At 43.4% G+C, this 57,671-nt stretch carries 50 protein-coding genes (1 of these 50 running past the window's edge); 21 read left to right on the forward strand and 29 right to left on the reverse strand.

Translation table 11 applies throughout. The features are described from left to right. Positions 1-410: 410 nt before the first annotated feature. The 6 genes from AC1DV1_RS10475 to AC1DV1_RS10500 all read right to left on the reverse strand — a co-directional run bounded on the left by AC1DV1_RS10475 (position 411) and on the right by AC1DV1_RS10500 (position 9,963). Positions 411-1,163 carry an SDR family oxidoreductase gene (locus AC1DV1_RS10475; RefSeq protein ID WP_477358496.1) on the reverse strand — a complete coding sequence of 251 codons (753 nt, stop codon included), beginning with the start codon at positions 1,161-1,163 and terminating at the stop codon, positions 411-413. Positions 1,164-1,242: 79 nt separating this feature from the next. Beyond that, positions 1,243-1,836: a Crp/Fnr family transcriptional regulator gene (locus AC1DV1_RS10480; RefSeq protein WP_477358498.1), complete on the reverse strand. Its 594-nt coding sequence runs from the start codon at positions 1,834-1,836 to the stop codon at positions 1,243-1,245. 72 nt (positions 1,837-1,908) lie between these two features. Next, entirely contained in the window at positions 1,909-3,348 is a 1,440-nt protein-coding gene (locus AC1DV1_RS10485; protein ID WP_477358500.1) for a rubredoxin, read from the reverse strand. A 4-nt stretch (positions 3,349-3,352) separates the two neighbouring features. Then, entirely contained in the window at positions 3,353-6,871 is a 3,519-nt protein-coding gene (locus tag AC1DV1_RS10490) for a molybdopterin-dependent oxidoreductase (RefSeq protein WP_477358502.1), read from the reverse strand. 144 nt (positions 6,872-7,015) lie between these two features. Then, positions 7,016-8,305, reverse strand: coding sequence for an MFS transporter (locus tag AC1DV1_RS10495; protein ID WP_477358505.1), 1,290 nt, complete (start codon positions 8,303-8,305; stop codon positions 7,016-7,018). A gap of 116 nt (positions 8,306-8,421) precedes the next feature. Continuing rightward, positions 8,422-9,963: an alginate export family protein gene (locus tag AC1DV1_RS10500; protein ID WP_477358507.1), complete on the reverse strand. Its 1,542-nt coding sequence runs from the start codon at positions 9,961-9,963 to the stop codon at positions 8,422-8,424. Between the two features lie 439 nt (positions 9,964-10,402). On the opposite strand from AC1DV1_RS10500, the gene AC1DV1_RS10505 reads away from it, so the two are divergent. Then, complete coding sequence (locus AC1DV1_RS10505; RefSeq protein WP_477358509.1) at positions 10,403-11,098, forward strand: Crp/Fnr family transcriptional regulator; 696 nt, start codon at positions 10,403-10,405, stop codon at positions 11,096-11,098. Here the strand turns inward: AC1DV1_RS10505 and nirD are convergent, their stop codons facing one another. Beyond that, positions 11,099-11,449 carry a nitrite reductase small subunit NirD gene (gene nirD / locus AC1DV1_RS10510; RefSeq protein ID WP_477358511.1) on the reverse strand — a complete coding sequence of 117 codons (351 nt, stop codon included), beginning with the start codon at positions 11,447-11,449 and terminating at the stop codon, positions 11,099-11,101. An 85-nt stretch (positions 11,450-11,534) separates the two neighbouring features. Then, positions 11,535-14,030, reverse strand: a complete 2,496-nt coding sequence (gene nirB / locus AC1DV1_RS10515) for a nitrite reductase large subunit NirB (RefSeq protein WP_477358513.1) — start codon at positions 14,028-14,030, stop codon at positions 11,535-11,537. A gap of 288 nt (positions 14,031-14,318) precedes the next feature. Here nirB and cobA point away from each other — a divergent pair, with 288 nt between their 5' ends. From cobA to AC1DV1_RS10540, 5 genes are all read left to right on the forward strand, one after another. After that, on the forward strand, positions 14,319-15,047 hold the full coding sequence (cobA, locus tag AC1DV1_RS10520; protein WP_477358515.1) for a uroporphyrinogen-III C-methyltransferase: 729 nt from the start codon (positions 14,319-14,321) through the stop codon (positions 15,045-15,047). A 6-nt stretch (positions 15,048-15,053) separates the two neighbouring features. Beyond that, positions 15,054-15,422, forward strand: coding sequence for a DUF7009 family protein (locus AC1DV1_RS10525; RefSeq protein ID WP_477358517.1), 369 nt, complete (start codon positions 15,054-15,056; stop codon positions 15,420-15,422). Positions 15,423-15,718: 296 nt separating this feature from the next. Beyond that, positions 15,719-16,030: an ArsR/SmtB family transcription factor gene (locus AC1DV1_RS10530; RefSeq protein WP_477358519.1), complete on the forward strand. Its 312-nt coding sequence runs from the start codon at positions 15,719-15,721 to the stop codon at positions 16,028-16,030. A gap of 1 nt (position 16,031) precedes the next feature. After that, positions 16,032-16,490 carry an SRPBCC family protein gene (locus AC1DV1_RS10535; protein ID WP_477358522.1) on the forward strand — a complete coding sequence of 153 codons (459 nt, stop codon included), beginning with the start codon at positions 16,032-16,034 and terminating at the stop codon, positions 16,488-16,490. Beyond that, a complete protein-coding gene (locus tag AC1DV1_RS10540) occupies positions 16,487-16,915 on the forward strand; it encodes an LIC_13387 family protein (protein WP_477358524.1) in 429 nt (142 codons plus the stop codon). Before AC1DV1_RS10535 ends, AC1DV1_RS10540 begins: the two co-directional genes overlap by 4 nt. A gap of 101 nt (positions 16,916-17,016) precedes the next feature. Here the strand turns inward: AC1DV1_RS10540 and AC1DV1_RS10545 are convergent, their stop codons facing one another. Next, the gene (locus AC1DV1_RS10545; protein WP_477358526.1) at positions 17,017-17,619 is read right to left on the reverse strand and encodes an FMN-dependent NADH-azoreductase; all 603 of its coding nucleotides are present in this window, start codon (positions 17,617-17,619) and stop codon (positions 17,017-17,019) included. A gap of 112 nt (positions 17,620-17,731) precedes the next feature. Here AC1DV1_RS10545 and AC1DV1_RS10550 point away from each other — a divergent pair, with 112 nt between their 5' ends. The 10 genes from AC1DV1_RS10550 (at position 17,732) to AC1DV1_RS10595 (ending at position 30,089) form a co-directional block, all read left to right on the forward strand. Then, complete coding sequence (locus AC1DV1_RS10550) at positions 17,732-18,085, forward strand: winged helix-turn-helix transcriptional regulator (RefSeq protein WP_477358528.1); 354 nt, start codon at positions 17,732-17,734, stop codon at positions 18,083-18,085. A gap of 114 nt (positions 18,086-18,199) precedes the next feature. Next, positions 18,200-19,588 (forward strand): hypothetical protein, encoded by a 1,389-nt coding sequence (locus tag AC1DV1_RS10555; RefSeq protein WP_477358530.1) that lies wholly within the window; start codon positions 18,200-18,202, stop codon positions 19,586-19,588. 277 nt (positions 19,589-19,865) lie between these two features. Continuing rightward, positions 19,866-20,414, forward strand: coding sequence for a hypothetical protein (locus AC1DV1_RS10560; RefSeq protein ID WP_477358532.1), 549 nt, complete (start codon positions 19,866-19,868; stop codon positions 20,412-20,414). Positions 20,415-20,811: 397 nt separating this feature from the next. Continuing rightward, complete coding sequence (locus AC1DV1_RS10565; protein ID WP_477358534.1) at positions 20,812-23,049, forward strand: FG-GAP-like repeat-containing protein; 2,238 nt, start codon at positions 20,812-20,814, stop codon at positions 23,047-23,049. Between the two features lie 101 nt (positions 23,050-23,150). After that, positions 23,151-23,525: a hypothetical protein gene (locus AC1DV1_RS10570; RefSeq protein WP_477358536.1), complete on the forward strand. Its 375-nt coding sequence runs from the start codon at positions 23,151-23,153 to the stop codon at positions 23,523-23,525. A gap of 199 nt (positions 23,526-23,724) precedes the next feature. Beyond that, complete coding sequence (locus AC1DV1_RS10575; RefSeq protein ID WP_477358538.1) at positions 23,725-24,291, forward strand: dihydrofolate reductase family protein; 567 nt, start codon at positions 23,725-23,727, stop codon at positions 24,289-24,291. A gap of 576 nt (positions 24,292-24,867) precedes the next feature. Beyond that, positions 24,868-26,442 carry an alpha-amylase family glycosyl hydrolase gene (locus AC1DV1_RS10580; protein WP_477358540.1) on the forward strand — a complete coding sequence of 525 codons (1,575 nt, stop codon included), beginning with the start codon at positions 24,868-24,870 and terminating at the stop codon, positions 26,440-26,442. A gap of 78 nt (positions 26,443-26,520) precedes the next feature. After that, positions 26,521-27,645, forward strand: coding sequence for a ligase-associated DNA damage response exonuclease (locus AC1DV1_RS10585; RefSeq protein ID WP_477358542.1), 1,125 nt, complete (start codon positions 26,521-26,523; stop codon positions 27,643-27,645). Next, positions 27,642-29,258, forward strand: a complete 1,617-nt coding sequence (locus tag AC1DV1_RS10590) for an ATP-dependent DNA ligase (protein WP_477358544.1) — start codon at positions 27,642-27,644, stop codon at positions 29,256-29,258. Before AC1DV1_RS10585 ends, AC1DV1_RS10590 begins: the two co-directional genes overlap by 4 nt. Positions 29,259-29,627: 369 nt before the next feature. Continuing rightward, complete coding sequence (locus AC1DV1_RS10595) at positions 29,628-30,089, forward strand: MaoC family dehydratase (RefSeq protein WP_147055302.1); 462 nt, start codon at positions 29,628-29,630, stop codon at positions 30,087-30,089. A 272-nt stretch (positions 30,090-30,361) separates the two neighbouring features. Here AC1DV1_RS10595 and AC1DV1_RS10600 read toward each other — a convergent pair whose 3' ends face one another. From AC1DV1_RS10600 to AC1DV1_RS10610, 3 genes are all read right to left on the reverse strand, one after another. Continuing rightward, positions 30,362-30,847, reverse strand: a complete 486-nt coding sequence (locus AC1DV1_RS10600; RefSeq protein ID WP_477358546.1) for a cupin domain-containing protein — start codon at positions 30,845-30,847, stop codon at positions 30,362-30,364. A gap of 67 nt (positions 30,848-30,914) precedes the next feature. Then, positions 30,915-31,625 carry a LytR/AlgR family response regulator transcription factor gene (locus tag AC1DV1_RS10605; RefSeq protein WP_477358548.1) on the reverse strand — a complete coding sequence of 237 codons (711 nt, stop codon included), beginning with the start codon at positions 31,623-31,625 and terminating at the stop codon, positions 30,915-30,917. Then, positions 31,622-32,638 carry a sensor histidine kinase gene (locus AC1DV1_RS10610; protein ID WP_477358550.1) on the reverse strand — a complete coding sequence of 339 codons (1,017 nt, stop codon included), beginning with the start codon at positions 32,636-32,638 and terminating at the stop codon, positions 31,622-31,624. The genes AC1DV1_RS10605 and AC1DV1_RS10610 overlap by 4 nt, the downstream gene beginning before the upstream one ends. 217 nt (positions 32,639-32,855) lie before the next feature. On the opposite strand from AC1DV1_RS10610, the gene AC1DV1_RS10615 reads away from it, so the two are divergent. Further along, positions 32,856-33,968: a DUF2911 domain-containing protein gene (locus AC1DV1_RS10615; protein ID WP_477358552.1), complete on the forward strand. Its 1,113-nt coding sequence runs from the start codon at positions 32,856-32,858 to the stop codon at positions 33,966-33,968. A gap of 157 nt (positions 33,969-34,125) precedes the next feature. Here the strand turns inward: AC1DV1_RS10615 and AC1DV1_RS10620 are convergent, their stop codons facing one another. The 3 genes from AC1DV1_RS10620 to AC1DV1_RS10630 form a co-directional block, all read right to left on the reverse strand. Next, positions 34,126-34,455, reverse strand: coding sequence for a DUF7716 domain-containing protein (locus AC1DV1_RS10620; RefSeq protein WP_477358554.1), 330 nt, complete (start codon positions 34,453-34,455; stop codon positions 34,126-34,128). A 96-nt stretch (positions 34,456-34,551) separates the two neighbouring features. Then, positions 34,552-35,484, reverse strand: coding sequence for a YwqG family protein (locus tag AC1DV1_RS10625; protein ID WP_477358556.1), 933 nt, complete (start codon positions 35,482-35,484; stop codon positions 34,552-34,554). A 207-nt stretch (positions 35,485-35,691) separates the two neighbouring features. Continuing rightward, complete coding sequence (locus tag AC1DV1_RS10630; RefSeq protein WP_477358558.1) at positions 35,692-36,954, reverse strand: IPT/TIG domain-containing protein; 1,263 nt, start codon at positions 36,952-36,954, stop codon at positions 35,692-35,694. Positions 36,955-37,418: 464 nt separating this feature from the next. On the opposite strand from AC1DV1_RS10630, the gene AC1DV1_RS10635 reads away from it, so the two are divergent. Then, positions 37,419-39,656 carry a PAS domain S-box protein gene (locus tag AC1DV1_RS10635; protein ID WP_477358560.1) on the forward strand — a complete coding sequence of 746 codons (2,238 nt, stop codon included), beginning with the start codon at positions 37,419-37,421 and terminating at the stop codon, positions 39,654-39,656. On the opposite strand, the gene AC1DV1_RS10640 is transcribed toward AC1DV1_RS10635, so the two are convergent. Beyond that, entirely contained in the window at positions 39,645-40,670 is a 1,026-nt protein-coding gene (locus tag AC1DV1_RS10640) for a ligand-binding sensor domain-containing protein (RefSeq protein WP_477358562.1), read from the reverse strand. The genes AC1DV1_RS10635 and AC1DV1_RS10640 overlap by 12 nt on opposite strands. 196 nt (positions 40,671-40,866) lie before the next feature. Continuing rightward, positions 40,867-41,970, reverse strand: coding sequence for a WD40/YVTN/BNR-like repeat-containing protein (locus AC1DV1_RS10645; RefSeq protein WP_477358564.1), 1,104 nt, complete (start codon positions 41,968-41,970; stop codon positions 40,867-40,869). Positions 41,971-42,120: 150 nt separating this feature from the next. Between AC1DV1_RS10645 and AC1DV1_RS10650 the strand changes: the two genes are divergently transcribed. Further along, entirely contained in the window at positions 42,121-43,011 is an 891-nt protein-coding gene (locus AC1DV1_RS10650; protein WP_477358566.1) for a winged helix-turn-helix domain-containing protein, read from the forward strand. 360 nt (positions 43,012-43,371) lie between these two features. Here AC1DV1_RS10650 and AC1DV1_RS10655 read toward each other — a convergent pair whose 3' ends face one another. From AC1DV1_RS10655 to AC1DV1_RS10710, 12 genes are all read right to left on the reverse strand, one after another. Continuing rightward, on the reverse strand, positions 43,372-46,149 hold the full coding sequence (locus AC1DV1_RS10655) for a family 78 glycoside hydrolase catalytic domain (RefSeq protein WP_477358568.1): 2,778 nt from the start codon (positions 46,147-46,149) through the stop codon (positions 43,372-43,374). Positions 46,150-46,177: 28 nt separating this feature from the next. Beyond that, positions 46,178-46,456, reverse strand: a complete 279-nt coding sequence (locus AC1DV1_RS10660) for a hypothetical protein (protein ID WP_477358570.1) — start codon at positions 46,454-46,456, stop codon at positions 46,178-46,180. Positions 46,457-46,494: 38 nt separating this feature from the next. Further along, positions 46,495-47,826, reverse strand: a complete 1,332-nt coding sequence (locus tag AC1DV1_RS10665; protein ID WP_477358572.1) for a serine hydrolase domain-containing protein — start codon at positions 47,824-47,826, stop codon at positions 46,495-46,497. 333 nt (positions 47,827-48,159) lie between these two features. Next, positions 48,160-48,663, reverse strand: a complete 504-nt coding sequence (locus tag AC1DV1_RS10670; protein ID WP_477358574.1) for a DinB family protein — start codon at positions 48,661-48,663, stop codon at positions 48,160-48,162. A 5-nt stretch (positions 48,664-48,668) separates the two neighbouring features. After that, positions 48,669-49,490, reverse strand: coding sequence for a helix-turn-helix domain-containing protein (locus AC1DV1_RS10675; protein ID WP_477358576.1), 822 nt, complete (start codon positions 49,488-49,490; stop codon positions 48,669-48,671). Between the two features lie 11 nt (positions 49,491-49,501). Next, positions 49,502-49,987: a YbhB/YbcL family Raf kinase inhibitor-like protein gene (locus AC1DV1_RS10680; protein WP_477358578.1), complete on the reverse strand. Its 486-nt coding sequence runs from the start codon at positions 49,985-49,987 to the stop codon at positions 49,502-49,504. A gap of 592 nt (positions 49,988-50,579) precedes the next feature. After that, complete coding sequence (locus AC1DV1_RS10685) at positions 50,580-51,293, reverse strand: DUF4397 domain-containing protein (RefSeq protein ID WP_477358581.1); 714 nt, start codon at positions 51,291-51,293, stop codon at positions 50,580-50,582. A gap of 149 nt (positions 51,294-51,442) precedes the next feature. Continuing rightward, entirely contained in the window at positions 51,443-52,468 is a 1,026-nt protein-coding gene (locus AC1DV1_RS10690) for a 2Fe-2S iron-sulfur cluster-binding protein (protein WP_477358583.1), read from the reverse strand. A gap of 63 nt (positions 52,469-52,531) precedes the next feature. Beyond that, positions 52,532-53,143, reverse strand: a complete 612-nt coding sequence (locus tag AC1DV1_RS10695) for a superoxide dismutase (RefSeq protein ID WP_477358585.1) — start codon at positions 53,141-53,143, stop codon at positions 52,532-52,534. Between the two features lie 180 nt (positions 53,144-53,323). Beyond that, complete coding sequence (locus AC1DV1_RS10700; protein ID WP_477358587.1) at positions 53,324-53,800, reverse strand: nucleoside deaminase; 477 nt, start codon at positions 53,798-53,800, stop codon at positions 53,324-53,326. Then, a complete protein-coding gene (locus AC1DV1_RS10705; RefSeq protein ID WP_477358589.1) occupies positions 53,801-54,136 on the reverse strand; it encodes a tRNA-binding protein in 336 nt (111 codons plus the stop codon). It abuts the gene before it with no gap. A gap of 247 nt (positions 54,137-54,383) precedes the next feature. After that, positions 54,384-55,709 carry a D-alanyl-D-alanine carboxypeptidase/D-alanyl-D-alanine-endopeptidase gene (locus AC1DV1_RS10710; protein ID WP_477358592.1) on the reverse strand — a complete coding sequence of 442 codons (1,326 nt, stop codon included), beginning with the start codon at positions 55,707-55,709 and terminating at the stop codon, positions 54,384-54,386. Positions 55,710-55,768: 59 nt separating this feature from the next. Here AC1DV1_RS10710 and AC1DV1_RS10715 point away from each other — a divergent pair, with 59 nt between their 5' ends. Together AC1DV1_RS10715 and AC1DV1_RS10720 are read left to right on the forward strand one after the other, a co-directional pair. Next, on the forward strand, positions 55,769-57,016 hold the full coding sequence (locus AC1DV1_RS10715) for an aspartyl protease family protein (RefSeq protein ID WP_477358594.1): 1,248 nt from the start codon (positions 55,769-55,771) through the stop codon (positions 57,014-57,016). An 84-nt stretch (positions 57,017-57,100) separates the two neighbouring features. Further along, positions 57,101-57,671, forward strand: partial view of a zinc-dependent metalloprotease gene (locus tag AC1DV1_RS10720; protein ID WP_477358596.1) — the start only. The gene runs 2,072 nt beyond the window's last position; the window shows 571 of its 2,643 coding nt (coding positions 1-571); it begins with the start codon at positions 57,101-57,103; its stop codon lies beyond the right edge, outside the window.

Raw genomic sequence — 57,671 nt, forward strand, 5'->3', positions numbered from 1 at the left:
CCACATAACACTGCCAAGACCGATAAAATGATTACTTCCAGTAAATTATGCTTCTTATTATTGCCCGTGCGTGGATCGGGTATCCATCTGAAATGATCGTGAAGGGATGTGGGCATATTCTTTTTTACAAAGAAAAAAACTTGAAAGCCTTTTTGACAACCGCAACCCTTAAACTTATCACCTCTTTATCAACATTTTGTTGGCAACACCTCCCGTTTTTAACGTTTCTTATGCGTCAGCCCTGGTTAAATAGGGGCGAAGTGAGGGGGGTTTTGTTCCCCTGGTGAATTATTGGAAAAAAAAGGCAACACTAATTTGAACAAAATATTAGAAAGGGCCGGTTTTTGCAACCGGCCCTCTAACTCATTTAAACGGTGTAATTAACGTTTAATGGGTTATAAATCCCATAATTATAAATCGCGGAAGCCGCCATCCAGCAGTAGATCGCCGCCTGTCATGTACGATGAATCATCGGATGCGAGGAATAGAAAACCTTTGGCCATTTCATCAACCGTACCAGCTCTTTTCATTGGGGTTACCGTTACAAAAAACTGGTTCATGGCATCTTCCTGTTCCTGGGCAAAGCCAGCCTTTTTAAATATAGGCGTATCAATAGAACCGGGCGAAAGTGCATTGACGCGGATGTTACGGTCAACAAGTTCGGCTGCAAAAGCCCTTACTAAGGCACGCTCGGCAGCTTTTGTTGATAAGTAAACCGAGCCCCCTGCAAGGCCTTTGTTGGCCACAGTTGATGAAGTGATAACGATTGACGCGCCATCGTTAAGATAAGGCAACGCTTTTTGAACGGTGAAGAAAACACCTTTGTAATTGATATCGCTTACCTGGTCAAACATTTCTTCGGTAACATCGGCAATTGGTGCCAGGTACACAATACCGGCATTTACTATTAGTATATCTATTTTTCCAAAGGTGTTGTTAACCTTTTCATAAACAGGGGCGATGCTTTTAATGTTGGCCACGTCGGCTACAAAGCCAATGGCATTACTGCCAATTTGGGCTACTGATGTTGCTATGGTAGCTTCGTTGCGGCCTGTAATGGCCACCTTTGCACCTTCGCTTGCAAATAATTTTGCCGTTGCAAAACCTATGCCGCTGTTACCACCTGTAACTACGGCCACTTTATTTTTTAATTTACCTGACATTTTTGTGTTGTTTTAATAACACAAAGGTGCTACCCCGGTAAAAAATTAACGATGAACCAGGTTAGGAAATAAGGTTGAACTACTTCAACTTTTTGCGTACTTTATGGTTGCGGATTTTAGAAAGGAACTCGGTAGTCATACCAAGATAGGAGGCAATAGCATATTGTGGCAGGCGTTGGGCTACCGAAGGGTATGTTTCTAAAAAATCACTGTACCGTTCTTCGGCTGTACGCGTTAAGGTGGAGATAATCCTCCGCTGATGAAAAGCAGCGGTACGTTCGGCAGCCATTCGGAAAAAGGTTTCGAATTGATGTTTGGCTTGTTTTAAATGCCGTTCAGTTTCGAAGTCTATTTGTAGTACGATACTATCTTCCAGCGCCACCACAAACATAGTTGCAGGCTTCTGGTATAAAAAGCTGTTAATATCCGATATCCACCAATCCTCGATTGCAAATTGAACGGTATGTTCAATCCCTTCGTTATCAACAACGTACGAGCGGAATGCGCCTTGCAGAATATATGTCCGGTGTTTGGCTATAAAGTCGGGCTGAATAATGAATTGCTTCTTTTTTACCTTTTTTAATTTAAAGCCAGCTAAAAATTCGGCCAGGTCGTCGGGCGACAGTGTTACTAACCTTTGTATATATTTTATAAAGCGGGTTAAGTCATCCATCAGTGTAAAAATTATAACAAGTATAATTAAATATTATGAGAGGGACACTTGATGGTTTTTTAAACAAACTTGCTACGCCACGCAAACCAGTTCCTTGTAATCCTCCTTACCGGCCCCGCAGGTAGGGCACTCAAAACTGCTTAGCCCGGTAAAGGGTATGCCGGGTAAAAGCCCGTTTAATTCATCACCATATGCTTCATCATAAATGGTGAAACAATTTTTACACTGGTGTACTATTTTTTGATGAGTTGCTTTGTGCATGTCTTCCCTGCCTGCAATAGTGGCCGATTGCACAATATTGCTTTGCTGCTCATAAAATAAATCGCAAAGGGCAATCAAATGCCGGCCAAGGTCGGTTTTGGTTACGCCTTGCTTATACACTACAAATTCGCGGGTATTATGGTTAAAATCGCGGGTGTGCACAATTTCAAACTCATCTGGCTTGCGCTCGCGGATCATGACAGAGCCGTAGATCCCCGATTTTGGCGACCGCTTAATAGCGAAGCTGAGCCGGTAAGTGCGCAGGTCGGCTTCCTCAAATTCGCGTACCAGCTGTTGTTTTAAATCAAGGCATTGGCTGCACAGGTCTTCTACCTGCCAGTTTAATTCGTTTGAGGCATGCCGTATATTAACCCGGTATTTGTTCAACAAATTGCCCCATAATGGCCTGTGTTTAGCCTCGATGTTTTTAACCAATAATGATTTCCACGGACTGATATACAGCTGCCCCACCCGGGTTTGCATACACAGGTTGCAGATATCTTTCAAAAACCCGATATCAAACAATTCATTGCGCCTGTAAATGCCCAGCCAATATTTATTACCCTGTTTGTTAAAACCCTCATAATAAGGTAACTGAAACTCGGGGATATTTAACGGCTGGTCTATTTGCTGAATCACAAACTGATTATTGGTAGCAACCAATTCATACAGCAAACCGGCGTTAACCTCGGCCTGGTCATAAAATAATGGCTTATTGGCAAATATTACCTGTTGTACAGCTTTGCACAAAGCGGGGATATCGTCTGAATAAACCAGCACAGGCCAGCAATACAGGATATTGGTTTTAGGAAACCTGATATACAGATACCAGTAATTACTTACCGGCGACGAGATAAAATTAAAGTTGCCGGTAAAAAAAGGAGCGAAGGTTTGGTTGCTGTCAACCAGGTTTATTTTTAACTCGGGCTGATAATCAAATAGGTCGAAAATGTCTTTGTAAACGCCTTCCTTCAGCCAGTTTTCGTGGTTGAAAATTCCATCGGCAATATAGGAACTGGTAATATTGGGGAACTGATCGCCATTAATTTCATGATCGATGCCGGCACCCAGCATATCAAACTCCAGGTCTTCCAACTGGTCTGCATCCACTTCAAAATAAAGCTGCTGCCTGTTACCGAAGCGAATTTGGATCGCCCCGGCATTTTGGGCGATGATAAGCATTTCGTAAAAATCGCCGGCAGAAGCTACCCCGCCCGGCAGGTTTATTTTAATCAGTTGCTTTTTTTTCATCTGCTTATACTTTTATTAATTGCTGCTGTAAAACCTCTTCCAGCAGGCGTTTCACCTCCGGCCTGCATGATCCGCAGCCCGTTCCGGCCCCGGTTTGGCTGCAAACATCTGCCAGTTGGGTACAGCCGGCAGCCACTTTATTGCGAATGTTATCGGCCCCAACGTTATTGCAGCTGCACACCAATTTACCTAAAACAGGCTCGGCGGTTTTACCACTGCGCAACAATTGGAGGCGTTTGTCGCTTAGTTCAGTCTTATTGGCTATCAATTCCTTAAATTCCTGGAACTCGCCTTTATCGCCAATTAAAATAGTGCCCACCAGTTTATCCTGGTGAATAATGCATTTTTTATAGTAGCGTTTGGCTTTATCAATAAATACTATTTCCTCATAATCTTTATCGTTCGGGCATTCAGATAAGCCAATGCTGCATAAATCAAAGCCATGAATTTTGATAATGTTCATGAACAGGCTGCCTTTATAATAGCTGCCAATATCGCCATTCATGTAACCGGCTACTACAGCGGCCTGCTGTTCTGCAGCAGCGGTGATGCCATACAGCGTGCCGTTAAATTCGGCAATTTCGCCAATGGCATATATGTTAGGGTCGCTGGTGAGCAGCCGCTCGTTTACAATTACGCCCCGTTTAATATCAAGGCCGCAGTCTTTGGCAATCTCCAGGTTGGGGGTTGTGCCAATAGCCAATATCATGGCATCGCAGTCAATTTTGCGCCCGCTTTTAAGGCCTATGCCGGTTAGTTTGCTACGACCATAAAACAGCTGCACCTCGTCATCATAAAAAATATCGCAGCCCTGGTCGGCCATTTCCTCATGTAAAAGCCTGCTGCCCAGTTCATCCAGTTGTCGGTTTAAAAACCGGGATGTTCGCTGGATGATGGTGATGGTTACGCCTATTTCGCGGAGGGAAGCTGCCATCTCCAAACCCAGTAAACCACCGCCCACTATAACCACATGGCCGTTTTTGGGTACATGTTTTTTAAAGTTATCGGCATCGTTACGGCTGCGCATACTAAAAATTCCTTGTAACGAGGGTACATTTTTGGGGATAGCCGCCCGGCTGCCGGTAGCCAGTAGCAGTACATCGTAATAGGTTTTTACCCCACGGCTATCCAGCACATATTTATTGCCACGGTCTATTTTTTCGATACTTACGCCGCGTAACAACCTTATTTTAAATTCAGGCTCCTCCTCGTCGGTCATTTTTATCAGCTGCTCCCAGCTTTGTTCGCCGCTGATGTAATCGGGCAGCATTACACGGTTATAAAAAGGATATTCTTCTTTGCTAAAAATGGTTATCTCATCGTCCTTATTCAATTCCCGGTATGATCGTACAAAACCGTGCGCGCCCGCACCCGCGCCTACCACTACAATGCGCTGAAAAGGTTTTTTATATTTTTGAACGCTTACCGCGCAATACTTAAAATCCGGCTCTTTTGATATTGGATCAACCGCATCATTGGTAACGTTGTTGATGCGGTGCAAATCGTTATTAAGGATTTTGCCCCAATGCATAGGCACAAAAACAACCCCCTGTTTTATTGCGGCCGAAATTTTTGCCTTTACACTTACTTCGCCCCTGCGGGATTTGATAATGGTAACATCACCGTCTTGTATGTTTAGCTCAATGGCATCAAGCGGGTTTATCTCCATAAACGATTGCTTAATGTGCTGGTTAAGCTTGTTCACCTTGCCGGTTTTGCTCATAGTATGCCACTGATCGCGGATGCGGCCGGTAGTAAGTACAAATGGAAAATCCTCATCAGGTATTTCGCTGGTGAGGGTATCCGGAACAGCACTGATGCAGGCGTTCCCGGTTTCGGTATAAAACTTTTTATCAGTAAATAAACGCGGTGTACCTATAGTTACATTCCGTTTTTTATAGGGCCATTGTACCGATCCCTGTTGTTTAATGATATCGTAAGTTAACCCGCTGATATCGATATTGGTTTTGGCGGTTAGTTTGGCATGCTCGGTATAAATTTCGGCGGCGTTTTTAAAATCAAAACCTTTGTAACCCATTTTTTTGGCAAAGCGACAAATAATCTCGCTATCCGGAATGGCTTCACCGGGAGGGTCCAATACTTTGTTCAGGTAGCTGATGCGCCGCTCGGAATTGGTCATGGTGCCTTCCTTTTCGGCCCAGGCGGCGGCGGGGAGTATCACATCCGCATAGGCCAAAGTTTCGGGCTTGTTGCTTATTTCCTGTACTACCACAAACTTTGCTTTTTTGAGTGCCTCTTCGGCCAGGCGTACATTGGGCAAACTGGTTAGCGGGTTGGTGCACATGATCCATATGGCTTTTAAGCGGCCATCGTTCAAAGCCTCAAACATTTCGGTGGCGGTAAGGCCTGGTTTGGCGGCTATTTGGGTACCTCCCCAAAACTTTTGTACTTCTTCGCGGTGTAAAGGATTGGCCAGGTTACGGTGCGCGGGCAGTAAGTTGGCCAGGCCACCTACCTCACGGCCCCCCATGGCATTGGGCTGCCCGGTTAATGACAGCGGGCCCGAGCCTGGTTTACCAATATGCCCGGTTATTAAATTGAGGTTGATGAGGCTTAAATTTTTGTTTACGCCGATAGCACTTTGGTTTAGCCCCATGGTCCACATCGAAATAAAGCCTTTAGCTTCGCCAATGTATTGGGCAGCAAGGCGAATGTCGCTTTCGCTCACGCCACATATCCGGGCCGATTCGGCCAGTGTGCGTTCAAATACTATTTTGCTGTATTGTTCAAACCCATCGGCATGTTTGGTTATAAAGTCAACATCAATATCGCCGTTCTCTATCAGCACCCGGCCAATAGCATGGTTAAGCGTAACGTCTGTACCGGGATTTAGCTGCAGGTGCAAATCGGCAATGCTACAGGTATCGGTAGCCCGTGGGTCAACTACTATAATTTTAACATTTGGGTTGGCTGCTTTGTGGGCCTCCACCCGTCGCCATAAAATAGGATGGCACCAGGCGGGGTTGGCGCCGGTAACATAAAAGCAATCGGCCAGTTCAATGTCGTCATAGCAAAGTGGTACACTGTCTTCGCCAAGTGCTACTTTATAAGCCACCACCGCGCTGCTCATGCACAGGCGCGAATTGGTATCAATATTATTACTGCCTATAAAGCCTTTCATCAGCTTGTTCACCACGTAATACTCCTCGGTAAGGCATTGTCCCGAAGCATAAAACGCTACCGAATCGGGCCCGTATTTGTTGATGAAAGTTTTAAAAACAGCCGCTGTACGCTCCAATGCGTTATCCCAGCTTACCCTTTGCATGGGCATGCTTTTGTTATAACGCATTTGCGGGTACAACAGCCTGTCTGTTTTATCATTGGCAGTGTAGTGCAGGTTAAGCCCTTTACTACATAGCATCCCCTTATTTACAGGATAATCTTTATCCCCCTCTAAAGTGATGCTGCCATTTTTCTCTTTATTAATAACAACGCCGCAACCCACCCCGCAATAACAGCAGGTACTTTTTAACGTATTAACAGAGCGTTTATTTATAGACATTTTTTTAGTGCTGAAAGCAGAAGGCTTTATTTGAGCTGAAAGCAAAAAGCACAAGGCTCAAAGCTTTCTTAAATTTTATTGAACTTAAACTAACTGCTTTTAATTTTTAGAGCTTTGGGCTTTCAGCCTTCTGCTTTTGGCTTATTAAGCTACCGCAACCATCGGCTCTTCTACTTCTTTTGTAACTGTTTGTTTTTGAAAACGGGTTATCAACACAATTACAGATACTACCATAACAGCGATGCCGATATAGGTAAAAGCCTGCACGTAAGTGATGGTTGTTGATTTAAACAAGAAGCCGAACATCATACCACCCAGGTTACCGCCCGCACCAACTATACCGCTTACCATACCAACGTTTTTACTGTTGATGAAGGGTACAATACCATAAGTGGCGCCATTTGACATTTTAAGGAACAGCGCGAATGAAAGCATAGAAATAATAGCAGCAGTAAGGTTGCCAGAGCTGGCAAACAAAATAAGCCCTGCACCTTCTAATAACAATACCCCCGCAAGCAATAAGCCCTTACCGCGCATGCCGAATTTGCCGCCAACTTTATCTGATACGATGCCGCCCAACGCACGGGCAAAAATGTTCATGAAGCCAAAAATACCCGCCCAAAAACCGGCCGAACTTTGCGACAAATGGAAGGTATCTACAAAATGCAACGAGGCTACGTTGTCAAAAGTAATCTCCATACCAAAACACATGGCATAAGCCATCGTGAGGGCCCAAACACGCCAGTCGGCAAGTATCGACCAATCGGTTTTTGTGGAGTTGGTTTTGGCATAGCCTACTTCGTCATAGTTGCCGTTTGGTGTATCTTTGGTGTATTTATTATATAAAAAAGCGATGATAAGCATCATTACGCCCGGTACTATCATCGCGTAGCGCCATGCTTCGGCTTTGGTGAAACCGGCACCTACAATTGCCGCAAAAATCAAAGGCATTACCATATTGGTTACGCCGCCACCCAGGTTGCCCCAGCCACCGGTTACCGCGTTGGCGGTACCTTTTATATTGGGTGCAAACATCATGGAGGTGTGAAACTGTGTAATTACAAACGACGAACCAATTACGCCAATAGCCAGGCGGAACAACAGGAACGAAGTGTAATCATGCGCCAGCCCTACAAAAAATACCGGCAATGAGCCTACCAGTAGTAATCTAACAGCCGTTTTGCGTGGCCCCCAGGTATCGCAAAGCTTACCAATAATAAGGCGGGCAATTATGGTTGCCGCTACAGATGCTATAATTGTGTTACCTACCTGTGCTTTGGTTAAATGCAGTTCGGCGCGTATGGTTGGCATTAATGGTGCCAGGCCAAACCAGCCAAAAAAGCACACAAAAAACATAAGCCAGGTAGTATGGAAGGTGCGCATTTGAACGCCTTTTAATGAAAATATATTGAGTTTGGTCAGTTGTTTTTCCATGATCGGTTTTTTTAGCTAAAAGCTGAAAGCGCAAGGCCGAAAGCTTTTAGTGTTTTTATTTTAATTTTTACCATTCTTTGCTTTGGGCCTAAAGCCTTCTGCTTTAAGCTCCCGTATTATTTATTCAAAAATTCCGGTTTGATGTTTAGCTGCAGGTAGGCCCAAAACGGGTGTAGCTTGTTGGCGCCCGGCGTTAAGCTTTTGGCATATTCCATACTACGGGTTGCTGCCATGTATGATAAACCCAAATCAACCGTAGTAAACTTATTAAGCTTATAGCTGTTGGTTAAATCAAACTCGGTACCCAGGTATTTGCCAACGGCCTGCCCATCTGTCCCTTTTTGATCCTGGGCCAACAGGAAATAATGGTTAGCCAGTTCGGTGCTAAAACGTTTATTATCTGAAAGGTATTTGATTTTCAAATAAGGGTTGCTTAAACCGCCTGTTGGCGAACCGCTGCCAGCGTAAAAGAAATCCATATAGCCCCAGAATTTATGCGGTGTACCATACAGCGGATCAAACCGGTGGTTGGTTTTTGAGGTTGATAAAGCATCGTTGCCTGAAAGGTAATCCCAGCCTGCGGTATAGCCCCAGTTTTTTCCTTTGTATAATAAGGCCACTGTGTAGGTATAGGCGCTCAGGTCAAGGCCGTCTTTATCATGGCCGCCCTGGTAATAAAAACCTCCGTTTATGCCCCATTGGTCTTTATCGCCAAATACGGGGTTTACCAGTAAACCGGTTGTATATCTTGTATTTACACCGGCCTGGTTAAAGCGGCGGCCGTAAATGTAACCTTCATCTGTGCCAGATACATTTTTTACCGAATCGAGCTTATACTTGCCAAATTGGTCTGCCAAAAACAGACCGGATATTTTTGTTTTATTGATTTTTTTGGCAACATATAAATATTCAAGCGACTTGTAGTTTTGATTTAAGCCGTTGGTACCCGGTGGGTTTAAAAATGATGGGCTTCCTGTTTTTGAGCTAATGCCTGCAGCATTAACCAGCGGTATAAGGCCGGCCGGCGTATTGGCCAAATTGCCTTTGCTATCCTTTACCGTCGCGGGCACGTTTGCAGGCGTATAATAGGTGCCGTTGTAATTAGTAGCATCGGAGCTTTGGTTAAAGGCTAAGCCCAGGTCAAGCTGCCAGCCCGATTGCTGTAATTTAAAAACGAGTGCATCATGCCTGCGGGCTTGCTGCAACCAGTCTGATGCGCCTAACAGGCGTTCATCGTCATAAACAAGTTCCTGGCGGCCTGCTTTAATGGCAAAATAATCAACAGGAGAGAATTTGAAAGAGGTGTCTTTTTTATTGGAGAGGACTAATTCGGCCCAGGCCTCGTGAACGCCTAAACGATTACCATCATTAATAGTGATGGTTGATGCATCCTGGCCCCAAAGCCTTACATCCTGTACGGATGCCTGGAAAATAAGGCGGCTGCTTTTATAATTAAAGGTAAGCCTCGTTCGTTGCGATACAAAGGCCGCGGTTTTATTACCAATTGGCTCTAAAGTTCCATAACCATCACGTAACTCGCCCCTTGTTTTAAGCTGCCCGGTTACAGATAGCTGTGCCGATGCATTATAGGAAACAAAACATGATATAATTAATAGAATTTTACCAATGGTGTATTGATTAGATACATTTTTGTACATTTGAGTTGGTTTTTTATTTGTTAAAGCGATTAAAAACTGGACTAACCCTGTCTGGGAATGCGACCTCCCGGCAGGGCTTTTTTTATATTTTTTTGATTTTTACCATAAGCGACTTCTTTTTTATTTAAATGTTCATTTAATTAGCATAAATATATCTTATTTCATGGTTAGATGCAAATTAATTCGATTTAAAGTTGATTTTTATGATTAAAATCATGTAAATGTTGATTTTTTAGCAAAAATCTAAATTTATTACMTTAAAAAATTACTAAAATKTGTTTTTGATAATTTTTAAATGCATGTAAAATGAATTTTTTGCAATAAATTCGATGAAAAATATAAATTCATTGAATTATTTAKGTTTAAAACTCGATAATTTCGAACAAAATATAATTTAACTGGTTTTTAGTGCTGGTAAATAGAAAATTTATATCCTGAAATGAAAAAAAAGGCTCAGTGCGATAATCAAACTTGTTTTTTGTGTAAAAGCTGCATTAAAGAGTGGCTGCCGGCGGTTGCGGCCAATAAAAAAAACTTCGTTGTTAAAAAAGGACAGGTTATTTTTAGTGAAGGCGACCCGGTTACCGGGATTTACTTTGTTTACGAGGGTAATGTAAAGGTTCATAAAAAATGGGGAGCCGATAAGGAACTAATTATCCGCTTTGCCAATAAGGGAGCTATTTTTGGGCATAGGGTTTTGGGCAAGCATGCTACGCATTATCCTATTTCGGCAACTGCGTTAGAGGCTGGTATTATATGTTATATAGATATGGAGTTTTTTGAGGCTACCTTAAAAGTAAATCCTCAATTTACTTATGAATTAATGTTGTTTTTTGCTGATGAGCTGCAGGAAGCAGAAAAGAAAATGCGCAACCTGGCGCACATGCCGGTAAAGGGACGTGTAGCCCACGCCTTAATAACCCTTAAAGATCAGTTTGGGACTAATGATGAAGGTCATGTTAATATCGAACTTACCCGGCAGGATCTGGCTTCATTTGCGGGGGCAACTTACGAAACCGTTTTTAGAGTGGTTAATGAGCTGATACAAGATGGCATTGTTACCACCAATGGCAAAAAAATAAGTATAACCGACCTGGATAAATTATTTGCCCTTACTCAGGATACCAGCCTTTAGCTACGCTACGCTTATAAATACTTTTCCGTCAATTACTTTAACGGGGTAGGTTTTTATAGCCAGTTCTTCCTCGCCGATGCATTCGCCGGTAAGTAACGAGAATGCTTTTTTGTGAAACGGGCAGGCCACCTTTGGTTCGCAGCTTTCGCCAGTACTGCCAATCATTCCCCGCGAAATAGCCATTTGCTGCTTATGTGGGCAAAGATTTTGAGTGGCATACCACTCGTTGCGGCGGGTAAAATTAAATATCGCTATCTGCTCATCGCCATGTTTAATGCACGATCCGCCATTTTCGGGCACATCATCTACATAGCAGGCCATTATCCATTTGGTTTCTATCGCTGTTTCCATGTTGTAATTGATTTTTTATGCAAGCGTGTACTAACCCACGCCCGCATATTTTTGACTTTTTACTTTTGATTTTTGACTTTGAAACCTACCATCCTTTGGCTTTTACCTGTTCGCGCATTGGCTCAAACTGAGCGGTTGGGTCTTTTTCTTCGGGCGCGTTAATAAAGTGGGCGAAGCGCTTGCGCATGGCCGGGCTTTCAATAACCTCTTTCCATTCGCAGTGATAAGTGTTAACCAACATTTGCATTTCTTCTTCCAGCTGTTCGGCCAGGCCCAGGCTATCGTTTACAATTACGTTTTTAAGATAGCTCATGCCGCCATCCAGCTTGTTAAGCCAGGTTGCGGTACGGGTTAGCGGGTCGGCGGTTTTTATGTAAAACATCAGGAACCTGTCCAGGTATTTTACCAACGTTTCCTTATCAATATCGGTAGCCAATAACAAAGCGTGCTGTGGTTTAGATCCGCCGTTGCCGCATACATATAAGTTCCAGCCTTTTTCGGTGGCTATGATTCCAAAATCTTTTGATTGTGCTTCGGCGCATTCGCGTACGCAGCCGCTTACGCCACCTTTGAGTTTGTGTGGCGCACGGATGCCCTTGTATCTGTCTTCAATCTCGATAGCAAAGGTTACGCTATCATGCAAACCAAACCGGCACCAGGTGCTGCCCACGCAGCTTTTTACTGTACGCAAAGCTTTGCCGTATGCGTGGCCGCTTTCAAAACCGGCATCTATCAGTTCTTCCCAAATTAATGGCAAATCGCTTAAGTGTGCGCCAAACATATCAATACGCTGGCCGCCGGTTATTTTGGTATATAAGCCGTACCGCTTGGCAACCTGTCCAATTACTATCAGTTTATCTGGTGTAATTTCACCGCCGGGTATGCGCGGCACTACAGAATAGGTGCCACCTTTTTGGATATTGGCCAAAAATCTGTCGTTGCTATCCTGTATTACCTCCTGTTTTACTATTACATCGTTCCAAAGGCTTGATAGTATACTGGCAACAACCGGTTTGCAGGTTTCGCAACCGTCGCCTTTGCCGTAATGATCAAGCACCAGGTCGTAATTTTTAAGTTTATTTATTTTTACCAGATCAAATAATTCCTGGCGCGAATAATCAAAATGCTCGCAGATGGAATTTTTAACATACTGTCCGTTTGCCTTCAGAGTGCCTGCAATTAAATCTTTCACCATTGGCACGCAGCCGCCGCAGCCTGTGCCTGCTTTGGTGCACTTTTTCATGCCATCGATACTGGTAACGCCACCATCAGCTACCGCCGAGCAAATTGCGCCCTTGGTTACCGCCTCGCATGAGCAAATGAGCGCATCGTCGGGCAGGTTCATTACCCCGGCACCTTCGCTTGCAGCGCCCCCTCTTGAGCCTAATATTAAATCTTCAGGATCGGGCGGGAGTATAATTTTATTATTAACGGTTTGCAGCAGCATGTTGTAAGCTTCTGCGTCGCCTATCAGAATACCACCCAGTAGGTTTTTGCCGTCATTGGTTATGTTAATGCGCTTGTAAATGCCCTTATGGGTATCTTCAAATAAAATGGTGCGGCAATCGGGTTCGGTAATAAAGGCATCGCCAAAGCTGGCAACATCAACACCAATCAGCTTAAGCTTGGTGCTCATGTCGTAACCGTAAAAAGATTTATCGGCCGCGGTTAAATGAGCGGCCGCAATATCAGCCATCTCATAACCGGGCGCAATCAAACCATAAATCATGCCCTCGTATAAAGCACATTCGCCAATGGCGTAAATATGCTCATCGCTGGTTTGCATTTTTTCGTTCACTACAATGCCGCCGCGGGTACCTACGTGCAGGCCGGCCAGTTTTGCCAGTTCATCGCGTGGGCGGATACCTGCCGATATTACCAACATGTCTACTGCAAGCTGGCTGTCGTCATTAAACTTTAACGATTGGATTTTTTTATCGCCGGCAATAGCGGCCGTGCTTTTATTTAAATGAATATGCAGGCCCAACTGGCTTAACTTCATCTGCAGCATGTTGCTCCCTGCCGAATCTATTTGCCTTGGCATTAGCCTTGGTGCAAATTCAATAACGTGAGTTTCGGTAATGCCTAAATCTATCAGGGCTTTGGCGGCCTCGAGGCCAAGTAAGCCACCACCCATTACAGCGCCCGATTTGGCATTGGCAGCAAAGGTTTTTATCAATTCAAGATCTTCGATGGTGCGGTATACAAATACGCCTTCTTTTTCTATACCCGGAATGTCGGGCACAAAGGCAGATGAACCGGTTGCCAAAACCAGGTAGTCGTATGTAAGGGTAACGCCTTTTAAAGAGTGGATGGTTTTTGCGGTGCGGTTAATCTCCTGGATAGGATCGTCTAAATGCAGCGCGATGCCATTATCGGTATACCATGATAAAGTGGAAAGCGACAGGTCATCGGCGGTTTTGCCATTAAAATACTCGCTAAGATGCACACGGTCATAAGCGTGACGGGGCTCTTCGCCAAAAACAATTATTTGGAACTGGGTTGATCTGGTTAAAAGTTTTTCGCAAAACTTATAACCTACCATACCGTTGCCAACAACAATAATGGTTGGTTTTGACATATTGGAATTTTTTAAATGTTAAAGCAATTTTTAAACTTAAATGAACCAAATGCGACCCTGATTTCATTTATATCACAATAATAAGTCAAAAAAACAGCAAATAAAAATTTATTTTAAGTTTTTTATTAAATAAATCATGTTTATTGATGTTTTAATTGTTAATTTAGTGCTAATGATATAATTTATATCATTATTTATGTCAATCGTAAAGTTTGATTTTAACATTTTGGCAAAATCATCAAAATAAAATCGGCAAAAAGCCTGTTTTTTGATATAAAATTTCAAATTATGCAAAAAATAATTCAAAATTCGGTTCTTTTTGTGCTAGGTGCCGGCCCGGGAGACCCGGAATTGATAACAATGAAGGGATATAAGGTATTACAGCAGGCAAATGTGGTATTATATGACAACCTGGCCAATAAAGAGTTGCTGGATATCTGCCGCGATGACTGCGAAAAGGTATATGTAGGCAAGCAGCCTTACGGTGATTATACCCCACAGGAAACAATTCACGAACTGATTAAGCATTACGCTTTTACCAAAGGCAATGTAGTGAGGTTAAAGGGTGGCGATCCGTTTATATTTGGCCGCGGCTTTGAGGAGATTATTTACGCCAGGCAGCATGGCATAACTACCCATTATATACCGGGCGTTACCAGTATGCAGGCGTCTGGCCTGCAGGATATTCCTTTAACCCACCGGCAGGTAAGCGAAAGTGTTTGGATGGTTACCGGAACCAAAAAAGATGGCAGCCTATCGGCCGACCTGGCCTGCGCCATGCAAAGCAACGCCACTGTAGTTATATATATGGGAATGAAAAAGCTGGCCGAGATTGCCCTTGCCTACGTTACATCGGGTAAAGGCCATACACCTGCCGCTATTATTCAGCACGCATCGCTACCTAAACAAAAATCGGCACGGGGGCAGGTTAAAGACCTGGTAGCTATCGCCGCCGAAAACCAGCTTACCTATCCGGCTATCATTATTATAGGCGATGTAGTTAACGTTAACAATTAAACAAGTATGAAAATCAGGATAAAAGGAAACTCGCTGCGATATCGCCTTACCAAAACCGATGTAGAAACCTTTGACAGGGATGGTTACCTGGAAGAAAGTACCAAATTTGGTACCCGGACATTTAAGTATGCCCTGCAGCGTACCGAAACCGAATTTTTATCGGCAGATTTTACTGATAACACCATTATTATGTATATGCCCGATGCTTTGGCGCTTGAATGGGCCAGTACCGACGGTGTTGGCTATGAAAACAACAGTAGTGAGATGTACCTGCTTGTTGAAAAAGATTTTAAATGCCTGGATAATGTAGCTGAAGACCAAAGTGATAATTATCCAAACCCTTTGGTTGAAAACTTTACGAAAAGAAAAGTATAACGCAGGTTATAAGAGCTCAGCTATTCCAGCAATCGAGGCTTCTCTATTGAAATCGCCTTTCAGTTCTGTCAATCTTGCGCTGCGGTACACTTCGCAATATGAGGTGGTTATTTATACATCCCGCAGTTCTCTGCAAATAAGCCTCCCGGTCTTAATGGCTACGAATAATCTTAGTTTGGAAGCTAACAAGCAATAAATCAGTCTACAACCTGTAATATTTTTTACTTTTTATTTGCATGAATGAAATTTAATGGTAAGTTTGTGCTTACGGTAAGTAATTGCTTACCATTTATAATATGATGAGCGCCTGCGAAAAAGCCTTTAATGCATTGGGAGACCCAACCCGGAGATTAATTTTCGAAAAACTGCGCGACCGGCCGCTGGCGGTTGTTGATATTGCCGATGGATTGCCTGTTAGCCGCCCGGCGGTATCGCAACACCTTAAGGTTTTAAAAGAGGCCAAGCTGATAAGCATTCATCAGCGGGGTGCTAAAAACATTTACCACGTAAACAGGGAAGGTGTTTTGGCTATGCGCAATTACCTCGACAAATTTTGGGACGATGCGCTGGCGGCGTTTAAACTAATTGCAGAACAACAAGAAAAATAGCATGAATATCCTAAACTTAACATCCATCAAAAAAGAGCTAACGGTTGAGGCTTCGCAAGCCACAGCTTTTAAAGTTTTTACCCAAAAAATGGACCTGTGGTGGCCCAGAACACATCATATTGGCAGTACACCGATGACCGAAATGGTGCTGGAACCCAACTTAAATGGCCGTTGGTACTCCAGGCACGAAGATGGTGCCGAAGCCGAGGTTGGATACGTGAGCACCTGGCAACCCAACGACCTGCTGGTGCTGGTATGGCAAATCAACGGCGATTTTAAATTTGATCCTGCCCTTGTTACCGAGGTTGAGGTGCATTTTATAGCCGATGGGCCTAAAACTACCATAATTAAATTTGAACATAAAAACCTTGACAGGCTGGTGGGAGCCAAAGCTATTGAAAGTATGGATCAGGGTTGGGGCCATATTATGGACCTGTACAAGCAAATTGCCGAACAATGACAGCCAAACTATTATTACGCATTGCGGCAATATTGATGTTGCTGCATACCATAGGCCATACCATTGGTGCACTTACCTGGAAAGATGCGCCAAACCCTGCAGTTGGCCAGGTTGTTAGCGGCATGCAAAGCCAACACTTTGATTTCATGGGCAGGTCGGTAACTTTAGGCGGATTTTTTGAGGGGTATGGTTTTACCATGATAGGCGTATTGCTGCTGGTTACTATTTTTTTATGGTTGTTTAGCAGTCAAAGTACTAATCCTTTAACCAAAAGCCTCTTGCCGGTGCTGGCATTATTTCTGCTGGTGATGGGTGTTATTGAGTATATTTACTTCTTCCCTTTTGCGGCTGTATTTTCATTTTTGGCCGGCCTGTGCTCGGTTGCTGCGCTGGTTGTTGTGAAGCGAGGTAAATCAATGATATAGGCACGAATTAGACACGGATTATTTCGAATTGCAGCAATTATTTCCAAAACTGGGTCTTCTGATTCGTGCAATTCGAAATAATCCGTATCAATTAGTGTGTATTAATTTAAATAGATACTGCTGATCCCTTTTTCAAGTGCGGTATCCTGTACGCCGGGTATTGCAGAACCTTCTACCCGGAATACAGTAATATCTGAGATGCCAATAAAGCTGAAAATATGTTTAAGATAAGGCTCTGCAAAATCAAGCGGTTTCATGGGGCCGTCAGAATAAATACCTCCCGACGCCATGGCGATGAAAATTTTCTTCCCGTTAATTAACCCTGCAGCGCCATTTTGATCGTATTTGAAGGTAACGCCCGATCTTACGATATGATCTATCCATGCTTTTAAAGCAGAGGGAATACCAAAATTATAAATCGGTGCGCCAATCACAATAATATCTGCTTCGCGGATCTCATCAATGGCATCGTCCGAATGTTTAGCGGCCAGGATGTTTTCTGGTGTGCGGCTTTGTGCCGGAGTAAAAAAAGAAGCGATTTGCGCTTCTTCGAGATGTGGAAATTGCTCGTTTACCAGGTTATTTTCATGAACGGTACTGCCCGGGTATTTGGCAATTAACTGTTCAATAATGGCATTGCCTAACTGAATGCTTAAGGACGCGGCACCCCGTGGGCTCGAGATAATATGCAATATCTTTTTCATGTTCTTTTTGTTTTAATACCGCCAAATCTATTTACATTTGGTTATAAAATATTAGTAGTATACAAAAGGTTAGTGCTATCCTTTTGTATACTGCATTGAAAATCAAATTATTATGGATAATAAAGTAGGCCTTTCGCCAGATTGTAACGCGGTGCTTACGCCCATTGGCGATGCCCTGTATGTAATTGGTGGTAAGTGGAAATTGAGGGTAATTGCCGCGTTAAGGGATGGGGGTAAACGTTTTAACGAGATACAGCGTACCGTTGATGGCATTTCGGCGAGGGTATTATCGGCCGAGTTAAAGGAATTGGAGCTGAATGGTTTTATTTCAAGAACGGTGCATACCCAAACCCCGGTAGTTGTTGAATACCGGGTAACTGAGTATGCCGATACATTGAGTGATATACTGCTTGCCCTGGCCAAATGGGGCACTATGCACCGCGATAAGCTGCGAAGAGAGCGGTAATGCTAAGTAAGCCACCGGTGCTTTTTGCCCACCCAGCGCGTTGGCTAATGAAACGGGTGAAAATATAAAACAGTATAGACGCGCAACCTTTTTTCTGTTGTTTACGAATATCCAATGGCAACAGCCGTTATTTCAACAATGCGCGTTAAAAACTATATACGATTAACACTAAGCCGCTTTTCCCAAAAAGGAAGGTGGAGCAAAGCAGTGGTGCAGTTAATATCGGCACCACTGCTTTGGGTTTTGCTTTTAAGTGGTATTGTTCGCGCGGTTTATTATTCGGTTTTACAAAATACCATAGCTGTTGATACGGCCAGCTACCTAAACTATAGCGCCAATATATTAATAGGCGAAACCGAAGGCCGCCGCACGCCATTATATCCGTACTTTATAAAACTGGTAGGGTTGTTGGGGCACCAGAATTTAATTGACCATGTGGTATCAGCCCAAATTCTGCTATCGTTTTTAAGTATTGTTGTTTTTTATAAAATAAGCCGATCGGTTTTTAAAAATCAGCGTGTTGTATTCGCCGCGTCGTTATTATATGGGCTAATGCTGCCTGTAATTAATTTTGATAAGGTGGTTATTACAGAGTCGCTTTCTGTTGGCTTTAGCCTGGTTTTTATTTATTTAATGGTTTGCTATTTGCAAAAGCCTACGCACGTAAAAGCCTGGATTGCTACATTGTTTGTATTTATAGCCATTATGCTGCGCCCATCTTTTATTTATCTGCTGCCCCTGCTTATTGTATTTTGGTGTTTAAGGCTGATAATTTGTAAACAAGAGCGCAAATTTTCTTTATCCGGATTGGCGGCCTTGGTAGTGGTAGTACTTTTGTTATCGGGCTACTCGGCTTTAAATAAAAGGCATGCCGGCTTTAACGGTATTTCGCTTGTTGGCAACAATAATGAAATGGCCGTAATAGTAAGTGCCGGTATTTACCACAGCGGCAGTGACCCCGAAATATCGGCAGCGCTGCAATATAATATCAACCTGGAGAAAAAGTATCCGGACCGGCATATTCCGGGTATAAATATTATGGCCAGGTTTAACCCGGATAGGGTGCACCAGTTTATTGTTAACTGCATTAAAAACCAGCCCGGCGCTTATTTACAGCATATTGGCGGCAAGCTACTTGCATTACACAATGCCAATATATTTACCAACTACGCCGACCATGAGCTTAGCCCGCTGGCATTCAGAATTGAAAAAATAGAATACCTGGTTTTTAATATTCCCTTTATGGTATTGTACGTAGTGATAGTCGTCGATTTAATGATGTTTATTGCCTCATGGATAAAGAGGAGGAACGCGCCCTGGCTCAGGATTTTTTTGTGGTTAATTATTACGGGCCAGTTGGCCGTTGCAATGATGGCTGGTTATTCTGAATACCAGCGGCTGATACTGGCTGCCATACCTGTGCTTATGATTGTTTTATTTAATTATGTCGATAAAGCAGTTTTGCGACTGACAGAACTAAGCGAGCTTAAATTAATGCGCTAAACTGCCGTCATTGCGAGTATCTATCAGGTAAAAACTGAAAAAAAGTTATGACATGCGACGGGTATAGTTAAACGAATGTTCTAAAACTCCCGTCATTGCGAGGTGCGAAGCAATTTCGAACTAATGGGGACTTAGCATGTAGGGGATTGCTTCGTACCTCGCAATGACGGTCTGTTTTTCAATCAACAGATATTACTATTTACTTATAGTTATAAATAAATTTTGAAAACATATTTATAAATCGCACCTTTAAACATCTTTATACCTATAAATCAGCTTGAAAAAGATTGTTGCCTTTTTATTGCTAAGTATTCACCTGCTAAATATTGGCGGGCAGCTGGCATTGCACCAATACCTGGTTTATAAAACCAATAAGTTTTACAACCAACAGGTAGGCAAAGGTTTGTATGATATTAAAGACCTTACCGAAATAGCCATACCTGTTGATTTGCCCAATATTCATGATTGGAAACGGTTTGAAAACATAGCCGGGCAAATACAGTTTGGTAATACCAATTACAACTACGTAAAAATGAAGGTAACACGGACTGCCATACACCTTATGTGCATTCCTAACTATGAAACAACGCGCCCGGTTGATAAAAATGTGCTGAATGCAAAAGGTGTTAAAGATATCCCGGTACCACAAAAAGACCATGTGCCATATGGCAAAATCATTATGCAGGATAATGTTAGTGTAGCCTTTGCGCACATTGAGTTTTGCTGCCCCATAAAAAATATTCAAAAAAATATTGTACAGCCCGTACAACCACTGGTGAATTATCACCAGGATATCCCCGAACAACCGCCTAAGGTTACCTGCTAAATTTCTTAATGCCTGATCGGTTAAGGATACCATCAACTACTATTTTAAATGTTGTGTTTCGCGTGTATTTACGCCGTAAATTCCGGGGGCTATGAACTGGAAAATGACAAAATAAAATGATGTCATTGCGAGGAACGAAGCAATCGTGAACAATGTAAAATCTGCTATGCTTGCAACGAGATGGCCACGCTATCGCTCGCAATGACATGATAAAACATTTCTGGTTTTTACAGAATACTCGAAATGCGTAGTTGATAGCATCCCAACCGGATTGGCATCCTGTTTGGCCGTGGCTTTACCGCGCCCAAACTTTACCAGCACGTATCAATACTTAATTTATTAAAAAGCAGGTGTTTGAAATAATACCGCTTTTAAGATAATATCATATTAGCCCAAAATGAAAATAAAAATAGCCGCAGCCCTAACGCTCATTGTAGCAATAGGCTTTACCATAATAGCATCCAGCCCAAAATCATCGCACCAGGAAATGATTGAGTTGCTGCAGCAATTGAATAAAAAAAACAACGACATGGCAAACCCATTTAACCCCGAAGTAAAGATTGCCTATTGCGATTCGTTGGTTAAAATACCGCCTAACGACCAGGACTCCCACCTTTTGTCGGTCCAGGCATCGCTATTGATTATGGCCGGACAGGAAGAAAAGGCTGTAAGTATTTATGAAAATATAATAAACAAGCTGGAGTTTATGCCATCAGACCGCCTGTTGTCTGAAGTGGGCATTGCTTATATGCGCCTTGGCGAGCGCAGTAATTGCATGCTCAACCATACAGGCTCGTCATGCATTTTTCCGATCAAAAATGATGGTGTACACAAACTTCAAACCGGTTCAAGGAAAGCCATTCAGGTTTATAAAACCATTTTAAAGGTGCATCCGGACGATATGGAATCAAGGTGGTTGCTCAACATTGCCTACATGACATTGGGCGAGTACCCGCAAAAGGTTCCAAAAAATGTGTTGATCCCTGGTTTGAATGCCGATAGCGTGGCCGGGCAAAAGCCATTTAAAGATATTGCCCAAAGCCTTGGCCTTAACGTTAATGGCCGGGCAGGCGGGGTTGCTGTTGACGATTTTAACAATGACGGCTACCTGGATATCATTACATCGGCCTGGGATTTGAGCGATCCGATGCACTATTTTGAAAACAATAAGGACGGTACATTTACCGATCGTACCGAATACAGCGGGCTTAAAGGGATAACCGGCGGCCTTAATATTCAGCAAACCGATTATAATAACGATGGCAATATCGATCTTTTTGTATTAAGGGGCGCCTGGCTTACCAAAGGTTATGGTAAACAGCCCAGCTCATTGCTGCGCAACAATGGCGATGGTACTTTTACCGATGTAACCATACCAAGCGGCCTGTTATATTACCATCCAACGCAAACAGCCACCTGGGCCGATTTTAATAACGACGGCTGGCTGGATGTTTTTGTTGGTACCGAAACATCGACACAGGATTTGGACAGTAATTCATCGGCATGCATGCTGTACATCAATAATCACGATGGTACATTCACCAACGTTACCAAAGAAGCACACTGTGATGTTATGTCATTTGTAAAGGGCGTTACATCTGCCGATTATGATAACGACGGCTACCCGGATATCTTTATTTCGACCATGACCGGCACCAAATACCTGCTCAGGAACAAAGGTATTAAAGGAGGCAAGGTTGATTTTGAAGACGTAACCCAAAAAGCAGGCTTTGCTCAAAATAAAGAACGAACCTTTACTACCTGGTTTTACGATTATGACAATGATGGCTGGCAGGATGTGCTGGTGAGCGATTATAACTTTAACCGCCCGCTGGCCTATTACAGTGCCGCGGCAGCTTTAGGTAAAGCCGTTCCGGATGCCGGGAACGTGTTTTTATACCACAACAATCACGATGGTACTTTTACCAATGTAACCCGCCAGGTTGGTTTAGATAAGGTGGTGTACAGCATGGGCGGCAACTTTGGCGATATTGATAATGATGGCTACCTGGATATGTATTTTGGAACAGGTAATCCCGATTTTCGGTCGTTGGTGCCCAATAAAATGTTCAGAAATGATGGCGGGAAAAAGTTTATCGATATCACTACGTCATCGCGACTGGGCAACCTGCAAAAGGGGCATGGTATTGCCTTTGCCGATTTAAGGAATACCGGCAACCAGGATATATTTGCCCAAATGGGCGGCGCCTACATTGGCGATTCGTACACCAGCTCGTTATACCTTAACCCACGCAACAACAATAATAACTGGATAAGCTTAAAACTTGATGGCGTAAAAGCCAATAAGGCAGCTATAGGGAGCCACATTAAACTTACATTTTCCGAAAACGGTGTAAAAAGAAGCGTTTATAAAGATGTAAACTCCGGCGGAAGCTTTGGATCATCGCCGTTACGACAGGAAATTGGCATTGGGCAGGCTAAAGTAATTGACGATATTGAAATAAAATGGGCGGGTAGCGGTACGGTTCAGCATTTTACAAATGTATCGCCAAACCAGTTTTTGAGGATAACTGAAGGCGTAGATCAATATAAAGTAACACAATTGGCTAAATTAACTTTTATTGATAAGCAGGATATGACAATGTGTATGCCTATGGCGGCAAAAACAAATTAAGTGGTAAATTTGTTTATAAATGTGTTAGTGGCTTATCTGTTTTTCAATAAAACCAGCTACATTTAAATAAAATAACGAACAATTTTAATCAAACCTAAAAGATGAAAAAATTACTTTTATTATGCTGCCTGTTTATTGGATTAACAACAGCAAGCTTTGCCCAGATGGCGGCCGGCAGCAAACCGGAAGAAAAAGCGATGGAATTGCAAAAAAAGTTAAAACTTACTGATCCGCAATGCAAAAAAGTTGCAGCAATTTATACTGAATCATCGGCCAAGTTTGACAAAATTAAAACTGAAACCAAAGGCGATAACACCAAAATGCTGGTTGCTATTGAGCCTTTGCGTACAGCAACGATAAAAAAAATTAAAGCTGTTTTAACCCCCGCTCAAAAATTAAAATATGATGACCTTGTAAAAAGTTCAAAAGCTTCAGGCGGCACAGGCTGGAGCGACGGTTGGAGCGCAAGCAAATAATAAACATTGAAAGCCTGATGAAGGTGATAACAAAAGGGGCTGCCTCAAAAAGGACAGCCCTTTTTTTGGGGCCAGTCCGAAAAACAGGAGCGAGACTTTTGTTGGGCTGAGCGCTTTGGTTTAGTAAACGTAACAGGTTTGGGCTGCTGATTAACAAGTTAACAACAGCCCGGTCATTTTAATCACAAATAACTCGTAGATGACGGGCGGCACATGTAAAATAACCATACATATGGTTTCAAGTCTGGATGGTTATATCGCCAAAAAAGACAATAGCGTTTCGTGGTTTGATACAGCTGACAGCTATGAGAATGGGGTGAATGTTACGGAGCAAGATGCCGCTGAATTTCTTAAGACCATAGACTGCTACATCATGGGTTCCAGTACGTATGAACACGCGTTGGAGCTTTCAAAATTATACGGGTGGGCTTACGGAGACGTGCCTACCATTGTATTAACCCACAGAAAACTGCCTGTTGACCGGCAAAACATTGAAACCTACTCGGGCGACCTGGACAAATTGGTGAACGAACGGCTAAAATCCAACTACCGGAATGTTTGGCTTGTAGGTGGTGCTAAACTGGCTAAAGATTTCATTCGTTTAAACTTAGCCGACGAAATAAGACAGTCAATTCTGCCCATTATCCTGGGCGACGGAGCTCCGTTTTTTGATCAGGTAGGGCAAGAACGCGCTTTACACCTAAAAAGCGTTACCGCCTACAAAAGCGGCATGGTGGAGCTATGTTACGAAATAAAGAAACAATAGTAGTTCCTGTTTTATGCAGGATCGGGAAGTTATTAAGGTCAAAGTTGAAAATTGGCTGTGGTTTTCGTCTGTCTGTACTTAATCTTCTTCAAAAGTTAAATTTTATGCTGATCCCCCGCCCGGATCATAATGYAATCCCTTTAAACAATAAAAGTCCCCTTGCACTCGCTGCTTGGGGACTTTAAACCTAAACCTTATCACTATTTGCAGGCAAGAACGCCCGCAAAGAAGATTAACGTTTAAATTATTAAAAATCGTATGCAGGCAGTAGCCTAATTGACATAAAAATGATAATTCTCATTAAAGCATTTTCCAATAAATTAATTTTCAGTTATTTACGTTTTCCTGTTTTGTTGAAGATTGAATCATAGCTTCCAGCCAGGAGTTTAAGCGGAAGAGAGATCAAAACAGCTGTAAAATGGTAAATAATGGAGGATATTATCCTTAAATAAAGCAGAGGGGAGTTGTAAAAACTATAAGGGCAATTTTTACAGATAAGATGTACCATTTTAAATGCTATTTATTCATTGTATATTGCTACTTGTTTCTGTTGTTTTACATGCCAGTTATAACACCATGAAAATAAAAATATCTATCGCTTTCGCGGGCTTGCTATGTATTGCCTTATCCTCATTTGCATTTCCTGCTAAGCAAAAAGGCGACGACGAAATTATTTATCACATTTTTGAGCGCAGCTTTTTTGACAGCAATGGCGATAATCATGGCGACCTGAATGGCATCCGTCAAAAGCTGGATTATTTGCAGGAGTTGGGTGTAACATCTATTTTATGCACGCCGCTTTATGAATCCATTTATTATCACAATTACTTTGCTATCGATTTTAAAAAGATAGATCCACGGTACGGCACGTTACAGGATTACCTGGCCCTGATAAGGGAGTTGCACAAACGGGGTATGAAGTTTTACATGGATATGGAAACGCAATATGTTACCGAAGATTCTGAATGGTGGAAAGGCGCTTTCGGCAACCCCAAATCGCCGTTTGCTGATTATATTTTGTGGGATGATAAGGAAAATAAAAAACCATCAACCATAGTGTACAACCTTACCGAACTAAAGGGCTATGATGGCGTAACCCATAAAATTACCACAGCTAATTTAAACAGCGCCAAATCAAAAGAATATAATTACCAGCTGTTTAGCTACTGGTTGGATCCGGATAAGGATGGCAAGTTTGATGATGGTGTGGATGGTTTCCGGTTAGATCATATGATGGATAACCTGGATAATAAAGGAACCTTGCCCCACTTGTTTGATACCTTCTGGAACCCGCTGTTAACCAAACTGCGGGCTATTAACCCCAAAATAAAAATTGTGGCCGAGCAGGCCAACTGGTTCGGCTTAGGATTGGATTACCTGCAAAAAGGCGGCGTTGACCGCGTATTTGGCTTACGGCTGGCATTTGCCATCCGCCTGTTCAGGAAAGATTTACTGATGGCCAACGCCGATTCGACCCTGGCCATGTTGCCGCCCGGGAAAGAGCAGGTAGTTTTTGTAGAGAACCATGACGTACCACGCTTTGCATCCGAAGTAAAAGGCAACCTGGCCAAGCTAAAAGTGGGCTGCGCCCTTAACCTGCTAATAGGCGGCGTACCAGCCATTTATTACGGGCAGGAGTTGGGCATGACCGGCACCAGCGCCAAATTTGGCGCTACCGATGCCAACGAAATTCCCGAGCGCCAGGCCTTTGAATGGTATGCATCGGGCCAGGGCCAGGGCATGGCCTATTGGTACAAGCAAACCGGCACTTATAAAGATGAGTTTAATGATGATAAACCTAACGATGGCATCTCGTTAGAAGAAGAACGAAAAGATCCCAACTCATTGTTCAATTACTACAAAGCGATGATCAGCCTGCGTAAATCAAACAGGGCAATTACCAAAGGCAGCTATAAAACATTAATAAACAATAACGACCAGGTATTTTCATTTATCAGGAAGGATGGCGATAAGGCAGTAATTGTGGTGGTCAATTTATCTGATAAAGATCAGGCGGCAACAGTAGATGCGCCTTATGCCCAGGGTAAAAAGATTGGCCAATTTATAGGGGAAGAGACTCCAACGGTTAAGGCGGGAAAGATGCCGGTAAGTCTGCCGGCATATGGTATCGCAGCCTGGACAGTGGAGTAGTATGGGCCGTAATCTGGCAGCCACATCAAGGTGGGCCGGCGGCAAACTTATTTTGGCCACAACGGTTTACTATTAACCATGGCGAAAAAACAACTCCTTGAATTTACAGATAGCGGCATTTACTGCCCGCAGGGCCGTTTTTATATTGACCCATGGAAACCGGTTGACGATGCCGTAATAACCCACGCCCATGCCGACCATGCCTACGTGGGGCATAAGCATTACCTTGCCCACCATTTATCTCGCGAGGTGTTGTTTTACAGGCTTGGCGAAATTCAACTACAAACGGTGGAGTATGGCGAAACGGTTATTAAAAACGGCGTTGCCATATCGCTATACCCGGCAGGGCATGTCATCGGTTCGGCGCAGATCAGGGTAGAGTACAAGGGCCAGGTCTGGGTGGTTTCGGGCGATTACAAGGTTGAAGATGATGGTATCTCCACACCCTTTGAGCCGGTGCGCTGCCACCACTTTATATCCGAATGTACGTTTGGCATGCCGGTATACACCTGGAAACCGCAGGTGCAGATTTTTGACGACATTAACAATTGGTGGCGCGGCAACCTGCATAACGGCGTGGCTACAGTTTTGGTTGGATACTCCCTTGGGAAGGCTCAGCGCATATTGCAAAACCTCGATTTATTTAACGGCACAGTTTATACACACGGCGTAATTGAAAACACCAACGAAGCCCTTCGGCGCAATGGTGTAATTTTAAATCCCACAGAACGCATCACCGCCGATTCGGTGAAAGAGGAGGTACGCAAAGGTATCATCATCGCCCCGCCATCATCGGTAGGTACGCCCTGGATGCGTAAGTTCCAGCCTTATAGTTTTGGGTATTGCTCGGGATGGATGGCCATCCGCGGTGCCAAACGCCGCCGCGCTGCCGACCGCGGATTTGTTTTGTCTGACCACGCCGATTGGAATGGCCTCATCAGTGCCATTGACGCTACCGGCTGCGAAAGTGTTTATTTAACCCACGGCTACACCGCCACTTTTGCAAGGTATTTGAACGGGATAGGATTTGATGCGCATGAGGTACATACCTTGTATGGAGGAGAAGAGGAAGCCTCACCCCAGCCCTCTCCAAAGGAGAGCGAGCTTGAAAATCAAGACGAGAGAAATAATATTGAACCTGCAAATAAAGTCCTCTCCTTTGGAGAGGATTTAGGTGAGGCTTTTGGGGGGCTTAGCTCATGAAAGCATTTGCCCAACTCTTTCTCTCGTTAGATGAAACCAACAAAACCGGCGAGAAGGTTAAGGTTTTAAAGGAATATTTTACTGCTGTGCCCGATACGGATAAAATGCACATGCTGGCGCTTTTTACAGGCCGGAAACCTAAGCGGCAAATTAACTCGACCCTGGTGCGCAACTGGGCTATTGAAGCCTCAAACATCCCGGCCTGGCTGTTTGAAGAAAGCTACCACGTAGTAGGCGACCTTGCCGAAACCATGGCCTTGCTAATGCCCCAAAGTAACCAAAGCAGCAGCAAAACGCTTACAGAATGGATAGCCGAGATAAACGCCCTTGGCAATAAGACCGAAGAACAGAAAAAGGAATGGCTGCTAAATTCCTGGGCTATGCTGGATAGCCAGGAGCGTTTTGTGTTTAACAAACTGCTAACAGGCAGCTTTAGGGTTGGCGTATCGCAAAATTTGGTTATCAAGGCGCTGGCCGATATCTCGGGGCTGGAAGCTGCCGTACTTACCCACCGTATTATGGGTAGCTGGATGCCCGAAACTTTACAGTTTGCCCAGTTGATGGAAGAACAGGACGCAGCGGCCAACATTTCCAGGCCGTACCCTTTTTTCCTGGCTTACCCGATACAGGAGACCTCCGAAAAACAAAAAACGCCTGATGAGGTTGGTGCCTCGCTTGGCCAGGCCGGTGACTGGCAGGCCGAGTGGAAATGGGATGGCATCCGTGCACAAATGATAAAACGGGGCGGCGAAATTTTTATCTGGAGCCGCGGCGAAGACCTGGCGACCGAAAAATTTCCCGAGTTGCATCCCTTCTTATATGCCCTGCCCGATGGTACGGTGATAGATGGCGAGATCCTGAGCTTTCAGAACGGTTTGCCTATGCCATTCAATGTGCTGCAAACCCGCATAGGGCGTAAAAACCTGAGCAAAAAAATATTGGAAGAGAGCCCCGTAGCGGTGATAGCTTATGATTGCCTGGAATATAACGGCGAGGACATCCGCCCGAAAACGCAAAGCGAAAGGCGGGTGATTTTAGAAACATTGCAGGCTGCAACGCCCTTTGCCGAATTGTTCCGGATTTCGGACTTAATCAAGTTTGATAGCTGGGAGCAGTTGGGCGCTATAAGGCAGCAGTCGCGCGCCATGATTGCCGAGGGCGTAATGCTAAAACGCAAAAGCGCCGCTTACCAGGTTGGCCGCCGTCGCGGCGACTGGTGGAAATGGAAAATTGATCCCCTTTCGGTAGATGCGGTGATGATTTACGCTCAAAAAGGACATGGCCGGCGGGCCGATTTATATACCGATTATACCTTTGCCGTTTGGGATGGCGATAAGCTGGTACCCTTTGCTAAAGCCTATTCGGGCCTTACCGATGCCGAGATTAATAAGGTTGATTATTTTATTAAACGCAACACCATCGAAAAATTTGGCCCCGTGCGTACGGTAAAGCCCGAGCTGGTGTTCGAAATAGGATTTGAAGGCATCAACAAATCAACCCGTCATAAATCAGGAATCGCGCTGCGTTTTCCACGGATATTGCGCTGGCGGCATGATAAACCTAAAGAAGAAGCCGATACACTGGAAAGTTTGAAAGCATTATTGGGTGACTAAGGCCCCTGTGACGCGCTTACACCCCAGGATAAACGCTAAATAGCTAATGGAATGAGCGAATAATCATTAAACGACGCCTTGTTTTTATTGGCTGATCGTGGTTAAATGATACAGCTACTGAAGGGAATGTATTGGCTGACAACAGGCACAATTATTTGGATGCGCCTAAATTGCGCGATCATTTTAGTGTTAACCATGATAAAATATAAAATATTGATTATCAAATATTTATAAGTATTTTATCTGAAGTGTGTTAAGTTATGTTAACCCAATTAGATGCGTTTGCCCTGTTTTACTCCCGAGATATAGAAATCAGGATTGTTAAATTTTTGTAACTTCGCCAACTTTTAATCAATAAACTGACCATCAATGTTAACCATCAATAACTTCGCTGAATTTGAAGCGCAAATAGGGAACGAGCTTGGCGTTTCGTCATGGTACAAAATTACCCAGGAACAGATCAACAAATTTGCCGATGCTACATTAGACCACCAATGGATTCACACCGATCCGGAAAGGGCTAAAACCGAAAGCCAGTTTGGCGCAACTATAGCTCATGGCTACCTTACCCTATCGCTTGTGCCTTATTTATGGAAAGAGATTGTGAAAGTTGAAAACCTGAAGATGGAGATTAATTATGGCATTGAAAACTTCCGTTTTGGACAAGCCGTACTGGTTGATTCGGAAGTGCGCTTAAAAGTAAAACTTGGCGGCCTGGTAAACCTGCGCGGCCCAATTAAAGCCACCATGATAACCACCCTGGAAATTAAAGATCAAAAGAAACCAGCCTTTACCGGCGAGATAGTTTTTGTATACCACTTCAACGCGTAGTAAGCACCTATTACTTAAAAGTGCTGGGTGTACATATCTTCTAGAGTAACGCTATTGCCAATAAATTGATTGTCATTTCGACGAATTGGGGGGGGGCTTGAGCGACGGCGTGAGGAGAAATCTTTTACATCTGGTTTGGATGCGGGGCGTTCAGGATTTCTCTTTCGCGCTCCCCACACCTCCACGCATGCTCTATCGAAATGACATTTTCTTTTATTGAAAGCATGTGGACACTAATTCAATCAGGCGCAGTATGTTCCTTTACAATAAAGCTACCGGCAAAGCCTGGTTATCAAGTCGGCATATTGTGGATAACCCAGGCATAGCGCATCCCTTTCGGCCATTTCAAATTCGCTAAAATCAAATCCGGGAGCAACGGCGCAACTGGCCAGGCAGAATCCTTGTTTGGATGGAATTTCGGCCGCGAACCATAAACCCGCCGGGATCACTACGGATAGACTGCCTGTTTCGAAGTCAGAAAGCTCGATGCTTTGGAGTATCCCCGCGTTGTCAAATACATGGATATGCAATGGGGAGCCCTTGTGAAAATACCATATCTCGTCGGACTTTAGCCTGTGGAAACCTGAATAATCGTTTCCCTCCAACAGGTAATAAATAGAAGTTATCGCTTGCTTTAGCTTGTCGCTATGAGTTGGCCTGACTTCAATCTCCGACCGGAAAACTTCTTTATAAAAACCACCCTCGGGATGGGGTTGCAGGTTTAGTTTATTGATCCAGTATGCGGTGTTGTTTTCCATTAAGCTACAAGGTTTTCTGTCGATAAATATCGGCAAAGCTATAGATAATAGTTGTCAGGAATCCGCTTTAAAATAACCGCCGCTGTATCACACCCATAAAAGCATCTTTAAATTTCTCGCTGATGGGGATTTGCTTACCGGCTATGTAAATGTGGTTATCCATTATTTTATTAAGCTGACGGGTGTTTACAATATAAGAGTTGTGCACGCGTACAAATGGCGGCGAAAGCTGCTCGTCAATATCTTTAATGCGACGGTAAATCAGCAATTGTTCGGTACTGGTTACCAGGCGTACGTACTCTTTTTGTCCTTCAAAATACTGAATATCGTCCAGCAGGATCTTGCGCAGTTCCTTGCCCGATTTTACAAAAAAGTATTCGTTGCCAACGACGGGCGGTGTTTTTTCGCTGGCCTGGTTTTTTGTAAAATAAGCCTCGATTTTTAACTGGGCGGCCAAAAAACGTTCGAGCGTTATGGGCTTCAACAAATAATCGATGGTTTGGAAGGTATAACTTTCGGCAGCATACTGCGAGTAGGCGGTGGTGAAAACAATTTTGGTATCCTTCGATAACAGGCCGGCCAGTTCCATACCGGTAAGCTGTGGCATATTAATATCCAGGAAAATAAAATCGGCCTTTTGTTCCTTTAAAAACGCCATAGCTTCCAATGCATCGTAGCATTTGGCCAGCAGCGCCCATTTGGTGTACTGGCCAACCATCATTTCCAGCAGCTTAACCGCGTTTGGCTCGTCGTCGATAATTATGCAGCTTAAATTCATGCCAGTGGAATTTTTAAAAAGGCTGTAAACATTTCTTCGCTATCGCTGATGGTGAGTTCAAATTTATTGCCGTATAACAGCTCAAGCCGTTTGCGCAAATTCTGGACCCCGAAACCGCCGGAGGTATCAGCTTTTTGATTAAAAATACGGTTTTTGGTTTCAAATATAAGGTAACGGCCCTGCTGTACCAGTGCCAGTTCAATTTTATTGTCGATGCTGGCCTTATCAATGCCGTGCTTAAAAATATTTTCAACAAAGGTCATGAGCAGCATAGGTGGTATTTGCAGGTGCGGGCTGCAATCCTGTATAAAGCTGATGCTTATTTCGTGCCTGATCCTGATTTTTTCAAGCGCGATGTAATTCTCCAAAAACTGGATCTCGGTATTGATGGATACTTCGTCTTTAGGGCTTTCATCCACAAAATAGCGCATAATGTTAGATAGCTGCTCTACCAGTTTGGCGGTGCGGGGCGAATCGACATAAGCCTCGTAATAAATATTATTGAGGGTATTGAACAGGAAATGAGGCTGCACCTGCGATTTAAGCAGGTTTAGCTCGGCCTGGCTTTTTTGCACCAGTATTTTTTCTGATTGTTGTTTAATTTCGAAGTAGGCCAGCGCTATTCTGAAAATAAAGCTGAGCAGATAGGTCATGAAACCGGCCACCACAAAATTGAGCATCATGCTAAAAGTCATCTTCTCCGGGTGGCTGGCAAAAAACGTGTTGTACGAGTACATGATTAAAAAGCCACGCGCCACACCACCAATAACCAGTAACAGCACCACATAAATTACATACTGTACACGGTGGCCTTTTTCATAAAAGCGGGGGTACAAAAATTTAATATTGCCATAAATAACCAGCAGGTAAAACGCCACACTAATCACCGTAAAAACGCTGGCATGGTTAAACCCATCAACCGGCAGTATCGAAAAAAAGATGATAAAAAACACCGCTATCCATATCACCCATTGCAGGCGTGTAAGCGTGGGCATGTTTTTAATGAAATTCATTTTTAAATGTACAAAGCTTTTTGTTTTGGGCAGATGATTTTCAACCAAAAGGCCCCATTATTCAACCAATTACTTGCGTGCTCATATTGCGGCAGTTGAGATATTAAGGGCAAGCATTAAAAATAACGGGGCAAGGGTTGAAATCATTTGCCCTTGTTGTTAATAAAACCAAGCTTTAATTATTCAATTTTTCAACCGCACCTTTAAAGCTTATACAATGAAAAAATTACTGATTGCCGCCCTTATGGCGGTTGTTATCCAGTTTACTTTTACCGGCGTTACCCACGCCCAGCTGCTCACATCAACCCCAAGCGGCGGCAATAAAAAAGCATCCGTTACCGAAATGATAGGCATTACCGATGTAACCATTAACTACAGCCGCCCGCATGTGAATAAGCGCGACGGACATATTTGGGGTGAGCTTGTTTACAACGGCTATGCCGACCTGGGTTTTGGCACATCAAAAGCAGCCCCATGGCGGGCCGGGGCCAACGAGAACACCACCATCGAATTTTCAACCGATGTAAAGGTAGAGGGCCAGCCTTTAGCTGCCGGGAAGTATGGCTTTTTTATTGCCTACGGCGCCGATGAGAGTACGCTGATATTTTCAAAAAACGCTACCTCGTGGGGCAGTTTTTTTTATAACCAGGCCGAGGATGTGTTACGCGTAAAAGTAAAGCCAGTACCTGCGACCGCCAGCGTGGAGTGGCTTAAATATGAGTTTGCCGACCAAACCCCAACCAGCGCCGTAATTCAGCTACAATGGGAAAAATTGATAATTCCGTTTAAAGTTGATGTTGACCTGCCTGCCACACAGCTTGCCGTATTCAGGAAAGAACTGCGTACCAACAAAGGCTTTAACTGGGAAAGCTGGGAACAGGCCGCCGCCTTTTGCGCTCAAAATAAAGCCAACCTGGAAGAGGGCCTGCTATGGGCCGATACCGCAACCAGTGTAAACTTTGGCGGCAACCAGGTATTCCAGACCTGGAAAACCAAAGCAGCAATATTGAGCGATTTGGGTCGCAGCGCCGAAGCAACTGCCACCATGAAAACTGCCCTGCCTTTTGCCGACGTTAACGACCTTTATTTTTACGGCAAAAGTCTTATTGCCGAAAACAAAGGCCAGGAAGCACTTGAAGTATTTAAGCTGGACTACCAAAAGCACCCCGACGAGTTTTTAACCAACACCGGTATGGCCCGCGGGTATATGGCCGTAGGCGATAACAAAAAAGCCTTGCCCTACGCCCTGAAAGCCCAAAAGCAGGTAGTTGGCAAAATAAATAAAGATACTATTGATAAAATGGTAGCCACGTTGCAGGCGGCGAAGTAGGGGCTGTCAGCATCAGAATTTTCAGAATTTGGGAATTGGCAGAATGAAAAATGTTGCCTCCGTTTAAGGAATATCAGCTGTCATTCTCAAATTCTGATTCGGCTAAATGCTTTTGGTAATTGGATCATTGATGCCGCTTTCGACTGGGTACACTGGCCTAATGATCCTCATTGCCTGATGCAGGCATATAAGCGTCTCTTTCTGCGTAAAATATTACCGCATCGATAATATCCTTTGAACCCTGCCGCTTACCAGATGTTCGTGTATTCCATACATCAATCACCTCTTTTACCAGTTCCACTTCGAGGAAATATGGAATGTCGTCCATTTTGGACGGAACTTCTTCGCCGTCTTCAAAAAAATAAATATCGGTTTTGGACAGAGGTCCCCAATTGAGCTTTTGATCAACAAACAAAACCGCCAAATCGTCAAATTCATATATGTTATGAATGATATTTGCTAATGTACCGGTTGTAATGAATTTCATGATGGCAATTTATAATTTGTTCCTTCGCCCTTGTTGGTCTTCCTCCACACAATTTGTTGGAGTTATATCTGAGACAATTCCAACATGGCACCGGTATTAATGACATTGCAAAATAAACCAGGCTTTGTCGAATCTTTTTTCCTTAAGGTCCTGCTTTTTTATCCAGTAATAAAGGCGGCCTGCGTCACCCCACATCATACCGGTTTTGTCGTCTTCCGATCCTATTTGCAATAATAATATCCAATCGTTTATGCCATTTTCAAGTTCTGCTCTTTTTGGGTCTTCATATCCTGTGGAGTTGCCGCAATATAGGCCGTTGGTTACCAGCTGGCATTCCAATTCCATTGGGTTTTGCACATTGTTGGCGTATCCAAATATTTGGTTATCAACGCCACTTGCAACTTCGGCGTAGTTGTCAAAATCATCATCGCTGATCGTATTGTGAATCACTTTCTCTCTCCAGCGGGGAATACTCAAACTTTTTTCAGCCGTGATAATGTTAGGGTTAAACTGCGATTCTTCGGGTAGGTCGGCTGGGAATTGTCGGCGTTTCAGGTCGGTTGTTGGGTTAAAGTAAATAACCTTAAATCGTTGCTCATCCTTTGGGTCAAATCCCCACACGGCCTGATCGGCACAATAAAAAAAAGCAATAACGCCCTCCGCCGGCAACAACCCCGACTCATCAAGGCCCACAAAATCGCGGCAATTTAATTGGGCGATAAACGACATTGGCTTTCCCTCTTCGGTTATGGGCCACATAACAGATTCGGGCAAATCGGGCTGTCCGCCAACTTTCGACTGCCCGGCTGTTAACTCATTTTCGTTAACGGGCGACAAACTTAAATCTATCCTTGGCCTTACGTGAGGGATAATTGCAGGTAAGTACTGCGTTAAACCGAACGCTTTAAAGCAATGGCCGACATCTGCCAGCGTTTTCAGGCTCCCATTCATGGCATAGCCAATGTTAACCTGGGTTCCATATTTGTCTTTTACCTTATGCCATTTAAAAAGATTTCTGATTATCCCCATAATTTACCTGTTATTAAACGCCTAATTGATCATTTGAAAATGAATTGTGATTGACCGATTATATATAAAATTACATTTTTTTTGTTTTTTTAGCCAGTCATCGGTGTTATCACCACGCCACAGGTTGGCCCAACAGCATCTGTGTTATATAGTACCACCCAAACCATATGTAATACAAATTTGGGGTGGTACTATAAAACACCTGCTTCAATTAAAAGTAACCTTGCTTATTTTATGTACTCCGGAGTTAACTATATACAGATTTCCGGCGGCATCAAAGGCAAGGCCTAAAGGGCGGTTGGTAGTAGCTGTGCCGAGTGCTCCGTTAACAATGCCGCTGGTGGTATTGCCCGAAATGAGAGTAATAACCTGCCCCAATTTATTGAGCATCCTTATCCTGTAAAGGTGGTTTTCGAAATCGGCATCACTAAAAAATATATTCCCGTCCGCATCTGATACCAACGACTGCGGGCCGAACATTTGCGCATTTGTACCCTCTCCGTCGGTAAGGCCGAATATGCCGTTACCAATAACCGTGCTAACCACACCCTCAGACGTAATTTTACGGATCCGGTAATGATCGGAATCAACTACATATAAATTACCTGATGGGTCGGCAGTTTCGCGGGTCAGATAACCAAATTTGGCTGCGCTGCCTATACCATCAACATATCCCCGCTCACCGGTTTTGGTACCGGCAAGGGTGGTAACAACTCCGGTAGATGTAATTTTACGGATACTACCAACACCCAGGAAATACAAGTTTCCCGCTGCATCTTTAGCTAAGTCCAGCGAACTGGTACCAAATTTTGCATCGGCACCTGTGCCATCCGCTATTCCGGCGCTGGGGTTGCTGCCTGCTAAAACAGATACAGTTTTTTCGGGTGTTACTTTCACTACTGTAGTCTGAATCGGGATGTACAAAGTACCCTGCGCATCCGTGGCAAAGCCTGTAAAACCGTCCGTAGGCGTATAATATACTGGTTGGGCATTTGGCTGTATTTCATAAATTTTCTTGCCGTCGCCACCAAACATGCGGCCCGTACCATCAAACTTTATCTGGTCGATGTCAAGAGCGCCAAACGATGCATAATCGCTCATTACCCCCGAGGTTACCGTAAAGTTTGTTGCCGAGGCCGCTTTTTTTCCGTTGCTAAGTAATTCAATTTTGCCGGTAGCCGCCGTTGCCGGTACCGTTACTACTATTTGGGTTGCGGTTACCGAATTAATTTTGGCCGTAACGCCATTAAATGTAACTGTGTTATTAGCCGCAACAGTATTAAAGTTTGTTCCGGTAATAGTTACAACTGCATTGAGCAAAGCTTTTGCCGGCGCAAACGCGGTTATAGTAACCGGTATTTGGGGTTCTACCACGGGCTTTGGCGATTTTGAGCAGGATATGATTAAAATTGAAAAAGCAGAGATGAAAGCGAGGGTTAAATTTGCTTTAACCGGATAAAAATTACGCATATATAAATTATGATGGGTTTAGACCTCAAATATATTATTTATCCCGCTAATAACGGGAGCCCGGCTGTTTTTACCCATATTTAGCGCAGGTCTTGTGTCGGGATAAGAGCGATAGCCCTATGATTAGTTTACAAAAGTCGCAAGTAACTCCTTAGCTTGCAGCCGGACAACACCGCCAAGAGCGGGGGCACCAACAAGGGCCGGGAATTGGAATGCAGATTGGTTGATACCTCTTCGCACAGTCGTGTGTGCTTTAAATGCGGGCAGATAACTTGTTATTTTCAACCTGAAAAGTCACATGTTCATCCATCACGCTGTTCCAAAACACCCCCTGCTGTGTCTTGAATGCAGATTGCTTATGAAATATTACCCTCGCAAAATATATTTGGTATTCAAATACGTAATTAATTGTGTCATTTAGACAATGAAATAATTACTTTGGTTAAATATTAAATAAAGGGGGAATGGGCGATCACAAAAACAATCCTGAGTATCATGGCGAGCTTGTTTATCAAATGTGCTATGAACATAGTCTTGATGGAATAATCTTAACTATTCCTAATGGGAAGGTTTTAGCCGCTAATCCGGCGGCCTGTGAGATATTCGGTATGACCGAAGCCGAATTGTGCGCATCAAGCCGTTCAACGCTTTTTAACACCGGAGACCCCAATTTTGAGCACTTGAAAGTTGAACAGGACCCAACCGGCGCCATCAGGGGCGATCTTACCATTGTGCGAAAAGATGGCAGTAAGCTTATCGCTGAGATCAGTAATAAGCACTTTACCACAGACAACCACGAATTTCGATCGATTATCATCATCAGGGATAAAACAGAAAAAATTTTAGCCGAACAAAAGATCAGGGAATCCGAGGAAAAATATAAGCAGATTGTTGAGTTATCGCAAGAGGGTATTTGGGTAATAGATGAAGATAATAAAACCACTTTTGCAAATGATGCCATGGCCAACATGCTTGGGTACCAACGCGAGGAAATGATTGGCATGGAGCTGTTTGACTTTATGGATGATGAAGGCCGTAAAATTTCAGAACGTAATATCGAAAAGCGTAAAAATGGAATTACAGAGCAGCACGACTTTGTTTTTTTAAAAAAAGACGGCACAAAGGTTTGGGTGATTATATCTACTACGCCTATTTTCAAAGATGGCAGGTACGCCGGCTCTATGGCGATGATAACAGATATTACGCAACGAAGGCAGGCCGAGGAAAACTTAATTTCAAGCGAAGAACGCTTTCGTGAACTGGTTGAAAATAATAATGACGTGATTTTGTTGCTGGATAAAAACCTGCTAACCATTTACCGAAGCCCTGCAACATGGCGCACGATGGGTTTTACCGACGAAGAGCGGATTGGCCGTAGCTACCTGGAACTGGCGCATCCTGAAGATGTGGTTGATATTAAGAGATTTCAGCAAATAGTAATTGACAACCCTGGCAAGCCGATTCCAATTAGGGTACGGGCAAAGCACAGCGACGGGCATTACCTTTGGCTTGAAGGAATTGCCACTAACCTGATGCATAACAAAAGTGTAAATGCTATCGTAGTTAATTTAAGGGATATAAGCGAAAAGAAAAAAGCCGAAGATAACGTACAGCAATTGAACAACAGGCTACGTATTGCTACCGAGGCAGCCAATGTTTGCATATGGGAATGGGACATTATTACCGGCGAATTAAAATGGGATAACGCCATGTATAAACTTTATGGCCTCGATCCGAAAATAGGTATGCCCCATTTAATGAACTGGATGGATGCTGTACACCCCGACGATTTAACAAATTTATTAAAAATGAGCGATGAGGCTATAGCCGGAACACGCCCATTGGATACCGAGTTTAGGATTTTCAGGGCCTCTGATCGCTCGGTACGGTTTATACGCTCTAAGGCATTAAATGTAATGGATAAAAAAACCGGTGCAGTAGTAAAAATGATTGGCAGTAACTGGGATATTACAGAAAATCAGCTGGCAAAACAGGAAAAGGAAAAAATTTTGGCCGACTTGATACGCAGGAATAATGACCTTGAACAATTTGCCTACATCATATCACACAACCTGCGCGCGCCGGTTAGCAATGTTTTAGGTTTAAGCGAAATGCTGATTAATGATGATGTTGATGACGAATCAAAACCAACAGTTTTAAATGGGCTGGATCTTTCCGTAAAGAAAATCGATCTTATTATTAACGACCTCAATAATATATTCCAATCGAAGCAGCGAATAGGCGACAAAAAAGAAACAGTACATTTTCAGCAGATTGTTGACGATATTAAATTCAGTATCAATCACATGGTTGAAAAGGAAAATGTTTCGTTGAAATGCGATTTTGGGAAAGCTGAGCATATGGTTTCTGTTAGAAGTTACCTATATAGCGTTTTGTACAACCTGATTTTGAATAGTATCAAATACAGGAAGGAAGAAGTTAACCCGGTAATCAGCATCAGCTCGTCAATTGACGATGGTAAACATATAACACTCGTTATCACCGACAATGGAAAAGGCATTGATCTGAAAAGAAATAAGGAAATGCTTTTTGGCCTTTACCAGCGTTTTGACCAAACAGTAGAAGGAAGAGGCTTAGGTTTGTATATGGTTAAAACACAGGTTGAAGCCTTGTACGGCACCATTCAAGTGGATAGCGAATTAGATAGAGGTACATCATTCACTATTAGCTTACCTGTTTAATGGTGGGTGTGTATCAGCATACTTTAATTCGTTATTCTGTTTCTCTTTAAAGGCGGTAACAGCACTGCCATCATACCGATACACCCCATCCATAGCGCCAAACCAAATATTTCCTTTGTCATCTTCTAAAACCCCGAAGGTCATTGGTTTGTATGTTATTTCGGCTACCATTGGCTTTTTATTAGCTAAGGTCTTTTCATCATAACGGGAAAGCGCCCAGGCTTCATCAGCCAAGGACTTTCCGTCGTACCCAGGAAGTGCCCAGGCCTGGCTGTTACTTCTTTCTGAGCTCGTCCAGATATTGTCTTTTTTGTCTTCCATTATATAACCAACAAACTTTTGGGTAAAATTGGTAAATGTACTGCCGTTATAGCGCCAAAGGCCATCAGCTCCGCCCAACCAGATGTTACCTTTTTTATCTTCAATTACCGAACGAACATTCTTAAAAGGTTTACTGTCATGGGCGAAAACGGTAAATGTTTTTCCATCATACACGAAGGTGTTGCCCCTGGTAGCAAACCAAAACCTGCCTGTTTTGTCTTCAATAATTGAAGTGACTTCATATGGAGGCCGGTTCTGAAAAGTTTTTCCTGTCCGGTCTTCATTCATGGCATCTCCGTTTATAATATAGTTCCGGAAGGATTTTCCGTCGTAACGGCTTGCTCCTCCACCTGCACCGAACCAGATATTGCCGGCTTTATCTTCATAAATACAAGTAACCTCATTATTAAGAAGCCCATCCCTGGTTGTGAAGTTTTTAAAGGATCTGCCATCGTAATAATAAACACCTGAACCAATAGACCCAAACCACAAATTGCCTTTGTTATCTGCTAAAACAGAAAAGAAGCGTGCCGAACTTACTTTACCGGTAATATTGGTAAAAGATTTTCCGTCGTATTTAAAAACACCATCAAATGAAGCAATCCAAATGTTACCCTTTTTATCTTGTATAATATTGCGGGTGATATGGTTAGGTCCGGTGGAAGTGACCACGCTGTTGGATTCAGACTTCATAGTGTCTTTTGGTAAGTCTGTTTTGACTTGTCCTCCGCAGGAAGTGCAAAAAACAAGCACCAGGAGCAAAGGAGCAATAAAAATCAGGTAGGCGATTGTTAGCTTGTTGTTCATACTACAGAAATGATATTGATTAATAATAATTATCCAATGATTTAAAATCAGCGATACACATTATTTCTGAGTTTGGTTTTTTTTAACATCCTTTATTTGGTACGGCATAAATCACGTTGCCCGAAACAGATAAATTGAAACCATAATTTTCTATAGCAGGAAGTAACATTTTTTTCCATGTTTTGCCCATGTCAGATGACCGGAATATACCATCTGAGCGGCCACATATTAAATATTCACCCATTTGTTTAATTGATAAAATATCCGATGAAGATTTAAGTAAGCCTATTTTTTTCATTAATAAACTACTCCAGGATGGTTGAAGTTCTTCGCCTATAGCATTCCAGGTTTTTCCACTATCCAGTGAAATGTGTGCGCTGTTTGTTTGGGTTATTGTGTTGTATACTATAGCAGCAAATCCTCCGTTTATACGTTCCACAGTGATGCCAGCACCCCCTTCACTAATCACACTATCCCAGTTTTGACCATCATCGGTCGATCTTAATATTCCATCTTTGCTGGTACTCAGGAGTACACCGTTCCACTCTGCCAATTTCATTCTACCATCTCCAACATGCACTTGTTTCCAGGTTTTTCCACTGTTAGTAGATCTAAAAAGGCAGTTGTTGGAGCCAATGAAAACTGTGCCTCCGGCAGTTTCAAAAACGGTGCGTACTTCTCTCTCTTTATAATTCTTGTACATCCAATCTATCGTTCTGTCTATACGTACGGCTTGCTCTTGAAAATCCGTGTACGTGGGCAACCAATTATTCGTTCCGTTTATTTTTTGTAAAAATTGCCCCCTGAAATCATATGCAAGTATCCCATTCTTGCCAGGGGCAATGTTACGTTGGTTACCAGGGAAAATTTCTTTTGTCCAGAAAGGAGTTGTGGAATTTGGTTCACTGTGATAAACCCCATTTCCGGCACGTAAATATAGTCCACGGTCATTTGCAAATAAACCATCTCGCCACACACCTTCTCTCTGTAAATTTTCAGGCAGCCCTTGGCTAATGTCCTGCCATGTTTGTCCGCCATCAACAGATTTAAAAATGATGTTGACAATCGCCGATGATTTGCCTTCTTTTATTGGTTTCTTTTTTGCATCCTTTTCTTTTAGCACAAAAGAATTTAGTAGAAATAATACCAGGAAAATAGCCGGAACAAATACAAATAGCTTTTTCATTTTTTTAAATTTTAAGTAAAACATATGTTTCATAATCTGTTTTATGATCCTATCAGAATTGATGCAGCAAAATTACTTTGATATATTTCGGTGCGGGGAATTTGGATTGTAAATAAAAATGTAAACTTTGTAAAATAAAATCTTGACACTATGTTAGATAGCAGAATTCTCATGTCCGGGAAACGCAAGTACCTGTTCGGATTGACGATACTTCCTTTTATCGCTGTAATCTGCGTGGCTTTCGGTATCAAGAACGATGACAGCTTCGATATAGCCAGGCGGGAAGTTTTGCTCCGCAGGCTTGGCCATGAACTACTATTACAGTCGGGCGACAGTACATCAAGGGTGCTGCCGGTAAAAAAGATCGCAGAAAATGAGTACCAGATCACGTTTGAGAATGAGCTTACTTTTCAACCAGATTCGCTGGTGAATACTACCGGGCGTTTGTTGGCCAAAGACCCGCTCGCACGTGATTATGTAGTGAATGTTCTGAACTGTGGCAACTCCAGTATAGCTTATGGATACGCTATATCAAAAAATGAGAAAGATGATATTATAGCCTGTAGAGGAAGAAAGCAACCCAGGGCATGTTACATCATCGATGTTAAATTTAAACCAACGGGTATAGCTACCGCAAAAAATGGATATCTTTTGGGTAGCCTGCCATTTTTAGCATTTGTTGGTTTTGTTTTTTTTAGGTCGGTTAAGCCGAAAAAGACCTTGCCTGACGATCAGTGCACAGACATGTTAACTTTAGGCGCGGTGTTGTTCGATGCAAAAAATCGTAAGCTCACAATAAACGGAAATACGACAGACCTGACCGGAACTGAAACGCGCCTGCTGCTCATTTTTGCATCGTCGCCTAACCAGACTATAGCGCGAAGCCGGCTACAAAAAGAGATATGGGAAGACGAAGGTGTTATTGTGGGGCGCAGCCTGGATATGTTTATATCAAAACTCAGAAAAAAACTGGAACCTGATCCTAATATCAACATTGTTGTTATCCGCGGCAAAGGATATAAGCTTGAAATTGGCGCTTAAGAAGAATCTCTGTGCGCCGATTGAACTTATGGAATATACTAAGTATGTTGCCACACCAGCAAGAGGGCTTGCGCCAGCGGGGGCTGTTTGCCTTTGTTGGAATTGTCTTCAACAACCTCCATTCTGGCGGCAATTTGTTAAAACTTATGCCAACTTACCCTCATCTGTAGCTTTTTTATTAATTGCCACCGATTTTAGTTAGTCGAGCCTTAAAAACAAGTTAACTATTTGATTGTAAAATAATTAACTTGTTTTTAAGGCTCGACCATTTAGATGCGTTTGCCCTGATACATCTGCCGCTATAACTCACTACCTTCTTCTTTTACAATAAGTTCCCGGAGAAAGGCTGCTCACACATTGCTATTTGCCAGCCACGGTAAAGGAGTACTTACCAGATCCCGCTTTAATGAGTGCTTTGCCGTTTTTAAATCCTAAAAGTTTTATATTTTTATTAATGATGATGCTTTTACCGCCTTCCCTAATTAAGCTGTTTTTTTTAGCCGGCAAATAAATTATTGCGCTGGCATTAACCGGGATGGTTGTGTTCATATAAAAAACAGCAGGTGTTTTTTTCCATTCGTTGCTAATATTACCATACGGAGATTGATAGTTTACTTTCACCTCGCTTACATCACCTACCGTTTCGGGACGAATGATAATATGGCGGAAGCCTATTGATCCTGTATCTGCCCTGATGCCTCCAAGGCCGCTATAAAACCATTCCATTAAGTGGCCCAGCATAAAATGGTTATTGCTGGATATACGGTTACCCTGCCACGATTCGGTAAGCGATGTTGCTCCCTGTGCAATCTGGTAACCATAACCCGGCACGTCTGAGCGGTTATTCATATCAAATATTACATCAGAACGGCCTGCATCATCCAATACCCTCAATAAATAGCGGTAACCAATGTCGCCCGCAGTGATACCATTGTTATGATTACGGATATCCTGCACAAGGTTGGCAACTACCTTATTTTTATCTTGGGGATTGACCAGTCCCATATATACCGACATGGCATTGGCTGCCTGGCTGCCTGTACCGTATTGACTTGTTTGTGTATTAAAAAACGTTTTGTTGTATGAAGCTCTTACCTCGACGCCCAATGCGGTATATTTTTGTTCGTCTTCGGGCTTATTTAGTATCCGGGCAATTTTTGATAGCAGGGTTAAATCATAATAGTAAATGGCGGTGCTGGTTATTCCTGCAGGCGTCAATTGCGACGGCCCCAGATCCCCCGGACCTATATCATACCAATCGCCGAGGCCGAAGTACAGGATATGGCCCTTTGATTTTTTTTCAAGATAGGCCACATAATGTGTCATCATATCATAACTCTCGTTCAATATTTGTTTATCACCGTACCATTGGTAAACGTAATACGGCAAAATAATACCGTTGCTTCCCCATTCAGGCGAATCGCGAAAACCACCGTCAAACTGTACAAACTCTGGCGCTATGTCGGGTATTAAACCGTCTTTTGTTTGCGCGTTTATCATATCCTTTATCACTTTACGGCAAAGGGTGGCAATATCATAGTTATAGTGTATCGAACTGCCAACCAGGTGTGCTTCTTCCAGCCACCCCAGCTTTTCGCGGTGAGGGCAGTCGGTAAATACACTGGCTGTGTTGCTTTTTATAGCCCAGTCAATCAGCTTAAATATTTTATTGAACAATTCATTGGAGCAACTGAATGATCCGATTGTAGCAGCGCTGTTGCGGGTATGCAGGCTTTTAATTTCTACAATGGCGGGCAGCGCCGAACTTTCGGCTTGGTCTGCAGGCACCGCGCCCTCAACCTGAACGTAGCGGAAACCATAATACATAAACTGCGGATGCCATACCTCGGTACCCTGACCGCTAAGCGTATAATTAAAGTAAACAGGGCTTCCAACAGGGGCCTGCATAACAAGGCCTTTGTCGTCCAAAAGCTCGGCAGGGGTAATTTTAACAACAGCCCCGCGCTTACCTTTTACCATTATTTGCGGAATGGCCGATGCGTTTTGCCCCATATCATACACCCAAACACCTGGCTTGGGGTGCGTGATTTTTTTAACGGTAAACTGATCGGATATCTTTAACGGTTCTTCCGCCTGCGCTTCAAGTATCGGCGGGCCGGATACAACAACTGCCTTCCTGAACTGTGTATCGTTAAAGCCGGCTTTATCCCAACCTTCATTGTATAAGGTCGCGTTGTAATCTTCGCCACCGTAAATGCTTGAAAATGTAACCGGGCCGGGGGCTGCTTTCCAGCTTTCGTCGCTCACCATATTCTGGGTTGTACCGTCTTTGTATTCAATTAACGCACGGCATATCATTTTGGGATAGCCGTAGGCGCCTTTCAGTTTATGATAGCGTTCGCCCGGGATGTAGTAAAAACCATTCCCCAGCATTACCCCAAATGCATTATCGCCCTTTACCAGGTTTTTAGTAATGTCGAACGAAACGTATAAAGCATGTTTATCATATTGTGTCCATCCCGGATCTAAAAAGTGGTCGCCAACCTTTTTTCCATTGATGCTTAATTCAAACTGACCAAGTCCGGTGATGAATATGGTCGCCTTTTTAATTTTCCTTTTTATATTAATTTCCTTGCGTAGTATGGGTAAAATGTCTTTGCCTTTATTCCACCTGTTGTCACCGGTATTCGCAATAGCAGGTACCAGGCGCAATGAATCGGGAATGTTTTCATAAGCTACCCATTTTGCACCTTTCCAGTCGTCGGCTGTTAATAAGCCCATCTGCCATTGTGAAGGCTTGCTCCAGGCCGAAGGTTTACCGTGGTTATCCCAAACCATTAGTTTCCAGTAATAAACCTTTGCATCTGTTAGTTTTTTGCCTGTAAAAATAACCTGGATAGACTGATCAGACATTGTCTTCTTTGTGTCCCAAATGTTTCCATCGTTTTTCTGTAACAGCAACGGATCATCAGCAACTAATATGCGGTAAGCAGTTTGGTTAACATTTTGTGCATTAGATAACAAAAGCCAACTAAGCTGCGGGTTTGGTGTATTTATGCCCAGGGGTGTATCCCGATATTCGCACCGCAAACCCGATACAGCGATTTGGGCAGATATTTTTAGCGATGCCAATAACAATAAACCACACACACCAATATTTTTAACACTCAGGATCATATGTATATTTTTTATAACAAAATTAAAATTATTCGCTGGTAATAGTTACCGGGCCAAGTAACCCTGACGGTATTAACGGCGAGTTTTTATCAAAATAATTCCAGGTTGTAAAGCAGAAACGTCCTTTTGATGGCCGGGCTTGCTTGTTTAGGAACCAATCTGGAAATTCTTTTAAAAAATGGCCTTCGCGGTGGCCAGGCAGCCATTCGGTGTCGGCAGGTTCTTGTTCGTCGCCAACCAGGCGGTTCGCCCATACATTGGTAACTTCAATAACAAGGGAGACCCTGCGGGAACGGAGAAACAACAATAGGAAAATTTTACAGTTTAACCATGGATTGTTTCCACCTATTTAACCCTGGTAAACAAATAGGTTTCACCATTTTGAAAGTAATAAAAAGTATGCTTAACGGTATCAAACCTAAGTGAAACCCCTGCCAAATCCAGTACAAATTTATCGTTACCCCTGGCCTCAAGCGGATAGGCGCTTTGGCCGGTGGCTTGCCCTATCAACGTTGTTTTGTTTTTAGTAATAGCTATTTTTAAGGGCATTTTGGCGCTGGTGTAATTGCCGAGGTATTTATCAAGATCGGCACTTTTAAGCTCAACGCTCTTAAATTCGGGCATTGCAAAGGGCTTGTTATAATAAACGCTCAAAGCATCCATCACAATCTCATCAGTAGGATACCGTAGCCCATTGGCAACATAAGCTACCGACAGCTTATCGGCCGGGAAATAAATAAGCTGACTCAAAAATCCGTCGATACCGCCGTCGTGCCCATAACCTGTTTTATCATCAAAGGGAAAAATAAACATCGCCATACCAAAATTATCCTTCATCAGTTTCATGTGCTCTAAATTTGCGTTACTGATGAGTTTACCTGCAAAAAGCGCGTCGATAAAGTGAACCAGGTCGGTAGGTGAAGCTATAATGGCCCCTGCGCCGCCCGGAATACTCATATCTGTTTCGGGCACCTGGCTCCATCCGGAGATGTAGTTATAGGAATAAGCTTCATTATTTAGGGGATCGGTTTTAGTGCCGTAGTAAGTATCTTCCAATCCTATTTTGGTTGTAATCCGCTCCTTTAATTCTTCGGGATAGCTTTTACCGGTAATTTTTTCGATGATGTAACCCAGCAGTACAAAATTTGTATTGTTATACGCGGCTTTAATACCGGGCTCAAAATCGGCTTTCTGTTTTGCAAAAATGGCTGTCATTTCCGTTTCGGATTTCGGCTTGCCCATATATTTAACATAACCCGAATCAGCGGTGAAATTATGAAGCCCGCTGTGGTGGCTCAGCATTTGGGCAATAGTAATCTTGCTTGCATTGGGTAATTGCGGGTAGTACTTAGCCAATGTAGTAGTCAGCGTTAGCTTACCCTCTTCAATAAGCTGAAAGATCATAACAGCAGTGAACATCTTGGTGATAGACCCTACCCTGTACTTGGTGTGGATATTTGCCGGCGTTTTAATAGTGCCATTTACCCGGCTGTAGCCAAAAGCGTTTTGGTAAACAATTGTTCCGTTACCTGCTATCGCGATGCTACCCATGTTTTGCTCATGCGCATTCAGGGTAACCAACAAACTATCTAACCTGGGCTTATTAAAACTATGTTTATGGCAGCCGGATACCAGCACCAATATCGGCAATAAAACAAAAAGCAGCTTTCGGATCATTTTTGCAACAGTTCAGGTAATAAAACAGTAACGTTTGTTGTGGTGCAGTATTGCGTGGCGGTTACTTTAAACGAGGGATTCCTTTAAATACCCGGCCGCATAAAACTATCCGGCAGCCTGAAGACATAGGACAAGTAGATGGAACGCGGAAAGTTAGACCGGCAGGGGGCATTTAGCATGATCTGGCTTAGGGTTTTGTATTGTTAAAACGAACTGAAAAAAAGCTCTAAAAGAAAAAGAAAGCCCCTAACACCAACTTTCGGTATGCTTCCCAAAACGGCCAAGTCGCTACCTGCTATTAATAAACAATTGCGCTATCATAATCAATTACACTTAACTATTTAGATGGGTAAGGTAATAGGTTGCCTGGTCGAGCGATGAGATTTTGGTGAAACCTGCCTGCCTTAATAGTGTTACCAATTGCCCGCGATGGTAGGTTGAATGGTTGATGCTATGCGCAAATGTTTGCCAGTAAGGCAATTGCCCTGATCCTCCCCTGGGATAGACAAAGATTACGGGATCTGCATAATTTTCTTCCGGGCAGTTTTTTATAAAATTTTGCATCCCGACTGAAGCCGTTTTCCAGATATCGATCAGGTCATTTTTAGAGCCGTCAAAATGAGCGGAAAGGTAGATGGCCGCTGGTGCTTTTGTCCAGAAATCTATCCAAATCTTTTCCGCACTGGCAATATGTACTGCCGTTTGCCTAACACTACTAAAACTGCTGGTCAATGGTTGTTCCCATTGCTCATCGCTAATTTGGCTTAGCCAGCCAATAGCTTTATCATTCGCCCAACTGTTGTAAGTAGCCAGGGCCGTAAAATATTGTTTGGTCATTTTTTCTAATTATTTAATTGATACTGTTTGGGCGTTATACCATGTACCTGTTTAAAAGATTGTATAAAGCTGGATAAGTTCTGGTAACCCAGTTCATAATAAATATCACTGGCTTTGTGACCATTTTGCTTAAGTAGCTGTGCGGCTTTCTCCATTCTTTTTTCCAGCAGCCATTTGCTGGGCGAAGTGCCGTAAAGCCTGGCGAAGCGCCGCTTAAAGGTTGATAAGCTTGCATTGCACAAAAAGGCCAGTTCTTCTACGCTCACCGACTGATCAATATTGGCATTTACCGCTTGCCTGATAACGATATCGTCGGCTGCCTGCTGGCTCATGCCGCGCAGTTTTTGTAAAGTTCCGGGGTAACTTTCGCCCAGGTAAAGCAATAGCTCATACAATTTTAATTGCTGCATATTTGGCGAGATGGCTTGATTTCCAGCAAGCATATGCCCCAAAGAACTGACAAAGTTTTGGACGAAGGCATCTTGTTCGAAGCGGAGGATAGGCTCCTCCTGTAGTTGATTGGCGGTCGCCAGAAGCAGGTCCTGGTGCCGGATAAAAAAATCGGCCAGTACGCGGTTATCAAAAGAGATCAGCATACTTCGGTAATTGCCACCCGGCGCCGCTATTTTTTCGCTCATGAGGCAATTACCGGCGGCAAGCAGCAAAAACTGCCCCGGTATAATGCTCACCACTTTGCCTGCATAATGAACAGTCTTTTCGCCTTCCAGCAGGAAACTAAAAAGATTTTGCTGCAGCGTGATCCGGTTCCTGATACTGGCCCCTTCGGCCCGGTAACTAAAAATACTAATCGGTTCTGCTTGTTTCATTTCAGGCTAATTTAATGCTTTTGCCCATAAACCAGCAACGTAGCTTTGGCAAGCGTTGCGTAATGCAGGTTGAATCCCACATAGGCTGGCGTAGCATTTTGATCTAATTGCAGTTTTTGCCCCAGCGCATAAACGGTGATCAGGTAACGGTGCGCCGGGCCTTCAGGTGGTGCCGCGCCAGCATAACCGGGAAAACCCATATCGGTGTTGCTTTGTATGGTGCCTTCGGGTAACAAGTTTTTGCTGATGTCGCCTGCATTCGCCTGCAATTCGGTTACCCCGGCCGGGATATTAAAAACTACCCAATGCCAGAAACCACTGCCTGTTGGTGCGTCCGGGTCGTACATGGTCAGGGCAAAAGCCGCTGTTTCTTTCGGAGCGTTCTTCCAATAAAGCTGCGGCGAACGGTTCTGCCCGGTAAAACCCATACTATCTGCGTATTGTTCTGTGTTTAATTGCCCGCCCAACTCCTTGCTCTTTAATGTAAATGTTGTCATTGCTTCTTTTATTTGATAAGTCAAAGGTAGGCGGTAACTATGCAGTGAACTGAGGGTCAAACGTTCAAAAAGTATCGCTAAACGTTCAATTTATTTAGAGGAGGTAAATCCGGCTTGGAGATGGTCCGGCTGTCCATAGAGTTCCGCTGTTTGGATGGTTCCGCTGAACGGCCACTCGCTGGTGCCCCGATGGTTAATCGGGTACCCCGCTGACAGGTAAACGCCATGCTAAAACGGATTAGCAAATGTATCGATGGCCTCACAATACCCCGCTGACAAATAAAACGTTATGCTAAAACGATTTTTATTTTTCTTTAGCTATAGCTTACCCGGAGTTTGCGTTAGGGATGGCAGCGGATACAGGCCCATGAGCGCAAAGCCTGCAAGCGGAGTGTACAGCCCGGCCCCATTTCTATCAATGGAGCAACGCCCTTGTTTGGTGAATGGTTGATTGGGTGAGTGGTTGATTAAGTTGAAAGGCAGTGTTTGGTGAGTGGTTGATTAGGTTGAGTGGTTGATTAAGTTGAAAAGCGAGGCTTATTCTTTAACGCCTGTTAACCCAGTCAACCCAATCAACCACTCACCTAATCAACTAATAATAATATACATTCTCCTGCGCATGGGCGGTCAGCTTTTTTGTATCGGTAGCTGCCGAGAGGCCCTGCACCCAGATGGTGTTGAGCGTTTTATTTTTGATGCGCACATCGGTAAGGGTATACAATACGGTAGCTGTACCGGCCTTATGAATTTCGAAGGTATAGGTGCTGCCGCTGGTAACGGTTACAAACGGGGTGTATTGTTTGTAGGTTTTTGCCGATGCCAGGGTAGCGCCGCCTTTAACAACCAGGTCGAGCGCCTGGTTATCGGGGCTCAGGTTAACAAAGCGGATGCCGGCTTTGCCTTCATCCGGTACGCCTACCGAGTCGGGGATAACCAGTATGGCAGGCGTGCTTACCACGTTAGCCAAAAATACCGAGTAAAGCTTATTGGCGGCAAAAGTAGCCGTATCGCTGATGATTTTTTGGCTGCTATTGCCTACGTAAAATGTGATGGTGCGTTTGCCGGTATAGGCGTTGATGTAATCCAAACTTTCGCCGCTTGGGATGTAAAAGTTATTGGCCCGGTTCTGGTCGAGGAAAAAATCAACCGGCTGCGCATCGGGCGATGCATTGATTGCCGAAACCAAAGCTATTTTGGGTGCTATGTATTGGTGGTCATCGTGGTCTTTAAGGCACGATGTTAAAGAAACCGCAAGCAAACATATCATCCCGATCATGCCTGCCCTTTGTGTAAAAATTTGCTTCATAGTAATGGTTAGTAATTATATATAAAAGCATTACGGATGTTTTTTTGCAAACGCTACAATAGGAGTTGGATTTGAGACGTGAGATATGAGACGAAGCTTTATCTGTTACTTATTCTTGCTCCTTATCCTACCATTTTATGCCTACAAAATCACTCAAAAGTAATTTCCACATTATCAGTAACCGGGTGGCCGGTGCAGGTGAGGATGAGGCCAGCGTCCTGGTCGGCATCGGTGAGGACATCGTTTTTTACCATCTCTACTTTTCCGGTAATACACCTGGCCGTACAGGTAGAGCATACCCCACTGCGGCAGCTGTAGGGTAGTGGCAGGTTGTTTTGCAGGGCAGCCTGCAATATGGATTGGTTTTCGCTCACGGGCAGGTCGTGAACTTCGCCGTTGAATTTGATCCTGATATTGCGGGGGGCAAAATTGGTGGCCGTAGCAGATACAGCAACGGTCTCTAAAACAAAGTTTTCCCTGCGGATCTGGTTAGGGTCAATCCCCATATATACCAGCGCAAAGCGAATCACCCGCATGTATGGAAATGGCCCGCAGAGGTAAAATTCGGTCTTTTCTATGTCTGAAGGTACCAATTGCCGGGTTAGGCTTTCAACCCTGTCGGCATTCAGGCGGTTGGCTTCACTGCTCAGGAGGTGGATGACCTTAAATCTGCCGGGGTGAAGGGTGGCAAGCTGGTCGAGTTCGCTTCTGAATAGTATGGAGCCGGCATCCTGGTTGCTGTAAATAAGCGTAAGCCTGCTTTTGCCTGGGTGGTTCAGGATATATTTTAGCTGCGAGAATATGGGGGTTATACCGCTGCCGCCTGCAAAAAACAGTATGTATTTATCTTGTACATAGCTGCTTACCGTAAACCTGCCTGCCGGTACCAGGGCATTGAGCACATCGCCGGCTTTTATTTTGGTAAGCATAAAGCGCGAAATTTCGCCATTGCTGATACGTTTTATGGTGATGGTAAGCAAAGCCTCGTTTGGCGACGAACTCAAAGAGTATGACCTGCGGATTTCCTCGTTGCGGTGATTAAATATCAATGTGAGGAATTGCCCGGCTTTGTATGGCACAGGCTGGCCGGATGTATTGGACAGGTAAAAGGTAGCCGTATCTGGGGCTTCCCATTTTATTTGTTCAACTTTTAGCTTCAGTATATCAGTGGTCATACGGTACAAAAACGGCCCCGTTACATTGTACGGGGCCGTTTATATTTTAATGGGCAGCTTAAATTAAGCTATCGCTTTTGCATAAAGTTCGGCAACGTGTGCCCAGTTAATCACGCTCCAGATGCCTGCTAAATAATCAGGACGGCGGTTTTGATATTTAAGGTAGTAGGCATGTTCCCAAACATCGATACCTAAAATTGGAGTGCCTTTTACTTCGGCAATGTCCATCAATGGGTTATCCTGGTTAGGGGTTGATGTTACAGCCAGTTTTTTATCAGCAGTAACAATTAACCATGCCCAGCCCGATCCAAAGCGGGTTGCACCGGCTTCGTTAACTTTAGTTTTTAAATCGGCAATTGAACCAAAAGTGCTGGTAATTGCAGCAGCCAAAGCGCCCGTAGGTTCGCCGCCACCATTTGGTGAAAGTAAAGTCCAGAACAGGGAGTGGTTGTAGTGACCGCCACCATTATTACGTACAGCAGGCGCGAATTTTGAAATATTTTTGATGATATCCTCAATGCTGCTATCAGCTTCCGGCTTGCCTTCAAGGGCTTTATTTAAATTAGTAACATAAGCCTGGTGATGTTTGCCATGGTGAATTTCCATGGTCAGTTTATCAATGTGCGGTTCCAATGCATCGGTAGCGTAGGATAACGCCGGTAGTGTAAATGCCATAATTACAATTTTAAAGTTTAATGATTGTTATGTAACAAATATAAGAGTAGATTTTACTTTTTGTTCTAAAAATATTGTCAAGGTTGTGTATAATGTCTGAACCGGAATTCATCGAATTTACGAATTGACAGAATTAGAAGGGTGCAATTCAAATAATTCTTTAATTCGATAAATTCCGGTTCAGAGCTTTCCCCTCTTGCTCCTGAAAAAATTCTTCACCAGTTCTGAGCATTCATTTTCGCGGATGCCACCGGTGATTACGGTTTTGGGGTGGGTTATTTTTTGGTTAAGCCTGCCAAAGCCCAGCTTTACATCATAAGCGCCAAACACTATCCGTGCTACCTGGAACCAGTAGGATGCCCCGGCACACATTACACATGGTTCCATAGTTACGTATAGGGTACAGCCCTGCAGGTATTTACCACCCATTGAATTTGCCGCCGCTGTAAGTGCCTGCATTTCTGCATGGGCACTTACATCGTTAAGGCGTTCGGTAAGGTTATGGCCGCGGCCTATGATCTTGCCCCCATAGGTTACTATAGCGCCAATAGGGATTTCATCTTCCTCCAGGGCATACCGGGCCTCTTTTAAGGCTTCGCCCATAAAAAAATCGTCGGGGGATATGGAGGGCTCGTCTTCGAAATTTATATACCTCATTTAAATTAGTTTACTGCCGTTGGGCACAGGTTTATCAACAGCTGCCAGTACTATATCGCCATTTTCGTCGGCAAGGCCGGTTACCAGGAACTCCGACATGAATTTGCCTATCTGTTTTTTAGGGAAATTAATTACGCCCAATATTTGCCTGCCTACAAGGTTTTCTTTTGTATAGTGTTTGGTAATTTGTGCGCTTGACCATTTGATGCCAAATTCGCCAAAATCAACCCTTACTTTAAAAGCTGGTTTACGTGCCTCGGGGAAATCGATAGCTTCTAATATAGTACCTGCCCGCAACTCTACTTGCTCAAAATTATGCCAGGTGATGATTTCCATAGGGGCAAAGGTAAAATAGAATCAAGAGACAAGAATCAAGAATTAAGACTTTTTTATTGTGTTGCCCAACAGGTGAAATATTAAAAAGTATTATGCGATTAATAATCAGCACATTGTGAATTGCTATCAAATAAAAGCAGAAACAAAGTCGAGACAAAAACAAGGCGGGAATTTAAAAACATTACTGTCTCGCCGTCAATACAAAGCCCTGAGCGCCATTTTAGAAAGGAATAGACATCTGTTTTATTTAATAGGTTTCATGTATCCATGTCATCACCCTCACCATTTCGCCCCTGATATCTTTACTTGGCCGGGTAAAATTGTTGTTCATGAAAGCGAAAGCCAGGTGCTTGCCTTTGCGGGTTACCAGGTAGCCGCTTTGGTTATGATTATTGGATAACGACCCGGTTTTGGCCCAAACAAAGGCATTCCCGTTGTCTGTTTTATAAGCATTTTTAATAGTACCGGTTAGTCCTCCGGCGGGCATCAGGCTATGCAGCAGGGTATCATTTTTAACTTCGCCGGCAATTTTGCATAGTAATTTTACGATGCTGCGCGGGGTAAACAGGTTGTAGCGCGAAAGACCCGATCCGTCTACCCATTGCGGCTCATCGGGTAAATCATTTAAAAAAATTTTCTTCGAATAATTGATCACCGAATCGGTGTTCAGCATATTAAACTTTACCGACGAGCAAACCAGCAGCAATTGTTCGGCTATAAAATTATCGCTGGGCTGCAGCATCCGTCGGTAAACGGAATCGGCGTTGGTGTTATAAATAATTTTAGCCGAGTTGCTGATGGGCAGGTACGTTAGGTAAACAGGCTTTTTTAAGGTATCTTCCAACAACTGCTTTGTAAGCATGTCGCTTGTTTTCCAGGGTACCAGTTGGTTGAATTTTTTAGGAATGTCTGTTTGCGGATAGGCAAACCGATTGGTTAACAAATCGCGCTGTACCCTAAATCCGGCAGATTTAAAATCGCGGTCGCGGGTTAAAAACCTTTTAAAATATTGCGGTTTTACCTGCAGGTTGCCATCGGCATCGCCATATAAAAATACTTCGTTATCTTCTATCGGGAAAGCGCTTAGTTCCTGCTGGTAATCGTCATTATAATCATCCCATCCCCATCCAGGGCCAAAAATTTTACCGGTGTAACCGGTGGCCGACCAATACAGGTTTTTACCACTGTTCTTTAAAAAATTAAAACCATTAACCCCCTTCAGGTCGCTGTGTAAAAAGGAAGGGTCGCCGGTGCCCCAAAACACCAGTGAATCATTGTGCACTTCGTACTTTAATGCCGGTATCGAATCGCCCAGCATTTTAAGGCAGGTATAAAAAGTAAATAGTTTGGTGTTTGATGCCGGGGTAAAATATTTATCAGAATTTAGCTCAAATACCATCTTTTTTTGATCCATATCGTATAAAGCAAAACCGGTAAAATGATCATTGGAAACCTGCGATTGTTCAAACTGCTTTTTAATATTCCGTTTATTAATGGAATGGCTTTGAATACTGCAACTCCCCAATAATAAACCGCAAATTGTTATCAGAAATGTAAATGTTGTGCCCCGCATAAATATTTATTTATTTAACCAATTAATGTCGTAAATTTAATATTACCAATTATACCAAATTGTTACTTAAGCTATTTCATAAACTAAAGCATTTCCGGTCGTTGTGGCTCTTGTGCCTGCTGGCATTCTGTTTCACAACAGCCCATGCGCAGTACTTTGATTTAGACGCCCGTAAAAAAAAAGTAACTATACCTTTTAAGCTGGTGCGTAACCTTATGGTTATTAAATTAAGCATCAATAACAGGGGCCCATTTAATTTTATTTTAGATACCGGCGTTGGCCTCATGATCATCACCGACCCTAAGTTAGCCGATTCTATAAGCATCCCCAATAAACGGACGTTAAAAATACCCGGGCTTGGCGAAGGGGCAGATGCCGAAGCTTATGTAACCTCGGCCTTAAATATAGATATTCCGGGGCTGGTAAGTTATGATGTGGCAGCAGCTATATTAAAAAAAGATCTTTTTAGCTTGTCGGGTTATGCAGGCATGCCTATACACGGGCTTATAGGCTACGAGTTTTTTAATAACCTGGCTGTTAAAATAGATTTTCAGGATAGCACGGTAACTGTTAGCCGCCCCAAAGACCTAAAGGTTTTCAGGAAAGGTACGCAGATACCCATAACCATTGAAGACCGAAAGCCCTATGTAGTAAGCAATGTGATACTGCAGGGAGGCCGTGTGGTAAAAAGCAAGCTGATTATTGACTTGGGAGCCGGGCACCCCATATCGCTCGAAAAAATTATACCTATTTATGGGCTGCCGCAAAAGTTTATTGCGTCGGCCAATCTCGGCATTGGGTTAAACGGGCCCATTAACGGGTTTATTGCCCGCCTGGAATCGCTTGAAATAGGTAAGTTTAAAATAAAAGGGATCATTTCATCCTTTCCCGATGATGGCAATAACCAAACCCGGCTTTCGATACCCAGGGATGGTAACCTGGGGATTGGTGTGCTTAAGCGGTTTTCGGTGATATTCGATTATACGGGTAATTCGATGTATTTGAAACCTAATATGAATTTTAAAGAACCTTTTGAGCACGATATGAGCGGCATTGAATACTATGCTGCCGGAGCCAATCTGGATAGGATAATTATTAACCGCGTGGAGCCCGGATCGGCCGGTGACGAAATAGGACTGGAGCGGGATGATGAGATAGTAGCCATTAACTTTAAGCCGGTTTCTAAAATGAGCCTTGAAGAAATTGACGCATTATTCCGATCGAGGAACGACAGGAGCCTTTTGCTTGATGTTTTTCATGATAAAAAGCTGGATAAGGTAGTGCTTACCTTAAAGCGGAGGATTTGATTGCCCCATTTTTATTTATTAGGGCCTGATTTTATAAAAAAACCGCAAACTTTGCATAAGTTTACGGTTTAAGTAGACTAATTAATGAAGAAAAACCCTGTGGCAGGCCAGTTTATGCGCGGCACTGCGTTAATTTTATCCGTTTTGGCTGCCTCCTGCGCCACAAAAAAACAAACGGCAAATCAAACTCTAACCCTTAAAACAACAGCTGGCCCCGGTGGTACAACTGCTACCGCTACCGTTGGTGCCCCTAAAAAAGAGGGTATCAAGAAATTCAGCGACCTGATTACAGGCAAGATAAAAGCTGATAGCGGATTGTTTAATACCTATAAGGTTGATGGCAAGTATTACTATGAAATTCCGGATTCGTTACTAAGCCGCGAAATGCTTGTTGTAACCCGCTATGTAAAAACTCCGGCCGGTTTAAGAACATTTGGTCAGCAATACGGCGGCGAACAGCTTAACGAACAGGTTTGGAAATGGGAGCGCCATGATAAGCAGGTTTTTATTCGTGTACCCAGCTATAGCGTAAGGGCCGATAGTACATCTGATATGTATCAATCGGTTAAAAACTCAAACCTTGATGCGGTTTTGGCCTCTTTTGATATCAAGGCTTTTAATAAAGATACAACCGGGGTTTTAGTTGATGTAACAG

Source organism: Mucilaginibacter sp. P4_D1, from assembly GCF_056401935.1.

Coding starts and splice junctions, on each gene's coding strand:
- AC1DV1_RS10475 (WP_477358496.1), bottom strand. CDS start 1,163: ATGTCAGGTAAATTAAAAAATAAAGTGGCCGTAGTTACAGGTGGTAAC.
- AC1DV1_RS10480 (WP_477358498.1), bottom strand. CDS start 1,836: ATGGATGACTTAACCCGCTTTATAAAATATATACAAAGGTTAGTAACA.
- AC1DV1_RS10485 (WP_477358500.1), bottom strand. CDS start 3,348: ATGAAAAAAAAGCAACTGATTAAAATAAACCTGCCGGGCGGGGTAGCT.
- AC1DV1_RS10490 (WP_477358502.1), bottom strand. CDS start 6,871: ATGTCTATAAATAAACGCTCTGTTAATACGTTAAAAAGTACCTGCTGT.
- AC1DV1_RS10495 (WP_477358505.1), bottom strand. CDS start 8,305: ATGGAAAAACAACTGACCAAACTCAATATATTTTCATTAAAAGGCGTT.
- AC1DV1_RS10500 (WP_477358507.1), bottom strand. CDS start 9,963: ATGTACAAAAATGTATCTAATCAATACACCATTGGTAAAATTCTATTA.
- AC1DV1_RS10505 (WP_477358509.1), top strand. CDS start 10,403: ATGAAAAAAAAGGCTCAGTGCGATAATCAAACTTGTTTTTTGTGTAAA.
- nirD (WP_477358511.1), bottom strand. CDS start 11,449: ATGGAAACAGCGATAGAAACCAAATGGATAATGGCCTGCTATGTAGAT.
- nirB (WP_477358513.1), bottom strand. CDS start 14,030: ATGTCAAAACCAACCATTATTGTTGTTGGCAACGGTATGGTAGGTTAT.
- cobA (WP_477358515.1), top strand. CDS start 14,319: ATGCAAAAAATAATTCAAAATTCGGTTCTTTTTGTGCTAGGTGCCGGC.
- AC1DV1_RS10525 (WP_477358517.1), top strand. CDS start 15,054: ATGAAAATCAGGATAAAAGGAAACTCGCTGCGATATCGCCTTACCAAA.
- AC1DV1_RS10530 (WP_477358519.1), top strand. CDS start 15,719: ATGATGAGCGCCTGCGAAAAAGCCTTTAATGCATTGGGAGACCCAACC.
- AC1DV1_RS10535 (WP_477358522.1), top strand. CDS start 16,032: ATGAATATCCTAAACTTAACATCCATCAAAAAAGAGCTAACGGTTGAG.
- AC1DV1_RS10540 (WP_477358524.1), top strand. CDS start 16,487: ATGACAGCCAAACTATTATTACGCATTGCGGCAATATTGATGTTGCTG.
- AC1DV1_RS10545 (WP_477358526.1), bottom strand. CDS start 17,619: ATGAAAAAGATATTGCATATTATCTCGAGCCCACGGGGTGCCGCGTCC.
- AC1DV1_RS10550 (WP_477358528.1), top strand. CDS start 17,732: ATGGATAATAAAGTAGGCCTTTCGCCAGATTGTAACGCGGTGCTTACG.
- AC1DV1_RS10555 (WP_477358530.1), top strand. CDS start 18,200: ATGGCAACAGCCGTTATTTCAACAATGCGCGTTAAAAACTATATACGA.
- AC1DV1_RS10565 (WP_477358534.1), top strand. CDS start 20,812: ATGAAAATAAAAATAGCCGCAGCCCTAACGCTCATTGTAGCAATAGGC.
- AC1DV1_RS10570 (WP_477358536.1), top strand. CDS start 23,151: ATGAAAAAATTACTTTTATTATGCTGCCTGTTTATTGGATTAACAACA.
- AC1DV1_RS10575 (WP_477358538.1), top strand. CDS start 23,725: ATGACGGGCGGCACATGTAAAATAACCATACATATGGTTTCAAGTCTG.
- AC1DV1_RS10580 (WP_477358540.1), top strand. CDS start 24,868: ATGAAAATAAAAATATCTATCGCTTTCGCGGGCTTGCTATGTATTGCC.
- AC1DV1_RS10585 (WP_477358542.1), top strand. CDS start 26,521: ATGGCGAAAAAACAACTCCTTGAATTTACAGATAGCGGCATTTACTGC.
- AC1DV1_RS10590 (WP_477358544.1), top strand. CDS start 27,642: ATGAAAGCATTTGCCCAACTCTTTCTCTCGTTAGATGAAACCAACAAA.
- AC1DV1_RS10595 (WP_147055302.1), top strand. CDS start 29,628: ATGTTAACCATCAATAACTTCGCTGAATTTGAAGCGCAAATAGGGAAC.
- AC1DV1_RS10600 (WP_477358546.1), bottom strand. CDS start 30,847: ATGGAAAACAACACCGCATACTGGATCAATAAACTAAACCTGCAACCC.
- AC1DV1_RS10605 (WP_477358548.1), bottom strand. CDS start 31,625: ATGAATTTAAGCTGCATAATTATCGACGACGAGCCAAACGCGGTTAAG.
- AC1DV1_RS10610 (WP_477358550.1), bottom strand. CDS start 32,638: ATGAATTTCATTAAAAACATGCCCACGCTTACACGCCTGCAATGGGTG.
- AC1DV1_RS10615 (WP_477358552.1), top strand. CDS start 32,856: ATGAAAAAATTACTGATTGCCGCCCTTATGGCGGTTGTTATCCAGTTT.
- AC1DV1_RS10620 (WP_477358554.1), bottom strand. CDS start 34,455: ATGAAATTCATTACAACCGGTACATTAGCAAATATCATTCATAACATA.
- AC1DV1_RS10625 (WP_477358556.1), bottom strand. CDS start 35,484: ATGGGGATAATCAGAAATCTTTTTAAATGGCATAAGGTAAAAGACAAA.
- AC1DV1_RS10630 (WP_477358558.1), bottom strand. CDS start 36,954: ATGCGTAATTTTTATCCGGTTAAAGCAAATTTAACCCTCGCTTTCATC.
- AC1DV1_RS10635 (WP_477358560.1), top strand. CDS start 37,419: ATGGGCGATCACAAAAACAATCCTGAGTATCATGGCGAGCTTGTTTAT.
- AC1DV1_RS10640 (WP_477358562.1), bottom strand. CDS start 40,670: ATGAAGTCTGAATCCAACAGCGTGGTCACTTCCACCGGACCTAACCAT.
- AC1DV1_RS10645 (WP_477358564.1), bottom strand. CDS start 41,970: ATGAAAAAGCTATTTGTATTTGTTCCGGCTATTTTCCTGGTATTATTT.
- AC1DV1_RS10650 (WP_477358566.1), top strand. CDS start 42,121: ATGTTAGATAGCAGAATTCTCATGTCCGGGAAACGCAAGTACCTGTTC.
- AC1DV1_RS10655 (WP_477358568.1), bottom strand. CDS start 46,149: ATGATCCTGAGTGTTAAAAATATTGGTGTGTGTGGTTTATTGTTATTG.
- AC1DV1_RS10665 (WP_477358572.1), bottom strand. CDS start 47,826: ATGATCCGAAAGCTGCTTTTTGTTTTATTGCCGATATTGGTGCTGGTA.
- AC1DV1_RS10670 (WP_477358574.1), bottom strand. CDS start 48,663: ATGACCAAACAATATTTTACGGCCCTGGCTACTTACAACAGTTGGGCG.
- AC1DV1_RS10675 (WP_477358576.1), bottom strand. CDS start 49,490: ATGAAACAAGCAGAACCGATTAGTATTTTTAGTTACCGGGCCGAAGGG.
- AC1DV1_RS10680 (WP_477358578.1), bottom strand. CDS start 49,987: ATGACAACATTTACATTAAAGAGCAAGGAGTTGGGCGGGCAATTAAAC.
- AC1DV1_RS10685 (WP_477358581.1), bottom strand. CDS start 51,293: ATGAAGCAAATTTTTACACAAAGGGCAGGCATGATCGGGATGATATGT.
- AC1DV1_RS10690 (WP_477358583.1), bottom strand. CDS start 52,468: ATGACCACTGATATACTGAAGCTAAAAGTTGAACAAATAAAATGGGAA.
- AC1DV1_RS10695 (WP_477358585.1), bottom strand. CDS start 53,143: ATGGCATTTACACTACCGGCGTTATCCTACGCTACCGATGCATTGGAA.
- AC1DV1_RS10700 (WP_477358587.1), bottom strand. CDS start 53,800: ATGAGGTATATAAATTTCGAAGACGAGCCCTCCATATCCCCCGACGAT.
- AC1DV1_RS10705 (WP_477358589.1), bottom strand. CDS start 54,136: ATGGAAATCATCACCTGGCATAATTTTGAGCAAGTAGAGTTGCGGGCA.
- AC1DV1_RS10710 (WP_477358592.1), bottom strand. CDS start 55,709: ATGCGGGGCACAACATTTACATTTCTGATAACAATTTGCGGTTTATTA.